At 41.3% G+C, this 57,671-nt stretch carries 51 protein-coding genes and 1 pseudogene (2 of these 52 running past the window's edge); 27 read left to right on the top strand and 25 right to left on the bottom strand.

All coding sequences use genetic code 11. The features are described 5' to 3' along the window. Window positions 1-707: the 3' portion of a chaperonin GroEL gene (groL, locus tag AC1F2U_RS01760; RefSeq protein WP_480259565.1), read on the top strand. 928 nt of this gene lie to the left of the window's left edge; 707 of the gene's 1,635 nt are visible here — the last part of the coding sequence; its start codon lies beyond the left edge, outside the window; its stop codon occupies window positions 705-707. 216 nt (window positions 708-923) lie between these two features. Continuing rightward, window positions 924-1,716: pseudogene (locus AC1F2U_RS01765) on the top strand (Rpn family recombination-promoting nuclease/putative transposase). A gap of 19 nt (window positions 1,717-1,735) precedes the next feature. Here the strand turns inward: AC1F2U_RS01765 and AC1F2U_RS01770 are convergent. Further along, the gene (locus AC1F2U_RS01770; protein WP_480259566.1) at window positions 1,736-2,155 is read right to left on the bottom strand and encodes a hypothetical protein; all 420 of its coding nucleotides are present in this window, start codon (window positions 2,153-2,155) and stop codon (window positions 1,736-1,738) included. Beyond that, a complete protein-coding gene (locus AC1F2U_RS01775; protein WP_480259567.1) occupies window positions 2,155-3,012 on the bottom strand; it encodes a ParA family protein in 858 nt (285 codons plus the stop codon). Before AC1F2U_RS01775 ends, AC1F2U_RS01770 begins: the two co-directional genes overlap by 1 nt. A gap of 99 nt (window positions 3,013-3,111) precedes the next feature. Here AC1F2U_RS01775 and AC1F2U_RS01780 point away from each other — a divergent pair, with 99 nt between their 5' ends. The 8 genes from AC1F2U_RS01780 (at window position 3,112) to AC1F2U_RS01815 (ending at window position 9,759) form a co-directional block, all read left to right on the top strand. After that, on the top strand, window positions 3,112-3,891 hold the full coding sequence (locus AC1F2U_RS01780; RefSeq protein WP_480259568.1) for a class I SAM-dependent methyltransferase: 780 nt from the start codon (window positions 3,112-3,114) through the stop codon (window positions 3,889-3,891). 66 nt (window positions 3,892-3,957) lie between these two features. Next, a complete protein-coding gene (locus AC1F2U_RS01785) occupies window positions 3,958-4,896 on the top strand; it encodes an SPL family radical SAM protein (RefSeq protein ID WP_480259569.1) in 939 nt (312 codons plus the stop codon). Beyond that, complete coding sequence (locus tag AC1F2U_RS01790; RefSeq protein ID WP_480259570.1) at window positions 4,889-6,181, top strand: photosystem II assembly protein; 1,293 nt, start codon at window positions 4,889-4,891, stop codon at window positions 6,179-6,181. The genes AC1F2U_RS01785 and AC1F2U_RS01790 overlap by 8 nt, the downstream gene beginning before the upstream one ends. 77 nt (window positions 6,182-6,258) lie before the next feature. Beyond that, window positions 6,259-7,095 carry an urease accessory protein UreD gene (locus tag AC1F2U_RS01795; RefSeq protein ID WP_480259571.1) on the top strand — a complete coding sequence of 279 codons (837 nt, stop codon included), beginning with the start codon at window positions 6,259-6,261 and terminating at the stop codon, window positions 7,093-7,095. Between the two features lie 42 nt (window positions 7,096-7,137). Then, entirely contained in the window at window positions 7,138-7,440 is a 303-nt protein-coding gene (ureA, locus tag AC1F2U_RS01800) for an urease subunit gamma (protein ID WP_012407584.1), read from the top strand. Window positions 7,441-7,458: 18 nt separating this feature from the next. Continuing rightward, window positions 7,459-7,764, top strand: a complete 306-nt coding sequence (locus AC1F2U_RS01805; RefSeq protein ID WP_480259572.1) for an urease subunit beta — start codon at window positions 7,459-7,461, stop codon at window positions 7,762-7,764. A gap of 62 nt (window positions 7,765-7,826) precedes the next feature. Next, a complete protein-coding gene (ureC, locus tag AC1F2U_RS01810; RefSeq protein WP_480259573.1) occupies window positions 7,827-9,542 on the top strand; it encodes an urease subunit alpha in 1,716 nt (571 codons plus the stop codon). A 79-nt stretch (window positions 9,543-9,621) separates the two neighbouring features. Next, on the top strand, window positions 9,622-9,759 hold the full coding sequence (locus AC1F2U_RS01815; protein WP_480259574.1) for a hypothetical protein: 138 nt from the start codon (window positions 9,622-9,624) through the stop codon (window positions 9,757-9,759). Between the two features lie 177 nt (window positions 9,760-9,936). Here the strand turns inward: AC1F2U_RS01815 and AC1F2U_RS01820 are convergent, their stop codons facing one another. Both AC1F2U_RS01820 and AC1F2U_RS01825 read right to left on the bottom strand, forming a co-directional pair. Next, entirely contained in the window at window positions 9,937-10,536 is a 600-nt protein-coding gene (locus AC1F2U_RS01820; RefSeq protein ID WP_480259575.1) for an NACHT C-terminal helical domain 2-containing protein, read from the bottom strand. Window positions 10,537-10,571: 35 nt separating this feature from the next. Continuing rightward, window positions 10,572-11,633, bottom strand: coding sequence for an NACHT domain-containing protein (locus AC1F2U_RS01825; protein WP_480259576.1), 1,062 nt, complete (start codon window positions 11,631-11,633; stop codon window positions 10,572-10,574). Between the two features lie 168 nt (window positions 11,634-11,801). Between AC1F2U_RS01825 and AC1F2U_RS01830 the strand changes: the two genes are divergently transcribed. From AC1F2U_RS01830 to AC1F2U_RS01840, 3 genes are all read left to right on the top strand, one after another. Beyond that, a complete protein-coding gene (locus AC1F2U_RS01830) occupies window positions 11,802-12,017 on the top strand; it encodes a hypothetical protein (protein ID WP_480259577.1) in 216 nt (71 codons plus the stop codon). A 400-nt stretch (window positions 12,018-12,417) separates the two neighbouring features. Next, window positions 12,418-13,563, top strand: a complete 1,146-nt coding sequence (locus AC1F2U_RS01835) for a hybrid sensor histidine kinase/response regulator (protein ID WP_480259578.1) — start codon at window positions 12,418-12,420, stop codon at window positions 13,561-13,563. A 191-nt stretch (window positions 13,564-13,754) separates the two neighbouring features. Then, entirely contained in the window at window positions 13,755-15,137 is a 1,383-nt protein-coding gene (locus AC1F2U_RS01840) for an aldehyde dehydrogenase (RefSeq protein WP_480259579.1), read from the top strand. Between the two features lie 69 nt (window positions 15,138-15,206). On the opposite strand, the gene AC1F2U_RS01845 is transcribed toward AC1F2U_RS01840, so the two are convergent. From AC1F2U_RS01845 to AC1F2U_RS01855, 3 genes are all read right to left on the bottom strand, one after another. Then, window positions 15,207-15,812 carry a sulfite oxidase-like oxidoreductase gene (locus AC1F2U_RS01845; RefSeq protein ID WP_480259580.1) on the bottom strand — a complete coding sequence of 202 codons (606 nt, stop codon included), beginning with the start codon at window positions 15,810-15,812 and terminating at the stop codon, window positions 15,207-15,209. A 295-nt stretch (window positions 15,813-16,107) separates the two neighbouring features. Then, window positions 16,108-16,281, bottom strand: a complete 174-nt coding sequence (rpmF, locus tag AC1F2U_RS01850; protein ID WP_012407602.1) for a 50S ribosomal protein L32 — start codon at window positions 16,279-16,281, stop codon at window positions 16,108-16,110. A gap of 196 nt (window positions 16,282-16,477) precedes the next feature. After that, complete coding sequence (locus AC1F2U_RS01855) at window positions 16,478-16,969, bottom strand: hypothetical protein (RefSeq protein WP_480259581.1); 492 nt, start codon at window positions 16,967-16,969, stop codon at window positions 16,478-16,480. A gap of 202 nt (window positions 16,970-17,171) precedes the next feature. Here AC1F2U_RS01855 and AC1F2U_RS01860 point away from each other — a divergent pair, with 202 nt between their 5' ends. Then, on the top strand, window positions 17,172-19,028 hold the full coding sequence (locus AC1F2U_RS01860; protein WP_480259582.1) for a caspase family protein: 1,857 nt from the start codon (window positions 17,172-17,174) through the stop codon (window positions 19,026-19,028). A 111-nt stretch (window positions 19,029-19,139) separates the two neighbouring features. Here AC1F2U_RS01860 and AC1F2U_RS01865 read toward each other — a convergent pair whose 3' ends face one another. From AC1F2U_RS01865 to AC1F2U_RS01880, 4 genes are all read right to left on the bottom strand, one after another. After that, window positions 19,140-19,517 carry a Mo-dependent nitrogenase C-terminal domain-containing protein gene (locus AC1F2U_RS01865; protein ID WP_480259583.1) on the bottom strand — a complete coding sequence of 126 codons (378 nt, stop codon included), beginning with the start codon at window positions 19,515-19,517 and terminating at the stop codon, window positions 19,140-19,142. A 763-nt stretch (window positions 19,518-20,280) separates the two neighbouring features. Then, window positions 20,281-22,053 carry a ribonuclease J gene (locus AC1F2U_RS01870; protein ID WP_480259584.1) on the bottom strand — a complete coding sequence of 591 codons (1,773 nt, stop codon included), beginning with the start codon at window positions 22,051-22,053 and terminating at the stop codon, window positions 20,281-20,283. A gap of 280 nt (window positions 22,054-22,333) precedes the next feature. Then, the gene (gene dapA, locus AC1F2U_RS01875; RefSeq protein WP_480259585.1) at window positions 22,334-23,218 is read right to left on the bottom strand and encodes a 4-hydroxy-tetrahydrodipicolinate synthase; all 885 of its coding nucleotides are present in this window, start codon (window positions 23,216-23,218) and stop codon (window positions 22,334-22,336) included. A gap of 155 nt (window positions 23,219-23,373) precedes the next feature. Next, entirely contained in the window at window positions 23,374-24,411 is a 1,038-nt protein-coding gene (locus tag AC1F2U_RS01880) for an aspartate-semialdehyde dehydrogenase (protein WP_480259586.1), read from the bottom strand. Window positions 24,412-25,291: 880 nt separating this feature from the next. On the opposite strand from AC1F2U_RS01880, the gene tig reads away from it, so the two are divergent. The 4 genes from tig (at window position 25,292) to AC1F2U_RS01900 (ending at window position 30,209) form a co-directional block, all read left to right on the top strand. Continuing rightward, entirely contained in the window at window positions 25,292-26,731 is a 1,440-nt protein-coding gene (gene tig, locus AC1F2U_RS01885; protein ID WP_480259587.1) for a trigger factor, read from the top strand. A 325-nt stretch (window positions 26,732-27,056) separates the two neighbouring features. Beyond that, window positions 27,057-27,755, top strand: coding sequence for an ATP-dependent Clp endopeptidase proteolytic subunit ClpP (gene clpP / locus AC1F2U_RS01890; RefSeq protein WP_104905916.1), 699 nt, complete (start codon window positions 27,057-27,059; stop codon window positions 27,753-27,755). Between the two features lie 9 nt (window positions 27,756-27,764). Next, window positions 27,765-29,105 (top strand): ATP-dependent protease ATP-binding subunit ClpX, encoded by a 1,341-nt coding sequence (gene clpX, locus AC1F2U_RS01895; RefSeq protein WP_292730369.1) that lies wholly within the window; start codon window positions 27,765-27,767, stop codon window positions 29,103-29,105. 186 nt (window positions 29,106-29,291) lie between these two features. Then, window positions 29,292-30,209 carry an alpha/beta fold hydrolase gene (locus AC1F2U_RS01900; protein WP_480259588.1) on the top strand — a complete coding sequence of 306 codons (918 nt, stop codon included), beginning with the start codon at window positions 29,292-29,294 and terminating at the stop codon, window positions 30,207-30,209. A gap of 14 nt (window positions 30,210-30,223) precedes the next feature. Here the strand turns inward: AC1F2U_RS01900 and AC1F2U_RS01905 are convergent, their stop codons facing one another. Both AC1F2U_RS01905 and AC1F2U_RS01910 read right to left on the bottom strand, forming a co-directional pair. Then, complete coding sequence (locus tag AC1F2U_RS01905; RefSeq protein WP_480259639.1) at window positions 30,224-31,423, bottom strand: FAD-dependent monooxygenase; 1,200 nt, start codon at window positions 31,421-31,423, stop codon at window positions 30,224-30,226. A 54-nt stretch (window positions 31,424-31,477) separates the two neighbouring features. Further along, window positions 31,478-32,461 (bottom strand): GntR family transcriptional regulator, encoded by a 984-nt coding sequence (locus AC1F2U_RS01910; protein WP_292732563.1) that lies wholly within the window; start codon window positions 32,459-32,461, stop codon window positions 31,478-31,480. A 287-nt stretch (window positions 32,462-32,748) separates the two neighbouring features. On the opposite strand from AC1F2U_RS01910, the gene AC1F2U_RS01915 reads away from it, so the two are divergent. After that, window positions 32,749-33,489, top strand: coding sequence for a dienelactone hydrolase family protein (locus tag AC1F2U_RS01915; RefSeq protein WP_480259589.1), 741 nt, complete (start codon window positions 32,749-32,751; stop codon window positions 33,487-33,489). Between the two features lie 127 nt (window positions 33,490-33,616). Further along, window positions 33,617-34,519 (top strand): S1 RNA-binding domain-containing protein, encoded by a 903-nt coding sequence (locus AC1F2U_RS01920; protein WP_480259590.1) that lies wholly within the window; start codon window positions 33,617-33,619, stop codon window positions 34,517-34,519. A 426-nt stretch (window positions 34,520-34,945) separates the two neighbouring features. Here AC1F2U_RS01920 and AC1F2U_RS01925 read toward each other — a convergent pair whose 3' ends face one another. Continuing rightward, a complete protein-coding gene (locus AC1F2U_RS01925) occupies window positions 34,946-35,875 on the bottom strand; it encodes a GUN4 domain-containing protein (protein WP_480259591.1) in 930 nt (309 codons plus the stop codon). A 551-nt stretch (window positions 35,876-36,426) separates the two neighbouring features. Further along, on the bottom strand, window positions 36,427-36,615 hold the full coding sequence (locus tag AC1F2U_RS01930; protein ID WP_094341361.1) for a hypothetical protein: 189 nt from the start codon (window positions 36,613-36,615) through the stop codon (window positions 36,427-36,429). Between the two features lie 128 nt (window positions 36,616-36,743). Between AC1F2U_RS01930 and AC1F2U_RS01935 the strand changes: the two genes are divergently transcribed. The 4 genes from AC1F2U_RS01935 (at window position 36,744) to AC1F2U_RS01950 (ending at window position 41,847) form a co-directional block, all read left to right on the top strand. After that, on the top strand, window positions 36,744-37,121 hold the full coding sequence (locus tag AC1F2U_RS01935; protein ID WP_480259592.1) for a hypothetical protein: 378 nt from the start codon (window positions 36,744-36,746) through the stop codon (window positions 37,119-37,121). Between the two features lie 325 nt (window positions 37,122-37,446). Beyond that, a complete protein-coding gene (locus AC1F2U_RS01940; protein WP_480259593.1) occupies window positions 37,447-38,535 on the top strand; it encodes a fatty acid desaturase family protein in 1,089 nt (362 codons plus the stop codon). 864 nt (window positions 38,536-39,399) lie between these two features. After that, entirely contained in the window at window positions 39,400-40,275 is an 876-nt protein-coding gene (locus tag AC1F2U_RS01945) for an SDR family oxidoreductase (RefSeq protein ID WP_480259594.1), read from the top strand. Window positions 40,276-40,338: 63 nt separating this feature from the next. Next, complete coding sequence (locus AC1F2U_RS01950; protein WP_480259595.1) at window positions 40,339-41,847, top strand: beta-barrel domain-containing protein; 1,509 nt, start codon at window positions 40,339-40,341, stop codon at window positions 41,845-41,847. Between the two features lie 401 nt (window positions 41,848-42,248). On the opposite strand, the gene AC1F2U_RS01955 is transcribed toward AC1F2U_RS01950, so the two are convergent. Further along, a complete protein-coding gene (locus AC1F2U_RS01955) occupies window positions 42,249-43,799 on the bottom strand; it encodes a S8 family peptidase (RefSeq protein ID WP_480259596.1) in 1,551 nt (516 codons plus the stop codon). A 244-nt stretch (window positions 43,800-44,043) separates the two neighbouring features. Between AC1F2U_RS01955 and AC1F2U_RS01960 the strand changes: the two genes are divergently transcribed. Continuing rightward, window positions 44,044-44,202 carry a hypothetical protein gene (locus AC1F2U_RS01960; RefSeq protein ID WP_480259597.1) on the top strand — a complete coding sequence of 53 codons (159 nt, stop codon included), beginning with the start codon at window positions 44,044-44,046 and terminating at the stop codon, window positions 44,200-44,202. 58 nt (window positions 44,203-44,260) lie between these two features. Here the strand turns inward: AC1F2U_RS01960 and AC1F2U_RS01965 are convergent, their stop codons facing one another. From AC1F2U_RS01965 to AC1F2U_RS01975, 3 genes are all read right to left on the bottom strand, one after another. Continuing rightward, the gene (locus tag AC1F2U_RS01965) at window positions 44,261-46,963 is read right to left on the bottom strand and encodes a type I secretion system permease/ATPase (RefSeq protein ID WP_480259598.1); all 2,703 of its coding nucleotides are present in this window, start codon (window positions 46,961-46,963) and stop codon (window positions 44,261-44,263) included. Next, window positions 46,912-47,694 (bottom strand): peptidylprolyl isomerase, encoded by a 783-nt coding sequence (locus AC1F2U_RS01970; protein WP_099102542.1) that lies wholly within the window; start codon window positions 47,692-47,694, stop codon window positions 46,912-46,914. The genes AC1F2U_RS01965 and AC1F2U_RS01970 overlap by 52 nt, the downstream gene beginning before the upstream one ends. Window positions 47,695-48,047: 353 nt before the next feature. Next, window positions 48,048-48,869: a DUF92 domain-containing protein gene (locus tag AC1F2U_RS01975; RefSeq protein WP_480259599.1), complete on the bottom strand. Its 822-nt coding sequence runs from the start codon at window positions 48,867-48,869 to the stop codon at window positions 48,048-48,050. Window positions 48,870-49,271: 402 nt separating this feature from the next. Here AC1F2U_RS01975 and AC1F2U_RS01980 point away from each other — a divergent pair, with 402 nt between their 5' ends. Continuing rightward, on the top strand, window positions 49,272-49,703 hold the full coding sequence (locus tag AC1F2U_RS01980; protein ID WP_480259600.1) for a VOC family protein: 432 nt from the start codon (window positions 49,272-49,274) through the stop codon (window positions 49,701-49,703). A gap of 219 nt (window positions 49,704-49,922) precedes the next feature. Here AC1F2U_RS01980 and AC1F2U_RS01985 read toward each other — a convergent pair whose 3' ends face one another. Continuing rightward, entirely contained in the window at window positions 49,923-50,558 is a 636-nt protein-coding gene (locus AC1F2U_RS01985; RefSeq protein WP_480259601.1) for an esterase/lipase family protein, read from the bottom strand. 517 nt (window positions 50,559-51,075) lie between these two features. Between AC1F2U_RS01985 and AC1F2U_RS01990 the strand changes: the two genes are divergently transcribed. After that, on the top strand, window positions 51,076-51,639 hold the full coding sequence (locus AC1F2U_RS01990; RefSeq protein ID WP_480259602.1) for a hypothetical protein: 564 nt from the start codon (window positions 51,076-51,078) through the stop codon (window positions 51,637-51,639). Window positions 51,640-51,673: 34 nt separating this feature from the next. Here AC1F2U_RS01990 and AC1F2U_RS01995 read toward each other — a convergent pair whose 3' ends face one another. The 5 genes from AC1F2U_RS01995 to sir all read right to left on the bottom strand — a co-directional run. After that, window positions 51,674-54,001, bottom strand: coding sequence for a VIT domain-containing protein (locus AC1F2U_RS01995; RefSeq protein ID WP_480259603.1), 2,328 nt, complete (start codon window positions 53,999-54,001; stop codon window positions 51,674-51,676). Between the two features lie 68 nt (window positions 54,002-54,069). Beyond that, window positions 54,070-55,134 carry a tetratricopeptide repeat protein gene (locus tag AC1F2U_RS02000; RefSeq protein ID WP_480259604.1) on the bottom strand — a complete coding sequence of 355 codons (1,065 nt, stop codon included), beginning with the start codon at window positions 55,132-55,134 and terminating at the stop codon, window positions 54,070-54,072. A 69-nt stretch (window positions 55,135-55,203) separates the two neighbouring features. Beyond that, window positions 55,204-55,911, bottom strand: coding sequence for a 16S rRNA (uracil(1498)-N(3))-methyltransferase (locus AC1F2U_RS02005; RefSeq protein WP_480259605.1), 708 nt, complete (start codon window positions 55,909-55,911; stop codon window positions 55,204-55,206). 13 nt (window positions 55,912-55,924) lie between these two features. Then, window positions 55,925-56,569, bottom strand: a complete 645-nt coding sequence (locus AC1F2U_RS02010) for a Uma2 family endonuclease (RefSeq protein ID WP_480259606.1) — start codon at window positions 56,567-56,569, stop codon at window positions 55,925-55,927. 112 nt (window positions 56,570-56,681) lie between these two features. Further along, a protein-coding gene (gene sir, locus AC1F2U_RS02015) for a sulfite reductase, ferredoxin dependent (RefSeq protein WP_480259607.1) crosses the window boundary here: on the bottom strand, window positions 56,682-57,671 show its 3' portion. It continues 927 nt past the right edge of the window; 990 of the gene's 1,917 nt are visible here — the last part of the coding sequence; the start codon falls outside the window, past its right edge; the stop codon is at window positions 56,682-56,684.

Below are 57,671 nucleotides of genomic sequence, written 5' to 3' on the forward strand. Positions count from 1 at the left end.
ACACCAAGCTGGATAGCTTGGGTAAAGCTCGCCGGATCACCATCACCAAGGACAGCACCACAATTGTTGCCGAAGGTAACGAAGCTGCTGTTAAGGCTCGTGTAGAACAGATTCGTCGTCAAATCGATGAAACCGAATCTTCTTACGACAAAGAGAAATTACAAGAGCGTCTTGCTAAACTCTCTGGTGGTGTTGCTGTAGTGAAAGTGGGTGCAGCGACCGAAACCGAAATGAAAGACAAGAAGTTGCGCCTAGAAGACGCTATCAACGCCACCAAAGCTGCTGTGGAAGAAGGTATTGTTCCCGGCGGTGGTACAACTCTGGCTCACCTTGCTCCTGAATTGGAAGAGTGGGCAAAGAGCAACCTTAAGGATGAAGAGTTGATTGGTGCGTTGATTGTCGTTCGTGCCTTACCCGCACCTCTGAAGCGGATTGCTGAAAACGCTGGTCAGAATGGTGCTGTTATTGCTGAACGGGTCAAAGAGAAGGATTTCAACATTGGCTACAATGCTGCAACCAACGAGTTTGTTGATTTGTTAGCTGCTGGTATTGTTGACCCTGCGAAAGTGACTCGTTCTGCTCTGCAAAACGCTGCTTCTATCGCTGGTATGGTGTTGACAACCGAATGTATTATAGTTGACAAGCCTGAACCAAAAGATAGCGCTCCTGCTGGCGCTGGTGCTGGTGGCGGCGACTTCGATTACTAATACTTTGTAGTTACATAATAAAACAGCTGCTTCCCTTGAGGAGGCGGCTGTTTTTTTGTGTTAGGAGAGGAAGAAGAGTACCCTGACTTTTCACGGTATGTGGAAAACCTCTCTCTAAATCTCTCTCCTAAAAGGAGAGAGACTTTGAATTTTCCCCCTTCCCGCGTCGGGAAGGGGGTTAGGGGGTTAGGCTTTTCGTGCGCTTTTCCACATAACGTGAAAAGTCAGAACACAGAACAGTACCCAGCCGAGTTTGTCCGTTGGTTACTTGGGGTAGAGGTGCAAGAAAGAAATTGAAGTCTTAAAAACGGAACTCACGCTTGAACCAATTCGCGCGGATTCTGTGACATTTTTGCAAGCAGCTAACCAAATTTTGCACATTGAATTTCAAACTTTGGCGAAATCTAATCCGGCGCTTAATTTCCGAATGCTTGATTATTCTGTGAGATTGAAGCGTCAGTACCGTTGTTCTGTAGTGCAAGTGCTAATCTCTTTGCAAGAAATTACTAACGAAATCGTTTTTACTGAAGAATATCGGGACAACATGACAATTCACCAATATCAGGTTGTTCGCCTTTGGGAGCAAGATTCAACACTATTTTTAGTTAATCCGGCGCTGTTACCTTTAGCAAGTTTGACGCGAACTGACTCGCCATAAAGTTTACTGGCACAAGTAGCTGAACAAGTCACTACAATTCCAGATAGAGAGGAGCGACAAAATATTGCGGATTGTGTAGAAATTCTGGCGGGTTTGCGGTTTGACAAGGATTTGGTTCGTCAATTTTTACGGGAGGATATTATGAAAGAGTCTGTAATTTATCAAGATATCGTTCAAAAAGAAGCATTTAAATTGATAAGTCGTCTACTTAAACGGCGTTTTGGTGATATTAATGGATCATTACTTGAGCAGGTTCGGAATTTATCTGCTGAACAGTTAGAAAATTTGGGAGAGGCTTTGTTGGATTTTTCGGAAATTGCTGATTTAGTAGCTTGCTTAGAGCAGCAATAGAGGAATTAATAAAACTGCATCATATTTTAGAGATTGAGGCTGCAAGTAGTTTTCCGCTTTTATCTTGAGCTTGCAGTTTTTGAATAATATGCTCAATAATAATATTCAAATCCTTCCGGCGGCGCATAGAGCGTTTCGGGTCAAGTTGACCGTGTTTCAATAATTCTCTAACCTGTTCTCCTAGCTCAGTTAAGTAAAACCTCAGTTGTTCTTCACCCTGTTCGCGTAAAATTTGCCGACATTCAGTTAGGATAATATCACCATTTTCAAGAGTTTTACTAGCCTCTGATTGCTTTGGTGTTGCTTCGGATGAATCTTTACTTTTTTGAGCTTTTAAACTGTTAGTTAGACATTTTTCTACAGCCTTAGCCAGTTTTGGATCGGATTCTATAACTTCTGCGATCGCTCTTAATAAATCTGCTATTTGTGATGCTTCCATTATCTACCTACTCTCTGTATAAATTCTTTAGTTAATTTCACCATAGAATCATGAGAATCATCATATTTTTGTTTATATGTCAAATAATTATTCAATTCTAACCCTTCTGCAATTTTTGCTCTTTCTAAAATTTTGGTTTCAAAAACTTGTGGATAGAAAGGGTTAACAATAATAGAGTTTAAATTTTCACTTTGGGCTATTGTTCGGTTGTAACGAGAAATTAATGTTCCAACTGCTTTTAAGTTATGTACATAATCTCTATTAAACTTTTCAATGTGTTCAAGTAATAAATCTAATCCATGAATTGACATTCGGTTTGGTACACAAGGGATTATACAAGCATGGCTAGCTAGAAATGCACTTTTAACTACTGTGTTAATATTCGGAGCGCAGTCTATTAAAATATAATCATAATTATTTAGTAAGGGTTTTATGATTGTACGAATAAGTTCAACAGGTTTAAAGTTAAAAGAATAATAACCTGATGGCAATTCTTCCTGAATTTCAAATAGTCTTGGGCTGCTAGGTATCAGATGTAAGTGGGCAAAAGAATTCCCGTTCCTAACATTTGAAACATTGTGTTTAACTATAAAATTTTCATTTTTAACATTTTCTAAAAAATATTCAGGATCTTTAAATAGATAAGGCAATGTCAATTTTTTACTTTCAAATTCTTTTTCCCAAACCTCTTCTGACATTAAAGCACTAGTCAAATTACTTTGAGGATCAAGGTCAATAGCAAGTACACGCTTTTTGTACATGGTATCGCCGGCTAAATATTCCGCTAATGCCATGACGATGGTAGTTTTGCCAACTCCACCTTTGAGGTTGCAAATGCTTATCACTTTAGCTGTCATAATTTCTGGTAGATTGACGCATTTCATAGGCTACAGCTCTATGTTTCCCTGGAAATATGCCCAACTAACAGGTTCATTTCCACTTTTACATAAAAACCCATGAGCCAAATTAATCCTGAAACAACCCCCTTACATACCTTAAACCCACTCAACCGATTTTCTGAGAGAGCAGATGATTATGTAAAATATCGACCAAGTTACCCCGCAGATGCAATTGATATTATCTTGGAAGGATTAGGTGAAAATTCACAACTCGTAGCAGCAGATATTGGTGCAGGTACAGGAATTGCTTCAAGATTGTTAGCTGAACGGGGAGTTAATGTCATAGCCATAGAACCAAACGCGGCGATGCGAAAAGCTGCTAAACCACATCCTTTGATAGAGTTTCGTGATGGAACAGCAGAAGTTACCCAACTACCTGAGAAATCGGTTGATTTAGTTACTTGTTTTCAAGCTTTCCACTGGTTCAATCCCGAACCAACTTTATTGGAATTCCACCGCATTTTAAAACCATCAGCACGCTTGGCTGTGGTGTGGAATAACCGCGATCGAGAAGATGCGTTAACTACAGAATATAGCCGAATAGTCCGCGAAGCATCTAATAATCACCCAGCAGAATCTCGAATGCAGTCGGTAGAGCCATTGTTAGTAACTCCCCATTTTATTAACATCCGTGAATATAATTTTACTTATAGACAACAGTTAGATTTAAGTGGACTTATTGGCAGAGCAATGAGCGTTTCTTACCTTCCGCGTGAAGGCTCGGCATACGAACAGCTTATTGATAATTTTCAAGAATTATATCAGCGCTTTCGTGATGAAAGTGGTTTTATCTATATGGTCTATCGCACTAGCGTACACCTTAGTGAAGTAATTTAAAAATAAAAATGGGAATCATAAGAAGTAGGGTGCGTTAATTCACTCTCAATAAATATCAGGATTCACATGGCACAACCAAAATATGAAGGTTATTGCGAATGCACTCCTACGAAATTAGTCCGAGAAAAATTTGGAGATGTCAATGTTTATGCCCAAAACGCTAAATCACTCTTAACAAAAGCTACTGGTTTTATTGGTAATTATGATTTTACTCTAAATCCTTACAGGGGATGTCAATACGGTTGTAGTTATTGCTATGCTGCTGCATTTACCCCTAATGCTCAAATGCGCCAAGATTGGGGTAAATGGGTAATTTTTAAGGAAAATTCTGCTGAAGTTTTAGCGAAAGAATTAAAAAAATGGTATGAAAAAAATTCCCAGACTCCTCCTAGTATATATATGAGTAGCGTTACCGATCCTTATCAACCACTTGAGTCTAAACATCAATTGACTCGTCGGTTGTTGGAGGTAATGCTTGATGTGGGGATTGACGGTTATCCAACTCCAACCTTGGTGATTCAAACTCGTAGCCCAATTATTGTTAGAGATATTGATTATTTACAACGATTTAAGCGATTGCGAATTAATATGAGCATTCCCACTGGAAGCGAATTAGTGAGAAAGGATTTTGAACCGCGATCGCCCAGTATTAAAGCTAGACTAAATGCTATCAATAAAATAAAACAAAGTATTAATTATTATAAAGGTTTTGTTCCTAAAATTTCTATTACTATTACCCCTTTACTTCCTACTTTAGCAACTGATGAAGCTGCTTTTATTGAAAAAATAGCCATTGCTGATAGGATTGTAATTCAAGCTTTTCATGCTAGCCACAGTCGTTCTCTCATAGCATCAACTCGCCAAGAAGCTGAAGAAATTAAGCAAAAATACTCTTGGTGGTATGAAGATGAGAAATTAAACTATATTAAATTTAAGAAAAAGTTAGTTTCTCGGCTTCCATTTGTAGAAATTATGGAAGGCAAAGAAGGATTTGGTTATGAATAATCCTATCATAAATTGGTGGCGAAGTCAGCAGTTAAAATTATCTTTAAAAAGCGGGAATATCCGACGTGCAACGCAATTATTGCAAGAGATTCAAAAATCAGGTGCAAGATTCTCATGGTTAGAAAAACTATTTAGGGATAAACTTCAACTTGAACGTTATTCCCAAGAATACAAACGACAAGCAGAAACTTTAAGTAAACAATTAACAGAAGCATCCCAACCAAAAGATAATCTCATATTAATGCCAGATGAGGAATTTGTTAAATATATCTATAAAAATTTTAATTTAATTCAGCACGATGAATATAAATTGCAATCTACTGGTATTGATGAACGGATATTTGATGATTTTGAATCAAGTTTAGTTGAATATCTTAAAGAAGAATTTAGTAAGATTTCTGATAAACAGTTATTTATTAAGTTAGAAGACGCTCTTGAGGATATTAATAACTTAAAAATTGGACAAGATCCAGACTACCATTTTAGTCTAACTCCTCATGTCTACTTTATGAAGTATTTTTTAGAAAATGTATATTGTGTATATTGTATATATTTAGCTTGGTTTCTCATTTACCAGGATGCTTTACTACCAAGTAAGGTTAATATTCTTGATATTGCAGCAGGCCCAGGAACAGTTGCCTATGGTTTAGCTTTATTTCTCCAAAGTAGTAGCGGTTTTTTTCATATCCCGCAAATGCACATATCTTACTACTCTTTAGAAAAACAAGATGCCTTCCAATTTCGTGGACTTCAGTTTTGGCGACGATATATAGAATCACGTCTAACCCCAGTAAATGCTTTCTTCCGCTTTGTTACTACTGATATTTTTACTTGGAAAACTCAGTCGAATAATCTACCCAAAGATTTTTTCGACTTTATCGTAATTTCCCACTGCTTCTTTATAGATAAAGCCAAGAGGGTTGAAACTAATAATACTTACAAGCAAATATTTGCCACTAGCTTAAAAACATCAGGCTATATTCTACTAATTGTACAAGATAAGAAATTATTCAAAACTTATGACGTTCACCAAGTTCAAAACCAAGAGCAAGAAAAAAATGTAATGGATAAATTTCTAGCAGAACTTGGATTAGAGTTAGTCTGGTATAAATATCTAACCTCAACAGATTCAAGAATACCTTTATCCGGTATTGAATTTGGTAAGTTTGCTCGAGAAAAATTACCAAAACAACTGTATATGAGTCCAATACTTCAGCAGTATTTTGGTCAGAAGCATCAGTTACACTATACATTAGATGATTATGTAATCTTGGCGAGAAAATAATGATAAATTGCAGATAAAGTATCAGAAAACGTATTAAATAAATATAAGATATGTGAACTTTAATCTTGAATTTATAAATGGCCTGCAATCCGCAAATAGCAGAAGGTTGGCATGGCAAACTTAATTTAGTCTATGCCGATCGCCAGGGTAAAACCCAATTAATTTACAATCGCCAACAAGCGCCCCTGAAGGTACAACGCCCATTTTACCCAGAAGGAGAAATTTGTCATAGCGTAATTTTACACACAGCTGGGGGAATGGTGGGAGGCGATCGCTTATCCTCTAACATCCACCTCCAACCCCAAGCCCAAGCCTTAATCACTACTGCTGCTGCAAGCAAAATATATCGCAGCAATAGGTTACAAGCAAGACAAACCATCCAAATGCAAGTTGACGCTGGTGCTTGTTTAGAATGGTTGCCGCAAGAGACAATTTTATTTAACGACGCGATTTATCGGCAAGATTTACGGGTAGAATTAGCAACCGGGGGCAGTTGGTTAGGCTGGGAAATTACCCGATTTGGTCGCAGTGCTAGAGGAGAAAAATTCTTGCAAGGGGAATGGCGATCGCACACGGAAATTTGGCAGCAAGGTATTCCTTTATGGATTGATCGGCAATGGTTACGGGGTAGCGAAGAAACTTTTCACAGTCCCCACGGCTTGGCTGGAAAACCACTAGTAGGTAGTCTAGTTTGGGTTGGTGGCGCAGTTTCAGCAGAAATTGTCCAAAAAGCGCGAAGTTTGTGGGATGGGGAAGGAGAAGCGGGTGTTAGCCGATTACAACATGGATTATTGTGTCGATATCGCGGCGCTGCTACATCTGAAGTGAGAAACTGGTTTATTGATGTTTGGCAGATGCTGCGAGTTTCTTTCTTGAATCGTGGTAATTGTATACCAAGAGTGTGGCAGGTTTAAACGAACCGCCAAGACGCCAAGAACGCCAAGAGGAAGATAAGAATGCAACTTACGCCGCAGGAAAAAGATAAGCTATTAATTTTTACTGCTGCTTTATTAGCAGAAAGACGTAAAGGAAGGGGTTTAAAACTGAATTATCCTGAAGCGATCGCTTATATTTCTGCTGCAATTTTAGAAGGTGCAAGAGATGGGCAAACTGTAGCTGAATTGATGAGTTATGGTACAACTCTATTGACGCGGGATGATGTCATGGAAGGTATACCTGAAATGGTGCATGACGTACAGGTAGAAGCTACTTTTCCTGATGGCACAAAGTTAGTAACAGTACATAATCCAATTCGTTAAGTTTGGAATGAATTTATTATGATTCCTGGGGAAATTATCACACCAGCAGGTGAAATTGAACTAAATGTTGGTCGTCCAACTGTAAAGTTGCAAGTTTCAAATATAGGCGATCGCCCCATACAAGTTGGTTCTCACTTTCACTTTTATGAAGTTAACACAGCCTTAAACTTTGACAGAGAACAAGCGCGAGGAATGCGCCTCGATATCCCCGCAGGAACAGCAGTTCGCTTTGAACCAGGCGACGAAAAAGAAATAACTCTAATCCCCCTCGTTGGTACTCGCCAAGTCTACGGCTTCAACGCCAAAATTAACGGAAACCTCTAAAAACCTCCGCGTACCTCTGCGCTTCCCTCAGCGTCCCTTTGCGTTAAAAAAAAGGATTTTATATGCCTTACAGAATGGATCGCCGCGCCTATGCCGAAACCTATGGCCCAACAATAGGCGATCGCATCCGACTTGCAGACACTGAATTATTTATTGAAGTTGAACAAGATTTCACCACCTACGGTGATGAAGTAAAATTCGGCGGCGGTAAAGTCATCAGAGACGGAATGGGACAATCCCCCATTTCTAACACCGATGGTGCTGTAGATTTAGTAATTACTAATGCCTTAATTCTCGATTGGTGGGGTATTGTCAAAGCGGATATTGGCATTAAAGATGGCAAGATTTTCAAAATTGGTAAAGCCGGAAATCCTTATATTCAAAATAATGTAGATATTATTATTGGCCCCGGTACTGAAGCCTTAGCCGGTGAAGGAATGATTCTCACTGCTGGCGGTATTGATGCCCATATTCATTTTATTTGTCCCCAACAAATTGAAGTGGCGATCGCTTCTGGTATTACCACCATGATCGGCGGCGGTACTGGCCCAGCTACGGGTACAAATGCCACTACCTGCACCCCCGGCCCTTGGAATATTTACCGAATGTTGCAAGCTGCTGATGCTTTTCCCGTCAACTTAGGATTTTTGGGCAAAGGTAACGCTAGTCAATCCCAAGGACTTGTAGAACAAGTAGCCGCCGGTGCAATGGGGTTAAAACTTCATGAAGACTGGGGAACCACACCCGCAGCAATTGATACTTGCCTCAGTGTTGCTGATGAATATGATGTGCAAGTAGCGATTCATACTGATACGCTGAACGAAGCCGGATTTGTCGAAGATACGATCGCCGCTTTCAAGAATCGTACCATTCATACCTACCACACCGAAGGCGCAGGCGGGGGACACGCACCAGATATCATCAAAGTTTGCAGCCAAGCTAATGTTCTGCCATCTTCCACCAATCCCACACGTCCTTACACCCTCAACACCTTAGACGAACACCTGGATATGTTGATGGTATGCCATCATCTTGACCCTGCGATCGCTGAAGATGTCGCTTTTGCCGAATCTCGCATCCGTCGAGAAACCATTGCTGCGGAGGACATTTTGCACGACTTAGGCGCATTTAGCATGATTTCTTCCGACTCCCAGGCGATGGGAAGGGTAGGCGAAGTGATAATTCGCACCTGGCAGACATCTCACAAAATGAAGGTGCAACGGGGAACTCTTAACGCACAAGGAAATGAGCAAAAAGCAGATAATTTTCGTGCAAAAAGGTATGTTGCTAAGTATACTATTAACCCAGCGATCGCTCACGGAATTGCTGAATATGTGGGTTCAGTGGAAGAGGGAAAATTAGCAGATTTATGTTTGTGGCGTCCTGCATTTTTTGGCGTGAAACCAGAAATAGTGATTAAAGGCGGAATGATTGCATGGTCGCAAATGGGCGATGCTAACGCCAGTATTCCCACACCGCAACCAGTGTATATGCGACCGATGTTTGGTAGTTTTGCAGGGGCGCGTCATGCCACATCATTAACTTTTGTTTCCCAAGCAGCTTTAGAGAAAGAAATTCCCAGCCAGCTAGGTTTACAAAAGGCAGCAGTTGCAGTTTCTGGGACACGCCAATTGAGTAAGCGAGATATGAAGCTGAATGATGCACTACCCCAGATTGAAGTAGATTCAGAAACATACCAAGTTAGGGCCGATGGTGAGTTGCTGATTTGTGAACCTGCGACAGTTTTACCAATGGCACAGAGGTACTTTTTGTTTTAATTCATCACGAACCAATCTACTGAATTCAGAAGTTACCAAGAAGAAATTCTCGAAACTCTTAGAGACGCGGTTTGGAGAAGTGCCAAGCTTAATTATCGAGTTTGTTAATGGAATTAATAATTCATCTGTGCTGAGAAAGCTGGTCGAAATAGCGATCGCAATTCCTTCCACAGCAGAGTTTCAGCAAGTTTTAGATAATCTCGCTTCTGGAGAATAAGCGAAATCGCCTACTTTGTGGTGAAAGTGCGATCGCAATTCTTTCCACAGTAGAACTTCAGCAAGTTTTGAATAGGATTACCTCAGAGCAATAAATGCGATCGCTCTCATGCATGAACATAACAGACTGACGTATTAGCATTGCAAGTCGATGCAATAACATTGCAGTAGCTTGTACTTATTGAAGTTGACTATTTTTAAATTCACTTATCGGTAACACTAAAGTATTTTCAATTTCCTGCCTCACCTCACGACTGACATAACAATCACTATTGAGGCAATCTAGCAATAAATTGTTAGCTTCATAATAAGATGATAACAATTGATGTTGATAATCGTTTAATTCCAAACTGTAACAAATTTTTCTATATTTAATTGCTAAATGTCTTAATTTTATTTCGGATTCAGGAGGCAGATTATCTCTTCCATCTTCCCAATTTGTTTGAGTTTCTAATTGAATAACTTGCTCTTGTAAATCTTGAAGTGCTTTTCGTAATTCAGGTTGAATATAAAGATTTAACTCTAAAATCCAAGTTAATGCTTCGTGGCAATTTGAGTTAGAAGTTTCAATTATATCGGTAAGCCAATGATCCAAGAAAAGCTCTTCCTCAAGTTCCATGCTACTAAGATTGAAACCAAGAGCAGAGGCAAGATTATAGTCTAAGGAATCGAGTACATAATCATAACCAAAGAAAAGAAGATGTTCAAAGTAAAAACACCTAATTGTTGATAAATTCAATCTAGATTTTATGGATAAAGATTTTTCATATATTTTCACCAAAAAAGCCTGTAAATACTCATCATTAGAGATAATTACATCAATTCAGCTTTTACTGGATCGCTTAACCGGAACCAGTTTTGAGCAAAAATGGCGATTTGCTCCTCGTCAAAATCTGCCACTTCTACCTCTGTGAACCTTTCAAAGGTGTATTCTTTAGCAGCTATCCGGCAGGTAATGACAAACTCATTGTTATGAAACTGATCGGCAATATCTCTAATTTGCCGTAAGACACGCTTTGTATCTTCCTCTCGGACTTCATCCAAGCCATCCAATAAAACCAATACTTTACCGTGTCTCAAAAGCTGGCCTGCTTTAACGCTGGCATCCTGTACTCCACAAAGTGCCAATTTTTGAGCAATATATTCCCACAAATCTGGCTGTTTGGGCGTTTCTGCAAAATCTTTAAGGGTAATAAATAAGGGAAATCGATTTGTCAAATACCGCCCTTCAATACATTGCATCGCTAGATACTTCAAAAATGTACTCTTTCCTGCGCCTGGTTTACCCAAGACCATCAGTTTGTTATGTCGCTGTACTGCTTCCAGTCCTGGTATTCGCTTCTCTTTAACCTTGTTAAGTCCAAACCGCTCAAAGTCATTTGGGTCAGAGTCTTGCAGCAGTTCAGAGATATCTAGCCGCCTGCGTCCGGTGATTTTTTCCAAAATGTTGACATTAGTATAAATACCCCCTTCACCCGTTAACTCTATTGGCTGGGGCATATCTAGTACCCGCATGGTTCCACACTTTTCTTTGATGCTGGGTTTAATCTTTTCCCGGATTTCTTGAACTAGAGCATCAATATCATCCTCTGCAATGTCAGCAGTTGGGCTACCAGAAGGTTTCTGCTGTGAGTATCGCTTTTGAAGATATTCCCGCAAGCGGCTTTCTTTCACAGGCCCACTGCCGCAAATACTGAACTTTTTGTAAATCCCCGTTAGAAAACTGCTGAGATTGCTGTTAGAGATGTTAAGCGCTTGTGCAACTTGAACTCGACTCTTGCCATTACCAAAGATTTCTAAAAAGACTGCCTTTTCTCGGTTTGACAATTCGCTGTATTGCTCTAGTTGTGTCAGGAAGTCTCTTGGTAACGACATATACCTAGTGTGAAATCGCCTTAAAGTTCAGTCTAGCTTGCGTTTGCAGAGATTGGCGGCTAGTAAAGGTATGTCAAGACAAGTCAATCTAAGTCACAACAAGTCAAATAAATAACTACAAGGCAAAATTGCGACATTGAACTCAGTCAAGTAACTGAGGCGATCGCAATGTTAGAAATATTAATTACTCTGATTCTCAAGAAATCTGTTGAAGTTATCCTAGTGCTACTGCTGAAAAAAATCTGGTCATGGCTGCTGAGGGATGAAAGCTTCCAACGCCTTAACCACTTTCTGAAAATGCAGATTCTTGCATTCTATCTGGATTGGATTTTACTCAAAACATCTCTAAAATTTCTGCCGGAGCCAGCAAAAGAGAATGATTGACACACATTTGGCTAGTTTTGGTGAGGGAAGCAAGGGTTTTCTCTATGGTCTTACTTTGAAAACAAATTGCACAGAATGCTTAACAGGGATTATTCTACATACGGGAAAGCTCACTCTACCATAAGAAGTATGTTGCCTTAATAAAGTCAGAAGGCACTCTTAGTCTTGGGCGATCGCCTACACAATTATATCTCCAGCTCCCTACCGAAACCGATACATCAAAGACTACATAAGTCATTCAAGCATTTGCTGTATCTAAAGCTAAAATTCTACCAGCCATAATTTAATAGTTAAAAATACTTCTTAGGTAGGGAGGCTTACTAAAAAACTTGGTAGACAAATTGTTAGAAATACAGCTAGTCTTACAAAAAATTACTTTTATGCCATACCTTGCATCTATATGACTTCACAATCTTCTCGCTCTGACAAAATTCTGGTTGTTGATGACTCTCCTGATAACGTGTTTTTGATCAAAACTATTTTGGAGGAAGAAGGTTACACGATTAGCACCGCAGAAAATGGTATTTCGGCCTTGGCAGAATTGAAAGCTTCTCCTTGTGACTTAGTTCTGCTGGATTTGATGATGCCAGGTATGGACGGGTACGAAGTTACCAAGCACATTCGTGGAGAGATGAAATTGCCGCAATATATCCCCATACTGCTGATCACTGCCCACGATGCGCCTAATGTCGCCCACGGATTAGACTTGGGTGCTGATGATTTTATCCGCAAACCTGTAACAGTAGATGAATTGCTGGCACGAGTGCGATCGCTCCTGCGTTTGAAGCATAGTATGGATGAACGTGATGAAATTGCCCGTCAGCGAGAAGATTTTGTCTCCCGCCTCACCCACGACTTACGCACTCCCTTAGTAGCCGCAGATCGTATGTTAATGCTATTTCAGCAAGGCGCGTTGGGAACATTATCACCACAAATGCAGGAAGTAATCACCATCATGGCGCGTAGCAACATCAACCTGCTTTCTATGGTGAATACTTTATTGGAAGTTTATCGTTTTGAAGCAGGTCGCAAAAGTTTGGCGTTTCAACCAGTTAATCTGAGCCAATTGCTAGATGAAGTGACTGGAGAATTGTCACCCTTAGCTCAAGATAAAAAACTCTCCCTAAATTTGGACGTGACTGAAGAGTCAGTCACAAATACAGTCATGGGCGATCGCTTGGAACTGCATCGTCTATTTACCAATCTCATCGGAAATGCGATCAAATTTACCGACTCCGGGTCTATTACTATTCGTTTTACTTCTCAACGCCAGTTCAACAAAAGTAATCAATCTCAGTTCTCTGAAAAATCCAATTCCGTTGACTACATTAGAATTGAAATAGCGGATACTGGCCCAGGTATTCCCCCTGAAGAACAAGCAACCATTTTTGAACGATTTCGCCAAGGCAGCCATAAGAGTTCTGGTAGTGGCTTAGGACTGTATCTTGCTCGTCGAATTGTCGAAGCACATCAAGGCATTATTCTGCTTAATTCCGAGTTGGGCAAAGGTAGTGTATTTATTGTGCTTCTACCCACCAAAGCATGAAAAAACTAGTAATTATAAATTATGAATTATATAGTTTTTTATCCTGGTAATTCATGATTTATAACCTTACTACTATCTCCCGATAATTTAAAGTAAAAAATTCACTTAGAAAATCAAACGCTAAAAATTGAAGAACCAAATAGGCTGAGATAATAGCATTAAGATTAAATAGTTTTTGATAGGACAAAACAATGATTACCACTGAATTATCTAACATTGGCAACATTATCCAGACTCAGCGAGATTTTTTTCAAACTGGCAAAACTAAAGATGTAAATTTTCGCATTGAACAACTGAAAAATCTTAAGCAAGCAATTATTGAGCATGAACAGTCAATAGTTGAGGCATTACAAGCGGATTTACATAAACCAGAAGTAGAAACTTATCTTACAGAAATCAGCGTAATTAAGGATATTGATTACGCCATCAAACATCTTCAAAACTGGAGTAAACCCGAAAAAGCAGCGGTTTCCTGGGATTTTTTTTCCTACTCAGCGAAAATTTATCCAGAACCGTTAGGGGTTGTCTTAATTATCGGCCCTTGGAACTATCCATTTCAGTTAATTATCTCACCTTTAATAGGTGCGATCGCAGCCGGTAATTGTGCAATTATCAAACCTTCAGAAATTGCTTCTCATACATCTGATGTCATTGCTAAGATTATTGCCAAACATTTTGACCCTGCTTATCTTGCAGTGATTGAAGGAGGCGTGGAAGCAAGTCAAAAACTACTTGCAGAAAAGTTTGACCATATCTTTTTTACTGGTGGCACAGCTGTCGGCAAAATCATCATGGCAGCAGCAGCAAAATATCTCACACCAGTTACTTTAGAATTGGGTGGCAAAAGTCCTTGCATTGTAGATACTGACATTAATCTTGAACACACTGTCAGACGAATTACATGGGGAAAATTCATTAATGCTGGACAAACTTGTATTGCCCCTGACTATCTTTTAGTTAATAAAACAATCAAGAAAGATTTAATAGATGGTCTGGAAAAATCTTTAAAAGAATTTTATGGTGATAATCCTGTAAACAGTCCTGATTATGCCCGCATTATCAGTCAAAAACACTTTGAGAGATTGGTTAGTTTTCTTAAAGACGGTGAAGTTGTCATCGGTGGAGAAAATCAACCTTCAGAGCGTTATATTGCCCCAACACTGATTGATAATGTCTCACTAGAAGATTCTGTCATGCAAGAAGAAATCTTTGGGCCCATTTTACCCATCATTGAATATACTGACATTGCAGAAGCGATCGCCTTGATTAACTCTAGACCCAAACCCTTGGCGTTATACTTATTTTCTCAAGATAAAAACCTGCAAAAGCGAGTTTTGCAGGAAACTTCCTCTGGTGGAGTTTGTATTAACGACACAGTGATGCAGGTTGGTGTCTCGTCTTTACCATTTGGTGGAGTGGGAGATAGCGGTATCGGCAACTATCACGGCAAAGCTAGCTTTGACACCTTTTCCCATAAGAAAAGTGTATTGCAAAACTCCTTCTGGCTCGATTTAAAATGGCGATACGCTCCATATCAGGGCAAATTGCCATTTATAAAGAAACTTTTAGGGTAGAAGTTATGAGTTATGAGTTATGAATTTTTCACTCCTAACTCCTAACTCTAAACTTCTAACTCCTAACTATTAAATCCCAAAAGCGTTGCTGTAACGCTCCTCAGCCCAAGGTTCACCACGGCGATGGTAGCCATTGCGCTCCCAAAAACCAAGTTCTTCAGCAGCTAAAAATTCCAAACCATTAATCCACTTAGCACTTTTCCAAGCGTAGAGGTGGGGGACAACTAGCCGCATCGGCCCACCGTGTTCAGATGGAAGGTCTTCACCAAAGACTTTAAAAGCAAAGAAGTTTTCTTCGCGCAGAAAATCTTCTACAGAAATATTGGTGGTGTAGCCGCCATAGCAGTGTTCCATAACGTGGGCTACTTTCGGGTCTAATTCAATCAGACTCATGAAATCTGTAACTTTAATGCCAGTCCATTTGACATCAAGTTTAGACCAGCGCGTTACACAGTGGAAGTCAGCTGTGAATTCGTGTTGAGGTAGCGCCATAAAATCTGACCAACTAAAGGTAACAGATTTTGCTAAACCCCAAACTCGAAACTCCCATTCCTCAGTGCTGACTTGGGGAGTTTCGCCGTAAGTTAATACGGGAAAACCTTTAGCTAAGTGTTGACCAGGAGGGACGCGATCGCTCTCTTCTTTGCCTGGTTTGTGAAAAAATTTTCCTAGCATAGTTAGAGAAAAATAAGTTTTCTCAAGATGTTTACAAACTTTTTTGCTGAGTTGCCAACAGTATCAGATGTTTTACTCTTTATATGAACTCTTGAATGATAGGTAATGGGTAATGGATATTTCCAATTACTCACTACCAATTTTTTTCGATCTAATGAGCTTATGTGGAGTATCTATGATTCATAATGCAATCAGGAAAGCTAAAAAAAAGCATTTATCTAGCGATAAGAAGTTTGATTGTTGAGTTTGGCAATCAAATCTATCGGTGCTGTTCGTGCTTTTCCTGACTGAGAAATTATGATTCTTCTTCCTCTTCTTCAGCAGTTGGATAAACAAATGTAGAACGTCCAGTCAAAATTGACTTGCCCAGAGACAGGGCTTTCTGAGCTTCAACGACGGCTTTATGCCTCCAGGTAGCTCGACGTTTATCTCGTTTTGATTTGGAAGTTTTCTTCTTAGGAACAGCCATGTCAGCAGATATCGCGATTCTTGACAACCTTCTTATTCTAGGCCATCCACTGACGCCAAAGACAACAGTTGAGTCAGGAATAAATAAGTTGGGTTAAGACTGACGCTAAGACGCGGGAACAGCAAGAATGACTTTCTTTAAATCCCCCAAGGTTCCGAGCCAAGAAAGCTTTGGCTCGGACTTCAAGCTCAACCCGTCATTTTGGCGTTGACACAGCGCTAGCTGCTGGAACTTGATTGGAGTTATTTTCAAAGAAAAGTAAAGATCGCGAAGTTTTGAAGTATGTCGCCCAATTTTGAGCATCAGGGCGCGATCGCCATTCAGGACGACTGACATCTAATGTCAGGACTGGTGCGATCGCGCCATAATTTTGTACGGATACAATGATGGAAACATCTGTCACCAAGATATCTTGGTCGAAGCTCCTTTGAGCAGCTGCCCTAGCGACCGCTTCCGCTCTCCTGAGAACGGTTTCATAGTTTTCTTCTGGCAAGCGGTCAATAGCTAGATCGACTCTAGCGGTGTAAGCTCGCACAAGCTGCGGTGCGATCGCTTCCATCAAAAACCACGCAGGGACAGTAGATATAAGCAAAACTACTAAAGGAATTATCCGGATTCTTCTGGCAATTTGGCTAATAACTGAAAAGGGAGCGAGCGATGATGGTAAGTGAGCAGAAATTTTGCTCATGACCTTCTATCTCCTTAGTAATGATCTGTTATTGAAATTAGGTAAAGGTATTTTCCGGCTAATCAACGTAATAAAAATTACATTCTAACTTAAGATTCAATTAGAATCACCTAGAGTATAAGACATAGGTTAGCTTTGTTTTTTTGGCAAAGCCAACCACAATTTTAAGACCAGCAAACAACAATAACTGACAAAGAGCGGGATGGCAAATTACTGGGCGATCGCGATTGGTATCAATCAATATCAGTTATTTCAACCTTTAAGTTGTGCCCAAGCAGATGCTGAGGCACTAGAAGATTTTTTGGTGACAGAGGCAGGTTTTCTCCCCAAGCACTGTCTAGTGATGACAGATACTTCGCCGCCGATTGGGGATAGATCGACTTACCCGACGAAGGAGAATATTTTGCTGCTGCTTGAAGATTTGGCAGCAACAAGTTGGCAACCGGAAGACTATCTGTGGTTATTCTTTAGCGGCTATGGAGTCAATTACAAGGGCAAAGATTACTTAATGCCAGCAGAGGGCAACCCGGAACTGGTGCAACAGACTGGCATAGAATTGCGATCGCTAATGCAAAGTCTGCAACTTGCCGATCTGAATGTATTGCTACTACTCGACATCAACCGCGCTTTTGGCACTCAAGCAGATGCTCCTGTTGGTGAAGAAACAATAGAACTAGCCCAAGAACTACAACTGGCGACAATTCTTTCTTGCCAACCAGAACAATTTTCCCATGAGAGTAACGAACTAGGTCACGGATTCTTTACAGCAGCTTTATTAGAAGCTTTACGTTCTGGTAATGGCAGCAACTTGGCAGATTTAGAAAACTATCTAAGCCTGATTGTGCCAAAGTTATGTCATCACCACTGGCGTCCTATCCAAAACCCTGCCACGATCATCCCATCAAGACAGCAAGTAATCTTGCCAAAATTGGCAATGGAAAGTGATTTTCAGCCAGAAGCGCTAATTTATCCGGAAGAATCTTTTGCTGTTGCCCTGGCAGCTCCTCCCCTCGATGATTCCGCTAGAACTTCAGCAGATCGGGGCAGACGGGGAGAAGTTAGTGTGAACTCCTCCCAACAGGTGAAGGGTAAAAAAGTCCAGGAGTCAGGTGGTAGCTTAGTTTCCCAGCCAATGGCAGAAACTTCCTTGGGAGTGAATACCAGAGGAAGATTTATCCCAAATTCCTCAAAAGGTTACGTCTCGCGATTGCCAGCGAATCAACCAAGCATCCCTTTTTGGAAACAGTTTATCTTGTGGGGCGGAGGCAGCTTGCTAGTAGCAGGTTTAATCGCCGTAGTTTTTCTACGGAATCAAGAAACTTTTAGAATTAAGCAAATATCAAGTGCATCACCCAATGCTACTGTTAGCGATCGCCAGGTTGTCGAGAATTTACCAAGCGATCGCACTTCACCAGTTAGATTCAAAAACCAATCTAGCGCCCAAATAGCCTCTAGTTCCCAGTCAAAAAAGCGAAATCAAGCAGTATTAGACCTGGCGAAAATGTCGCTCAGACAAACTCAGGCGAGCGATTTGAGCATGGCGATCGCTACAGCCCGAAAAATTCAACCTGGCGAACCACTGTACGAACAAGCTCAGGAGAATATTAAGATTTGGAGCCAGATGATTTTAGATTTAGCAGAAGGTCGTGCTAAACAAAGACAGTATGCCAGCGCTATTGCTGCGGCTCGGTTGATCGCCAAAGATGAAGCCCCCTACGCGAAAGCACAAGCAGCAATTAACCTGTGGCGCTTAGAGGGTAAGCAGTATGTGAGTAACAAAACTCTTTTAGATGCAGCTAATGCCTTAATTAAGTCCGAACAGGCATCTACCTACAATCGGGCGATCGAAGTTGCCAAGAAAGTACCACCCGGACAACCAGGGTTCGATACTGCCCAAAAATCGATCAATAAATGGAGTGAGAAAATTTTAGACCTGGCCAAGCGTCGCGCCGCCGAAGGAGAACGTAACGCCGCAATTGCGACCGCAGCTTTAGTCCCAGAGGAGACAGGCGCTTACGAAGATGCTCAGGATGCCATCCAAAAATGGCAAAAGAAATAGTAAAAAAATAGTAAAAGAATAGTCAAGAGTTAGGAGTTAGGAGTTATATTATTGATCCCCGGCGTATTACTCCTGACTCATAACTTTTCCCTCAGCCCTGATATCTCAGTATTAGCAGTACTGCGATACGTCTTCGCCACAGTCGTCGGCTAGATAGCACAATGCTCGGAAACGTAAACCAACCACTTCTTCATATAAGGGGTTGAGCTTGCACATGGGTGGGATGTGAAACAAGGTCTTGCCAAATAATTTGACATCGCGCTCAAAGGGGCACTGAGATGGAATCAGTTTGCACAAGCGGTGAGCTAGTTGGCGATCGCGGACTTGAATGTTTTCTACTCGCTGCCGTAGGGGTTGGAGAATATCCCAGTGAGGCTTGGAAGGAGAATGGTTTAACTGGGTTGCTTTATGGTCAGTAGTTTCTGCTTGATTGATTGATACCCAGCTAGCCAGAAAAATCTTTTTTGTGGTATTGTCGAATACCTTCATGGTTAACCCTCTGTGTTATTGAGGCTATTCACCTTTTTGATGAATATATACAACGTGGCAACGAACTTTCCCGGAAAAATCGCGTTCTGACTGCGATATAATGTAATACCTGATTAGCCACTTAAGTCAGAACCTAATTTATTACTACGTCAAGTTAATCGCAAATTTCTGGGGATCGGTAGTGTAATATTACGATCTTGTTCATAACTTGACACAGTTTAAATTTTAATAAAGACATCCATCATTGGATAGGTTTTAGTGTAACATTTACACAACTTAATATAAGGTCTTTCTGAAAGAATTTTTGCTAAGTATAAACATCAATAATTCCCTAGAAGGCATTTTTCCTCTCCGTGTTCCCACTTTCTCACGTAAGTGTGTCCTGTTTGTCGCTGGCTGAATGCCGTAGAATTAGTGATTTTTGATCGAGTAGAATCGATTGCATTTCACTAAACTTAGGTTGGCAGTGGCAATTTGAGAGTGATATAGTCTGAAGCGTTAAAATCAGATGAACTTCTTGATTATGGGTGTTTCCGTACTCTACAGCGCAATCCATCCTGGCAGTACGCTGTATTCACGCCTTCAGTGACAGCAACCTAACAAGTTAGATCGTTTCCAAGAACTATAGATAATTTCTATACTCATGAGAAAAGAAAGCGCAAAGACGTTCAGAAAAATTCTGTGTCTTTGCGCCAATCGAAATTTGAGCCTTGAAAGCCACTGCTCAAACTTCTCTCTTTATGAGATTTTTATCTTAAATTCTCTATGATGCTACCTGAGCAGCAGTCCGAGTCCGCCGTCTTCTGCCATCAGCAACTTTCACAGGTGGTTCATCAGGGATTTGCATCAATAAAGTCACAGATGGCTGACATTGCAATTCCCGACGGATGGAACGTTGCAATTCTCGTTCTAAAGTTCCTTGCAATCCACCCCAGTCTATATCTGCTGCTTCACCTTGCTCAGGAGCAAATTCTGTCCAGCGCACAGAGAGGATTTCTTCAATGCGTTGTTTTACCCAGGTGTGTAACAGCGATCGCTCTACACTTGTCACTACACCCCGGAGGTGAGTTTCTGGTTTTGCTAACAGTTTACCATTCCAATCAATGGCAGCTGCGATCGTGATAATGCCTTCTGAAGCCATGCGTTGCCGTTCTTGCAGAACTTTCGCACTTACCATACCCGAACTGGTAGTATCCACCAATTCAATACCAGATGGCACTTTACCAGCGACGCGAATCGCATCTTCAGTCAGTTCGACAATATCACCATTCTGAATAATGATCATATTTTCTGCGGGAATGCCCATGCTCTGAGCCGTTTCTGCGTGCTTCACTAGCATCCGATGTTCGCCGTGAAATGGCACAAAGAACTTGGGCCGAGTTAAGGCAATCATCAGTTTTTGTTCTTCCTGACAGCCGTGACCGGAGACGTGAATGCCTTTATCCCGTCCATAGACCACTTTCGCACCTTGAATCATCAATTTATCAATGGTGTTGACTACTGCGATCGTATTTCCGGGAATTGGGTTAGCAGAGAATACTACCGTATCTCCTTGGCGGATTTTAATGTGAGGATGTTCTTTGTTGGCAATGCGGGTCATTGCTGCCATCGTTTCACCCTGAGAACCTGTAGTTAAAATCAGTACTCTTTCATCGGGTAGGTTGCGGACAGCGTGCAATGGTTGCAGCAGATTGTCTTCACACTTGATGTAACCTAAATTGCGGGCATGAGCAATCAAGTTCAGCATGGAACGCCCGACAACTGTCACTACACGGTTCTGCTTCTTGGCAATATCCAAAATCATGTTGATGCGATGGACGCTAGAAGCAAAGGTCGTGACAAATAATCGCCCAGGTGCTTGACTAAATACTCTCTCCAGATTGGGATAAACTGAACGTTCTGAAGGTGTAAATCCTGGCACTTCAGCGTTAGTGGAATCGCTCAGTAAACAAAGAACGCCTTTTTCACCATGTTCTGCTAGACGTTGCAAGTCAAACTTTTCACCATCCACTGGGGTATGGTCAATTTTAAAATCCCCTGTGTGAATAACTACACCCAGGGGAGTATGAATGGCAACTGTAAAACTGTCAGCGATGGAGTGGGTGTTACGGATATATTCAACTAAAAAGTTTTTGCCAATCCGCACTACATCACGTGGTAGAACTGTTCTGATTTCTGTGCGATCGCGGACTCCTGCTTCTTCTAATTTACCCTCTAGCATTGCCATTGCTAGCCTGGGCCCATAAATCACCGGGATATCAAATTGCTTGAGATGAAAAGCAATCCCGCCGATATGGTCTTCATGACCATGAGTAACGATCATCCCTTTAATTTTGTGGCGATTTTCCCGCAGATAGGTCGTATCTGGTAAAACAATATTGACTCCATGCATCGCCTCTGTGGGAAAAGCCAATCCTGCATCTAACAGGATTATTTCATCGTCATACTCAAAAAGACAGGTATTTTTACCAATTTCATGCAAACCGCCCAAAGGAATAATTTTCAAGGCGGAATTATTAGCTTCGTTTTTAGCCATTTTCTCCTTAGATTGTTACTTGTGGTTAATTAAGTTGATAGTTAACGAACTTGTATTTAAGACAACATCATCTGTCTCTTAAGTCAGTCCCAAAGCAATCAAGTTTTAATTGAAGATTTCAATTTTTTATTTAATAAAATCAACTGTAAAACTCAAGGATTCATAGTATATCTATCAGTCCTAGCACAGGTTTTTAAATTGCAACTTATGAACAATTATGATCGTTGTTTATATGTATCTTTGACAAGGAGGAGACTACCAGCATTTAAATAATTGGTGATTAAATTAAACTCAGTTCTTTCAGAACCGCTTCTAACTTTTGACTGACTTCTAAATCAGCTTCACATAGCGGCGGACGAGTTGAACCAACCTCCCAACCTTGAAGTTGCAGTGCTTTTTTCACTGGAATGGGATTTGAAGTGAGAAATAGAGCTTTAAATAACGGGAACAGTTGGAGATGAATGTCGCTTGCTACCTCAACTTTTCCCGCACTAAAAGCTTGAATCATCTGCTGTAGTTGGTTTCCTACCAGATGAGAAGCCACACTTACCACACCCTTTGCCCCGAGCGCTAACAAGGGCAAAGTCATGTAATCATCACCAGAATAGATGTGGAATTCTTTTGGTGTCAAGCGACGAATTTCGCTTGCCTGATCTATATTACCAGTGGATTCTTTAATCCCGACAATATTGCTAACCTCAGCTAACCGGGCAACTGTTTCTGGCTGAAGGTTTTGTCCGGTACGACCGGGGACATTATATAACAACAACGGTAAGTCGGGACAGGCTTGTGCTATTGCCTTAAAGTGCGCTTCCAATCCCGCTTGCGGCGGTTTGTTGTAATAAGGAACAACTTGTAAGGAACCATGTACTCCTATTTTAGACGCTTTTTGGGTGGCTGCGATCGCTTCTTTGGTGGAATTCGATCCACAACCCGCAATTACCTTGGCTTTTCCTGCCACGGACTGCAATACCTCGACAAACAACTGGTATTCTTCATCCCAACTTAGCGTCGGGGATTCTCCTGTTGTGCCGCACATCACCAATGTATCTGTACCGTTGTTAGCTAGATGCGCCGCTAGTGCTGCCGCTACATCATAGTTGACACTACCATCTGCTTTAAACGGCGTAATCATAGCGGTTAAAACATTGCCAAAATCTCCCACCCTTTTTTCACTCCTGATTACCCATGTTTTTGTATCTTGGTGGTTCTCTATTGTAATAACCTATCTGCAAATTGCTTTCAAGTGTCATTTTTACTTTGTCATTAGTCATTTGTCCTTTGTCACTTTACCAATGACCAATGACTAATGACCAATGACTAATGACTAATAGCTAATGGTTTGAGTAGATTTTTCTCTACTAATAACTCAGCGATTTGTACTGCATTCAATGCTGCACCTTTGCGAATTTGGTCGCCACATAACCATAATTCCAAGCCACAAGGATGAGAAATATCCTGGCGAATTCTTCCCACTAAAACTTCATCTCGACCGGTTGCTTCTATTGGCATCGGAAAATGATTTGTTCCCCAATCTTCTACCAATTTTACTCCAGGGGAGGAATTTAAAATTTCTCTGGCTTCCTTCGCACTAAAGGGAGTCTCAAATTCTAAATTAATGGCTTCTGAGTGGGCGCGGAGTACGGGAACCCGTATACAGGTTGCAGTGATTCTGATTTGCTGCGTACCAAATATTTTTCGGGTTTCGTTGACCATTTTCATTTCTTCCTCACAATAACCCAAATCGTTTAATGGGGAGTTATGCGGGAATAAATTAAACGCCAATGGGTAAGGCAATATTTCGGCAATCGCTGGCTGTCCTTGTAGTATAGCGCTTGTTTGGGTTTTGACTTCTGCCATTGCTCTAGCACCCGCACCACTAGCAGATTGGTAGGTTGCAGCGACGATGCGTTGTACTGGTTTAACTTTATGCAATGGCCAAACTGCCACAGCCATTAAAATCGTTGTGCAGTTGGGGTTAGCAATAATGCCTTGGTGATGCGCTGCTGCTTGGGGATTCACCTCTGGAACTACTAAGGGAACTTCCGGGTTCATCCGAAAGGCACTGGAGTTGTCAATTACCACTGCACCCTTTTCGACGGCAACAGCTGCCCAAGTTTTGGATGTGGAACCACCTGCACTAGCTAGTACTATATCGACATTTTCAAAAGCGCGATCGCTCACTGCCTGTATTAGTATATTTTCACCTTTAAATCGCAGCGATCGCCCGACACTCCGCTCTGATGCCAATAACTTCAAGTCAGCAACCGGGAAATTGCGACTTTCTAATAATTCCAGCAACTCTGTGCCTACTGCACCAGTCGCTCCCAAAATAGCTAACCGATAGGATTTCGACAAACTTGCTTCCTCCTTATAAGAGACCTAATCTGCAATTTCTTGGAACAATGGACAATTTAGTTATATTTAAATAGCGGTCGCAGTCTGGAAATACATTTTTAATAGGTTTATATTTTTCTTTTATTAAATATATCTTTATATATTTAATAATACATTTTTTAATTAAGTTAAGTGATGTTGCATTTTAAAATAACGGCGATTTTTTCATTGATTTACTATAACTATATATTATACAATAAACCGCTATTTACCATAAAAAGGGAGATATCTGCATTTAGGGGTTTAACAAGCATCCTTCCTGTAAAGAAACAAATATATTGGCTACAAACTTGCTGACCACGATGATAAATATACTAGGAGCTAAATGCAAAAAGCCAGCACAATGCATAACTGAGCTATGCGGTTAAGTAACAGATGCACTCTCGTACCACACATAACTTAATAATAGCTAGATAATAGCTAGACTCAATACTATAACTTTAATCTGGGGTACTAACCACTCTTTGAGACCAGGATATCACGGCGTTAGCCCACTGAATAATTAATTCCGAAGTTTTAAAGTAAGTCGGGAGTGAAGAAGCGAATAAGGTATTAGGTTACAGGGTAGAGATTACAGATTTTTTCCCTATCATCTGTCACCTCCCCCTAGTCTCAATGCCACCATTAACCAAATTGTTATGAAGGTAAAATGTCAAGTCCTTGATAATTGGCAGTAAACTGGATCTTTGCCCCAGGACAAACATCCATCCTTGGATGTCACAAGACCTTTTGGCAAACTCCCATTACCCCTAAGAGACATCAAGCGATAAACGCAAACAATTATTTTATTGCGTTTTGTGTGTACTCGGAGTATAAAATACCAGAAAACTAGAGACGAAGCATGAAAGTTACCCAGGAAAAACTTCCCGCCAGCCAAATTGGCCTGGAAATAGAGATTACGCCGGAAATTACCAAGCAAACTTACGAACAGGTCATTAAAAACTTAGCGAGTACTGCCAATATTCCTGGGTTTCGTAAAGGCAAGGTGCCTCGGCCGATATTACTACAACGGCTGGGTACAACTCGAATCAAGGCAGCGGCGCTGGAAGAACTAATTCAAGATGGCATTGAGCAAGCAGTCAAACAAGAGGCCATCCCAGCAATCGGTCAGCCGCAATTGCGCTCCTCTTTTGAGGATTTGATTAATAATTATGAACCTGGAAAACCCCTGACGATTTCGGCTGCTGTCGATGTAGAACCAGAAGTGAATCTAGTGCAGTACACTGATTTGCAAGCCAAGGCCGAAGAAGTCAAGTTCGATCCAGAACAAGTGGAGAGCTCGCTGGATAAGGAACGTCAAGAATTGGCTACATTAATTCCTGTGGAAGGACGTGCAGCCCAAATCGGCGATATTGCCGTAGTCGATTTTAAAGGTTCATTCGCCAGAACTGAGGGCGAGGACGAAACAGCTGAACTAGAACCGATTCCCGGAGCCGAAGCAACTGATTTTCAAGTTGAGTTGCAAGAAGATAAGTTTATTCCAGGCTTTATTTCGGGAATAGTGGGGATGAATCCTGAAGAAACTAAAGAAATTGCGGCGCAGTTCCCAGATCCGTATGCTAATGAAGATTTAGCTGGAAAAGCAGCAACTTTCACCGTGACGCTCAAAGATCTAAAGGAAAAGGAACTACCAGAAATAAATGACGATTTAGCCCAGGAAATCAGCGATTTTGAAACCTTAGAGGAGTTACGTGCTTCTTTAGTAGAGCGATATCAAAAAGAGGCGGACGACAAAACAAAAACCAATAAGCAGGAAGCTTTGTTAACAGAACTGCTCAAGCACGTAGAAGTTGACTTACCAGCAACTTTGATTGAGCAAGAAGTGGATGCAATGCTAACGCAAACAGCAATCCGGCTGTCTCAGCAGGGATTGGATGTGAGAAAGCTGTTTACTCAAGATATTATTCCTCAGTTGCGAGAGCGATCGCGTACTGAAGCAATTGAACGCATCAAACGCTCCTTATCCTTGCGGGAAATCGGCAAACGCGAATCTATCGAGGTAACACCAGAAGAAATCGCAGCCAGAGTTACAGAACTTTTGGAACAATACTCTGAGGAACAGGACGTTGATGAAGATAAACTGCGCTCAATCGTGGAAAACGAACTGTTAACCGAAAAAATTATCGATTGGCTCTTAGAACACTCATCAGTTGAACTTGTACCCGAAGGTTCATTGAGTCCTGCGGAGGAAACAGAAGACGCAGAATCAGATGCTGATGCTGATGCACCTCAGACTGAGGAAGAAAACAGCGAAGCTTCTACAGAAGTTACAGAAGGATAATAAAAAATCCCACAACCATGAGTTCACCAGTTCTGAGTTAAAGTACTGGTGAAATGGGTAAGGTAAGGGAGATGAGGAAATAGGGAGAGAAATAACCAATGCCCAATGCCCAATGACTCAGGGATTAAGTCGGAATAATTAAATAATTAATGAATTTTCGGCAAATAGTGACACCTGTTATTGCCTAGGCTTGATACTGTGTTACACGAGAGGAAATTATATGAGGCATAATGGTTAATACGTAGCTTATAAAAATTCCATTCGTTGAAAAGGCAGCATCTGCTGCTGAAACATTTGTCCTAAATAATCGTCAAAGAAAGCTTGTATGCTTGAATCGCAGTCGGGAAATTCCCCAATCAGCAACTTAAGTCGAATAAACATTAACTCCCAGTTAAGCAGCCCTAGCAACATCGTGCCGATGGTGATAGAGCAATCTGGTATGGGAGAAAGAGCTTTCGACATCTACTCCCGCCTGCTGCGAGAGCGGATTATCTTTTTAGGAACGCCAATAGATGATGCCGTAGCCAACTCGATTGTGGCTCAATTGTTATTCCTAGACGCTGAGGACTCAGAAAAAGACATCCAACTGTATGTTAATTCTCCTGGCGGCTCTGTCTACGCAGGGATGGCAATCTATGATACAATACAGCAAATTCGCCCTGATGTTGTTACCATCTGTTTTGGATTAGCCGCGAGCATGGGGGCATTTTTGTTGACAGCAGGAGCTGCCGGTAAGCGAATGTCTCTGCCCGACTCCCGGATTATGATTCACCAACCACTTGGTGGCGCTCAAGGTCAAGCCATTGACATTGAAATTCAAGCCAGAGAAATTCTTTACGTTAAGGCTAAGTTGAATCAGTTAATGGCTCACCATACTGGTCAACCCTTAGAAAGAATAGAAGCAGATACTGAGCGCGACTTTTTTATGTCGGCAGAAGAGGCAAAAAACTACGGTTTGATTGATCAGGTCATTTCCAGGCAAAATCTTCCCGTAGCAGGGGAAAACGTCACCATTCTGAAATAAGAGGCTGGTATGTCTAAGTACGACTCCCATTTGAAATGTTCATTTTGTGGCAAGTCTCAAGAGCAGGTGCGTAAATTAATCGCAGGGCCGGGAGTCTACATCTGCGATGAATGCGTTGACTTGTGTAATGAAATACTAGACGAAGAGTTACTCGATACTAATGGTGCGGCAGCACAACCAGCACCAAGAGCAGAGCCACCTGAAAAACGGCGTACTCACTCTGCTAGTATTTCGTTTAATCAAATACCCAAGCCAAGAGAGATTAAAAAGTATCTAGACGAACACGTTATTGGTCAAGACGAAGCCAAGAAAGTTCTGTCAGTAGCTGTTTACAATCACTACAAGCGACTGGCAGTCATTCAGTCTAAAGCCAGTGGCAAACCTGGGTCAGATGATGCTATAGAACTGCAAAAGTCCAACATCTTGTTAATCGGCCCGACTGGTTGCGGCAAAACTCTTTTAGCGCAAACCTTAGCGAAAATCCTGGATGTACCCTTTGCCGTAGCTGATGCGACGACGCTGACGGAAGCAGGGTATGTAGGAGAAGATGTGGAAAATATCTTGCTGCGACTGTTACAGGTGGCAGATTTGGATATAGAAGAAGCGCAAAGGGGAATTATTTACATTGACGAAATTGACAAAATTGCTCGTAAGAGCGAGAACACGTCAATTACCCGTGATGTTTCTGGCGAAGGCGTGCAGCAAGCCTTGCTGAAAATGTTAGAGGGAACGATCGCCAATGTACCACCCCAAGGAGGGCGCAAGCATCCTTATCAAGACTGCATCCAGATTGATACAAGTAATATTTTGTTCGTCTGTGGTGGTGCTTTCGTAGGCTTAGAAAAAATTGTAGATCAGAGAGTTGGCAAAAAAGCAATCGGTTTTGTGCAGCCAGGTGAAGGTCAATCGAAGGAGAAACGAGCAGCAGACACGCTTCGCCATCTAGAACCGGATGATTTAGTAAAATTTGGCCTGATTCCAGAATTTATTGGGCGGATGCCAATGGTAGCAGTTGTAGATCCGCTAGATGAAGAAGCGTTGATGGCGATTCTTACTCAACCACGCAGCGCCTTAGTGAAGCAGTACCAAAAGCTGCTGAAGATGGATAATGTCCAGCTAGATTTTAAAGCAGATGCTTTACGAGCGATCGCTCAAGAAGCTTACCGCCGTAAAACTGGTGCGAGAGCATTACGTGGTATTGTCGAAGAATTGATGTTGGATGTAATGTACGAGTTACCATCCCGTAAGGATGTGACACGCTGTACAGTTACAAGGGAAATGGTCGAGAAGCGATCGACTGCTGAACTGATAATACATCCGTCTTCACTACCGAAGCCAGAATCAGCTTAATAGTCATTAGTCACTTGTACTGAGTTTCGACTGCGCAGAAATCGAGCGAAGTCGAGATTCAACTACCGCGTAGTCGTTGGCGTAGCCTCTCCAAGAGTTGTATTGGTCATTAGTCATTGGTCAAAAAATAAGGAATAATAACCATATACCAGGGACTAATGACAACTGACAAAGGACAAATGACTAATGCCTTATATTAATGTTCGTGGCGTTGAGCATTACTACGAATGGGTGAAAAAACCATCCGGTTCTTTGGTAAAACCAGTGATGGTTTTCATGCATGGTTGGGCTGGTTCGGCTAGATATTGGCAAAATACTGCTGATGCTTTATCAGAGCAATTTGATTGTTTACTCTACGATATGCGGGGATTTGGCCGTTCTGGTGGAAAGCCAACCATAGCCGAAGCAAGTGAAGCTGTTGCCGAATCTGAATCCCACCAGGAATCAGAGGCAATTAAAGAGCTAACCTATGAGTTAGAGGAATACGCTGATGATTTGGCAGCTTTGTTAGATGGGTTGCATCTTCAGCGTGTTTATATCAATGCTCACTCGATGGGCGCGTCTGTTGCTACTTTATTTTTTAACCGCTATCCCGAACGAGTAGAACGAGGAATTTTAACTTGTAGCGGCATTTTCGAGTACGACGAAAAATCCTTTAGTGCTTTTCATAAATTCGGTGGCTATGTAGTGAAATTCCGTCCCAAATGGTTAAGCAAAATTCCATTTGTTGACCGGATGTTCATGGCCAGATTTTTATATAGTTCCATACCAGATTCCGAGCGGCAAGCTTTTTTAGAAGATTTTCTCGAAGCAGATTACGATGCCGCTTTAGGAACAATTTTTACTTCAGTCAGTAAGGCTCAATCTGAAGTGATGCCGCAAGAGTTTGCCAAGCTAACAGTGCCGACTCTGCTCGTGGCAGGGGAGTATGACAAAATTATTCCAGCCGAGATGGGGCGTCAAGCCGCTGCATTGAGTGACAAAGTAAAATTTGTGATGATTCGTAACACAGCGCATTTCCCAATGTTAGAAGATGCGCCAACTTATATGCAACAGGTACAAGAGTTTTTACAAATTAACAGCCCACAACCACAAGTTGGATAACTGATGGCGGTTTTTTAGATAGTTAAGTGTACCTGTGTGATACCTTGACGCATTTTATATTGTCGTCTTAACCAAGACTTTTTAATTATTTTACGGAGTAAGGGAGCAAGTTGAATTAACAGCGATCGCAGCAGTGCATTTTTTCGCAGTAGTTCGCCTTGTTTAGCTTCCTCTAATTGGAGTTGCTGGGCGCGGATAATTTCTGGCTGACGTTCTGTTTGGATGTGTGATAGTGCCATGTCAATATCCTGGTGTCCAGCTTCTTTTTGCAACAGTGGTACAAGATGATTAGCAGCGACAATCACATCACGGAATGCTAGATTAATTCCTTGGGCACGGACGGGAGACATTGGGTGTGCAGCATCACCTAGAAGCAATACCCCTGGTGCGTGCCATTGGGGACAATAACCAACCACAACAGAGAGCCGAATAGGGGATTCGATGGTGTCTGCATGATTACGGAAATGCTCTGCTAGCCATGAGGGCGATAGTGAGGCAAAAATCTCTGCCCAGTTGGCTTGTTTGGAGTCAGTGTTTTCGGTTGCCGACATCACCCAAGCCAGATGTAGTTTTCCTGACTCTGCTCCGTGAAAGATGGTAAATACGCGATCGCCATTTACAATGGTACGAAACACATTATCGGCTGCAAACTCAGGGCTGGCGGCAAGTTTAAACCAGAGAATATCAATATTTTTGGGCTGGCGTACCAATTCTAATCCTACACGTTGTCGCACAAGCGAATTTCGACCATCTGCCCCAATCACTAAGTCAGCAGTAAGTTCTTTCCCATCGCTCAGTACTACACCTGCGACACGTTGGTTACTCCACAGCAAATCTTTGACCGGAACACCCTGGATAAATTCAAACCCATCATTGGTTTGAGCTTCCGAAATCAGTGCTTTGAGTAGCGGTGGTTGTGAAACCAGTGTACAGGGTCGGGTTGCTCCCATTGGTTCATCAACTCGAAACAACTGCTTGTCCCCGATAATGAATTCCCACGCGTCGAGTTGCCGATGGGGAATATGTTCCAACAACGCCGATAGACCCATTTGCTCTAGGGCATCTAAGCCACTGGGCATTAATCCTTCACCGCGAAATACACGATGAAAGTCTTTTGCTGCTTCAATTAGCGTTACAGCAATACCACGTTTTACAAGAAGCAGGGCAAGGGTTACACCTGTTGGGCCTGCGCCCACAATCACAATCTGCACTATCCTATCCCTCCTGTATCAGTTGCTCTCAAAGATGTTGGCTGAATTATCTTGAGATTAACTTAAACCCAGTTCTCGTTTTAGCAAGTTAATCGAGTTAGCGCCGATATAATTCTCAACCTTAATCAGCTTTGGCGGACGAATAATATCTTCATCAGATGCTTGCACGGCTGCTTGCACTGCCGCAAAACTGGCTTGATCGCTTATGATTACCTCAGCCCGTTTAACCATTGCCTGAAGTTTGTAAGCATCTTTTGGTTGCGAAGTCATCACCAATAGTTCATCACCGCGCAAACCGTGAAGAATGACTTCTGCGGCTCGTGCAATCCCAGAACTGAGGCTAACTATCCCAACACAGTTTTCTTTTGGTAAGGTTTTCAAGATGCTGAGTTCTTTGCTGTAGTCGTAGATATCGAGAGGAATTACTCGTGCGGCTTTTGGAGCTGCGATCGCTTCCACATTACTGATAAAATACCGACTTGTGACGACTGTCGCAGAGGTAGTTTTATCTAGTACAGCGGTTAATTCTTCCATTGCTACCAACTGGACTGGAATTTTTAGCGATCGCTCTAATTCATACACCATCAACTCACCAGCACCCATATCATAAGATGGAACTGCAACCAGTACCCGCGCACTACAACGCAAGCGCCAGTCAATTTCCGCTAAAAATAGCTCTCTAGCTTGATTCAGCGAACATCCTTGGGAGAGCAGTTCGTCAAGTGCTTGCTGGACAACTTGATAGGCATCAGGATTTTGTTTGAGAATTGGTGATTGTAACCTGCTACCGCCCTCATGACCTTGGGCACGAACATAAATACCCGAACCAGCCATACTTTCAACAAATCCGTCTTCCTCCAGTTGACGGTAAACCTTACTTATGGTGTTGCGGTGTAACCCTGTTTGCATTGCCAGCGCCCGTGTGCTTGGTAATTTGTAGGCTGGGGGATATTGTCGAGAAGCGATCGCAAATCGGATTTGATTAAACAGCTGGGTTGATGCGGGAATTTCGCTGTCTGGCTGAATACGGAATTGAATCATCACCAAACCTCCTGAATACTAAGTGCTGAGTGCTGAGTTTTGAGTGCTGAGGTTTGAGTATTAAGTGTTGCTTGCCTACTCAGCACTTTTAACTCAGCACTCCTTTGGTGTCCAGATGCATTTGCTACATATTGAATATCTTATTTATATATAAAGTTGTTCTGATACAAATTTTTAATGCGCTCACTATTGGTAATTGATAATTTAATTAGAAAAAAGCTAGGCATACTGGCATAGTTATATCAAATAAACACACGGCTAATCACATAGCACTGGTAAAAATTATTATGACAGAGGAAGCAACAATTACCACAACGGTTAATCTTTTGCAAGATAATATTCAAGTGTCTGCTTATCTTGCAGAGCCAAAAGAATCTGGTTGTTACCCAGGAGTTGTAGTATTACAAGAGATTTTTGGTGTCAACGTTCACATTCGGGAAGTTACAGAACGGATTGCCCAACTTGGGTATGTAGCGATCGCACCTGCACTTTTTCAAAGGATTGCTCCTGGCTTTGAAACTGGATACACACCCGAAGATATTGAAACGGGCAGAAGTTACGCCATGCAAACCCAAGCCTCAGAGTTATTGAGCGATATTCAATTAGCAATTGACTACCTCAAAAATCTGCCTCAAGTCAAAAAAGATGGTTTTGGCTGTATTGGCTTCTGCTTTGGAGGTCATGTCGCATATCTTGCAGCCACCTTGCCTGATATTAAAGCTACCGCTTCCTTCTACGGTGCTGGAATTACCACTCGCACACCGGGAGGCGGCGCTCCTACTGTCACCCGCACCGAAGAAATATCAGGTACTCTCTATGCCTTCTTTGGCACAGAAGATGCTAGCATCCCAGGCGAACAAGTAGATGAGATTACAGCAGAGTTAGAAAAATATAAAATTCCTCATCGCGTGTTTCGCTACGATGGAGCTGATCACGGATTTTTCTGCGACCACCGTGCCAGTTATAATCCTAAAGCTGCGGCCGATGCTTGGGAGCAAGTAAAACAACTCTTTGGTCAACTAAACTGAAGCATACGCAGCCAAGTTAGTCATTGGTCATTGGTCATTGGTGAATACAAAGGACAAATGACAAATGACAAATAACAATTTAAACTTCAGTTGCACCATATCAAATAAAAACTAATCTTCAAAAGTCATGAATTCCGAATCGAAACTTTCTCAAACAGCCAATTCGCCCTTTACAATGGACGATTTTGCCAAAGCACTAGAAAAACACGACTACCAATTTCAAAAGGGACAGCTTGTAAATGGCAAAGTTTTCCAACTTGACCATGATGGAGCCTATGTTGATATTGGTGGCAAGTCGTCAGCTTTTCTGCCGCGCGATGAGGCTTCTTTGAGAGCAGTTACCGATTTATCGGAAGTGCTGCCATTGCAAGAAGAAATGCAGTTTTTGATTATCCGAGATCAGGATGCAGAAGGTCAAGTTACCCTTTCTCGAAAGCAGTTGGAAATTCAGCACATCTGGGAACGACTGACCGAAATGCAGGAAAATGCTCAAACTGTACAAGTACGGGTTATGGGTGTAAATAAAGGTGGTGTCACCGTCGATATTCTTTCTTTGCGGGGATTTATCCCGCGATCGCACCTGGCAGAGCGTGATAATTTAGAAGCACTCAAAGGTCAAAATCTGACTGTGGGTTTTTTGGAAATTAATAAAAACACCAACAAACTCATCCTTTCTCAACGTTTAGCAACTCGTTCTAGCAACTTCAGCCTATTAGAACTAGGTCAACTGGTGGAAGGTAAAGTTACTGGCATCAAACCTTTTGGTGTATTTGTCGATTTAAGTGGGATGAGCGCCTTACTTCATATCAAGCAGGTAAGCCAGAAATTTATTGATTCTTTAGAAAAAGTATTTCAAGTTGGTCAGCCAATTAAAGCTGTAATTATTGACTTGGATGAAGGTAAAGGACGGGTTGCTCTTTCTACCAGAGTTTTGGAAAACTTCCCTGGCGAAGTGCTAGAGAATTTTGATGAGGTGATGGCTTCGGCTGAGGCGCGGGCTAATAGAGCTAATAACAAAGCTGCTGAATAGTTTTCAGATGGGCTGCTTGCACAAAGCATTTAAATCCCCCTCCATTTACAAAGATGTGGGGGGATTTTAAATTGGGAAAACTTTATCCAGATTTATTTCTAGCTTTTGGCTGGAAATGTGGGTAAAACAAGAATTTCAGTCAGCTTTAGATGACTTTCGCTATGAGCCGCAGAATTTATTCTGAGGCGGACGTGTGTGCAATGCCAACATTTTGCAATGATCAAATACCTTAATCCACAATCTCACATTTGAATTCATCACCCGCCATAGGTTAGAAACCTACGGCTAACAGTGAAAGTCTTCTCAAGAGGACTAAACAATAATTAATCATCTCCCAGTGCCAGGTATAGGATCTCTGAAATGTTTATTAATTTGTTGAAAAGAACCCTGTTATAAATATTTATAAAAGTCTAAAGTGCTTAAATTTTAAACTTCACAAGTCTCGAGGCGATAAAAGAGAACTTCTTCCTCAGAACCAAAGAAACTCTCCACAAACCTATACGCACAAGGTAGGTGTCCCTCATGTGCTGAAGTGTTAAAAGCTATATCTAAGGCAGAAATCCAGTTTTCTTTTACTTTCCATCCTACGCGAGCGCCAAATTTTATCCAGGCTTCTTTATAAAATTCACCGTCAGCCTTCCCACCAACGCTCAGATAAATCTTCTTCTGAACGCTGAATCCAAAGCGCCCATCACTATATTTTACCCAGAGTTGGTCAATAGTACGTAAGTCAGTACAGGGAAAAATACTGAAGGATTGGGTAAAACTGTTTCTCTCTTTACTGCCAGATGCCTTGAGCATGACAGCTAAAGTTTCCTCATCCGCTCCTTTCCACTTGCCTGCTGCTAGCAAATCTCGCAATCGCGTGTAGTCTACTCCCTTCTCAGAACTGAGGTCATCGGCTTGAATTACTGGTTGTAGCTTTAGTTTTCGCTCTGGCGGCTTTCCAGTAATACCCCATTCCAATAAGTTGAATGCTTCAACATCAACTTGCTGGAGAAAACTGACAAATCTATAACGTCGCAAAAATCGAAGATACTCAGGAATAATACTAACACCAGGAAGCAAAACAGGAATTATATGTATATTCTTGTCTACACATTCTTGTACCAGTGACTCTAATTCTATAATCTGCCAAGGCCCTAACCCGTGGACACCAATAAATATGGCCGCTGTTTTAACTAATGGAATTGCCTGTTGAATTTCTTGTTGAAAAGAACTTCCTGGACGAATTTGCTCATCGTCTAACCACGGCTTTAAACCGCGCAGCTTCAGTTCTTCGGCGATCGCTCTCACTTGTGCTTTATCCTGACTATTGTGAGCCAGGAAAACATCAAATTGCGCTTGGCTGCTCATTTACAAGTTCCTTTTGTTATCCCTTCACACCAGCAATAATTGCCAACGCATTATACTTACGGTAAAAAGCAACTAAACCTGAGATATTAGTACTAATTTAACCCCTAAGAAGGTCATTCGCGGCTATACAATCTTCGGACTAATAAAAAATATAGTGCTTCTAGTTTCTATGCAATACACTCTGACCTCTCTCCTAAGAAGAGAGAGGCTTTGAATTTTACTCCCCTTCCCTTGCAGGGAAGGGGTTGGGGGTTAGGTCTGTATTGAACTTAAATTACTAGTTAATACATCGAAAAAATTTATCAAGTCAAATTTAATAAGCAAAATGGCATTTGACTTACTCAAAAGAAGCTTTTACTTTCTCAAACTCCAGTTTGCTTTCTCATTTTGGTGTTTTCCGCAAGCAAAAGTAACTTTGACTTTCTCAAACCCCAGTTTACTTTCTCATTTCGGTGTTTTCCGCAAGCAATCAAGCATATTTAGAAAGCAATATGCTTGATTACTGACTCATTTCATGAATTCACACACTTGTGTCAAATATCCCTTTGAGATTACTTCTCTTTATCTTTATCTAATGCTTCTTGGATTGCACGACGGCAAAATTCTGGAGGATCATCCTTGGTAGATAGTTCTTCCTTCATGGTTTTGGTAATGCGTAAGTTAATTCTCTCTGTTAATGATTCTTCTCTATTTGATTTAATTGGTTGTAAATTTTGTGGGTTCCCTTTAGGATTAGGCATTATTGAGAAATATAAACAAGGCTTGATTTACTTGGTGCCAAAACAATAGATTGTTTTTTGGTGGTTGCGACAACTTGCCGGAAGTACAACCACCAATATCCAATATCAAAAATGGACACTACTATTTTATGTTCACGCGTTCCGAACTTGAAATCAAGACTATTAAAGAATTACGCGATTTGTGTCGTAGATATGGCATCAAACCAACCGGGAATGCAGGATACAAAACCTCGTACATCGTAACTCTGATGGCATTTCCACTTTTAGCGCTGCAACAAATGAAGCAAGGTAAAGGGTTAAAATTCCCTAACTTTAACGCTATCCAGATAATCAGTTCTGCTATAGATGAGATGAATTCACCCACAGATGAGCAAGCAGCACTAATTCGGATAACGCTGGAAGGCAGGAAAATGAGCTATCCTGACCGATATGACCAGGAGAACCTGCTCAATTTGCACAAGGCTAAGATGTCGCTTGAACAAGTTATCAACTTGTTGAGCCAGTAAAACTAATCTCATGAACCTATCCCCTGCATCTACCAAGATGTGGGGGGATTCCAAATTAAGAAAGCTTTTCATAGATTAGACCTCTTGGCTCTGGCTGGAAATGCGGTTGAAACAATAATTTTAGCCAGCTTCAGATTGTGAGCCTCAGAATAAATTCTGAGACATACTTGTGGGCGATGCCAAAATTCTCCAATAGGTATATTGTAAAAATATTGTGTGGTATATTTAGACTTTTATCTATTGTAAATTTAATCGTTCAATTTTAAAAACGCTACAATTTACCGCAAAACTTCACTCAGCTAAATTATCTACACGACGATTATTTATGAATGTTAGTACCGAGCCAAAACTGATTCATCAGAAAATATATGCGAAAGAATTACGTTCTTTGATGTCACCTAAAGCCTTTATCCCCGATCCAAGTAAGTTAATTATCTTGTTTATTAATCTGGCAATTTTGATTCTAGGCTGGATGATAGCGGCTCGGTTAGATTGTTGGTCGCCATACCTTTTATGGCTTTATGTACCTTTAAGCATAGTTATGGGCAATAGCATCGTTGCCTTACTATTTAGCACCCACGATTTGATGCATGGTAGCGTCATTAAAAACCCCCGATTAATCTATATCATTGGTCTTCTAGGGCTAACAATGTTGTGGATGCCACCAACGTTATGGAAAGCAGTTCATAATCGAGTACATCATAATCACACTAATGATTTAGGCGACCCAGATCGTAATTACTTGTATGAACAATCTTCAACCTGGGGAAAATGGATTCAGGACTTATTTGTGCCTTCTACTGAAGTCAATCCTATATGGTTCATAGTGGGAATGACTTCTGCTTGGGGAGTACATACTTTTCGCAATCTGACATCTGTGCTGTTTTTCAATCATAAATCCGTCAATTATGTTCCTGCTGCATTTACAGTCAGTGCTAAAGATCGTCGAGCGATCGCAGGGGAATTATTGATGATGATCGTGATTCATTTGAGTATCCTAATTTATCTCCACTTTGACCCCATAAAGCTCATACTTGGTTACTTCTTACCGATTGCAATTGGTTATGCTGGAGTAATTTTTTATATTTATACAAATCATTTGCTTTGTCGGATGACTAGCGTTAACGATCCACTAATTAATAGTATGTCTCTCCGGGTTTACAAAATATTTGACTTGTTGCATTTAAATTTTTCTCACCACACTGAACATCATATTTTTCCAGGAATGAACTCGGACTATTATGTTCTGGTTAGGGATTTGTTAGAAACTCAATATTCTGAAAACTTTAATTTATTGGATGCTGGAGAAGCTTGGTATTTGCTGCTGAAAACTCCCCGGCATTATAAAGATGAAAATACTCTTACAGATTGGTCAGGGAAAAAGTCTGTTCCTTGTCCTACAAGCGACAATTAAAAAAGACTCTTGCAAATGATTATGCTGCTAAATACTGAGGATTTTGCAAGAAATATCGACCACAGTCAAAGCCAGAGAATAAGCCGAAAAAGTTACGAGGACAATAACTAGTTACTTGATAAAAACAATATATCAAGTCGAATTTAATAAGCAAAATGGCATTTGACTTACTCAAACCTCAGTTTGCTTACTCAAAAGCTGTGTTTGCTTTCTCATTTCAGTGTTTTCCGCAAGTAAAATGACGTTTGACTTACTCAAACCCCAGTTTGCTTTCTCATTTTGGTGTTTTCCGCAAGTAAAATGACGTTTGACTTACTCAAACCCCAGTTTGCTTTCTCATTTTGGTGTTTTCCGCAAGTAAAATGACGTTTGACTTATTCAAACCCCAGTTTGCTTTCTCATTTTGGTGTTTTCCGCAAGTAATCAAGCATATTAAGAAAGCAATATGCTTGATTGCTGACTCATACCAGTAATTCTCACAGTTATGACAACTATTTCTTTAAGATTACTTTTCTCTATCTTTATCTAATGCTTCTTGGATTGCACGACGGCAAAACTCTTACGATCTTTCTTTAATTGCTTCTTTATTGATTGTTTTGCCTCCTCTGCATCCCCGACATCCCCGTTTTTCGTGTTGCACCCTCCTATTACTCTATCCCCGACATCTACAAAAATATGGAGGATCATTTTCAGAGTATTAAAATAAATAAGGTATGACTTATTGGCGTGAGAATATCTTGAGTATGGTAACAAAGTATAAAAATATGCTCATATCTCTATTTAAGTATTGCTCAATGGATTTTGAGCATATACCGAGCATTTTGAAGATTATAAACGCTGTAACTATTCAATTTAGGTATTTATATGTTTCTGGTAACTGGAGCAACGGGAGGAATTGGTCGCAGAGTTGTGCGACTCCTACGACAACGAGAACAGTCTGTGCGGGCATTTGTCCGCCTTACCTCGCGCTATAGCGAGTTGGAACATCGGGGTGCAGAAATCTTCATCGGTGACTTGCTAGAGGAAAAAGATATCCAGAAAGCTAGTCAGGGTGTGCGGTATATTATCAGCGCCCACGGTTCTGATAGCGATGCCCTATCTTTAGATTACCGCGCCAATATTGAACTCATCGACCAGGCAAAAGCCAATGGCGTAGAGCATTTTGTCTTCATTTCCGTACTGGGAGCCGATCGCGGTTATGAAGATGCTCCCGTTTTTAAAGCTAAACGAGCAGTAGAGCGATATTTGGCAGCTAGTGGCTTAAATTACACTATTTTGCGCCCATCTGGATTAGCATCTAACTTGCTGCCACTAGTAGAACGATTTCGGGAAACGGGATTCTATCTGCTGGTTGGCGATCGCAAAAACCGTACCTCAATTGTCAGTACCGATGATTTGGCAAGGATAGTAGTGGATTCTGTGACAGTTGAAGGCGCTCGCAACCAGATTTTACCCGTCGGAGGGCCGGAGATTTTATTACGAGAAGATATTCCCCGGATTTTTGGTCGGATTTTCGCCAAAGAACCAGTAATAATTAACTCACCCCTATTTCTCATTGATGGGTTACAGAGTGCATTGGGTTTATTTAATCCCCAAACCCAAAAAGCTTTGGGAACTTATCGTACATTGCTAGCAAATGAATTTTTCTGCACAAAAGATGAAATTGCCAATTTAGAGGCGATTTTTAACTTTCAATTAGAGACATTAGACAGTTTTTTGCGGCGCTATTTAGCAGTTTGAATAGTCATTAGTCATTAGTCATTGGTCATTCGCGAATAATCAAGGACAAATGACAAATGACAAATGACAAATGACAAAGGACAAAAATATATGGTAAATGCTGCTCAAGCACGTCAGACAAAAGAACGATTCGCTCAACCGGAGGAACAACTTACTTATGAGTTAGGGAAGGCGGTACAGGAATTGCCACCCCTGTACACTAGATTATTAGCGGGAACGATGAGCGCCATCGTCTTTGGGACGATCGCCTGGGCGTACTTCTCGCAAATAGATGAAGTAGCAACAGCACCAGGGGAATTAATTGCCTCCGCACAGGTAAGACCGGTGACATCTTTGGGTGGAGGATCGATTGTCGCTGTTAAAGTGCAAGAAGGCGATCGCGTTACTAAAGGTCAAATTCTGATTCAAAAAGATCCAGACTTGCAAATAACCGATGTTTCCCGCCTAGCTAAATCTAGCAGATTGATTCAAGACGATCTGCAACGTTTGGATGCAGAACGTGTTGGAGGCAAAACTACTGGGACAAAACTGCAAGATGAACTTTTAAGCTCCCGCCTGCAAGACTTCCAAGCGCGTCAAGCAGCAGCAGAAGCAGAAGCAAATCGCCAAATAGCACTCATCGATCAAGCCAAAGTCCGCTTGAGCAGGTTGCAAGATAACTTAGTTAATGCTAAAAGCAGCTTTGCGAATGCTCAAACCAACCTTGTCAATGCAGATAGCATCCGAATTAAAATTGAAAGTAATTTAGCCCTTGCTCAAGAAAGGGAAAAAAGCCTACGCACTCTAATTACTCCTGGCGCTGTGCCTCGTGTCGATTACCTGGATGCTCAAGAAAGATTAACTCGTGCAAAGACAGAAATCACCAGAGCGCAAGATGAAGTCATCAACGCCCAGAATAGAATCACAGAAGCTCAAGATAAAGCCACATCATTAGAAAAAGATATTGCCGCTCAAGTCCAGGAAATTCGCCAAGCAGAACAAGCTTATAACGCTGCACGCAGTCAGGCCCAGCGTGTAGCATCAGAACGCCAAAGCGAAATTTTGACGCAGTTTAATAAGCGTAAAGAAGAACTGACAACAGTTCAAGGTCAATTAGAGCAGGCGAGGAAGCAACAAGCTTTAGAAACGATTGAGGCTCCCGTAGCCGGTACAATTTATAAAGTCAAAGCCACCAAGGGGCCAGTACAATCGGGTGAAGAATTGCTGTCAATTTTGCCAGAAGGGGAAGAAATGCTCCTAGAGGTAAAAGTTCTTAACCGCGATATTGGGTTTATTCGTCAGGGAATGAAGGCAAAAGTGAAAATGGCGACTTTTCCCTTCCAAGAATTTGGCATTGTGGATGGCGAAGTTATGCAAGTCAGTCCAAATGCAATTGCTGATAAAGAATTGGGTTTAGTTTTTCCGACGAGAATTAAGCTAAATAAACACGCAGTGAATGTGCGGGGTCAAGAAGTAGAATTTACACCAGGGATGGCTGCTACAGGTGAAATTGTCACTCGTAAAAAGTCAATTTTGACATTCATCACTGAACCTGTGACACGGCGGTTCAATGAGGCATTTTCAGTAAGGTAGTTTTGTATTATTACCGTTGTTGGTTTATTGTCAGCTATAAGTTTAGGCGTTTTGTCTAAAAGAAAATTCAAAATAAATTAACGAGAGCTAGACAATTTTTTAGTGCTTAAGAGGGCAGCAAAGTCTAACAAGGTTTTGCTGCCCTCTGAATTTACTGAAACTTCTATCATATAGAAGTTTTAGTGCATTTCCTCCTTATTCAGGCTCGTCAATATTTAAATGCGTTTGCTCCCAGAGAAGTTTGTCTAACTCACGTTAAATCATTATAATTTTCAACCGAGAGCCAAGAATTTTCTAACCTGTTCTAATTGTTGTAATTGTTTTTGTATTTGCTCTATTAGGTTGTCAAAATCATGATTATTCTCATTACTATCGATATTGATACCACTGAATAGCCTATTCTAGTCTAGAGATGAAAACCATAATTCTGGATTAATTAATGTATCATTTCCTTCAGATGATGTTAGATATGTTGTTGTTTCTGTAATTGTCTGACCAATTACAGAAACAACATCAGAATTATTCAAACTAGAAATAGTTTTTGGTGTAAAATATTTGGCGGTTTCTGTAATTGCCTGACCAATTACAGAAGCAACATCGGAATTATTCAAACTAGAAATAGTTTTTGGTGTAAAATATTTGGCGGTTTGTGTAATTGCCTGATTTCTTGTAGAACCAAAATCGAAATTATTGAAACTAGAGATATCTTGTTTTGTGAAATATTCTCCTGTTTCTGTAATAGCCTGGCTTGCTAGAGAACCAAAATTAGAACTATTAAAACTAGAGCTTGTAGTTTGTGTACTATTTCCTGCGGTTTCTGTGACAACCTGACGTACTTGGGCATCAGTCAGGTTGGAGTTAGCACTAAGCATCAGGGCAACTATACCAGCAACGTGGGGAGCAGCCATAGATGTGCCGCTATAAGTGTCATACTGATTATTCGGAACTGATGAATAAACCTTGACTCCTGGAGCTGTGACGTAAGCGATTGGATTTGTTCCAGAGCGGTTAGAGAAGTCGGGCATATTATTATTTTTATCTACTGCCCCAACGGCAATTCCCGACTTGGATGCATAGCGGGCGGGATAGTCTGGTGATGAGTCACCATCATTACCTGCTGCCATGACGACAATCACTCCTTTGCTGCTGGCATAGTTAATGGCTGACTCTAAAGTGCGATTAGAAGATCCGCCTCCTAAACTGAGGTTAATCACATTAGCTCCATTATCTACAGCGTAGCGAATACCTTTAGATATAGAACTATAGGAACCAGAGCCAGAGCTATCTAAAGCTTTGACAGGCATAATCTTGGCATCGTAGGCAATACCAGTGACACCGTAGTTATTATTTTCTCCTGCGATCGTGCCGGAAACATGAGTACCATGACCGTTGTCATCTAGGGTGTTGTTGTTTTGATCGGCAAAGTTCCAACCGTAATTATCATCAACATAGCCATTGCCATCATCATCTATACCGTTACCCGCAATTTCCTTGGTATTCGTCCAGATATTATTTTTTAAATCCTCGTGGTTGTAGTCAACTCCAGTATCTACAACAGCGACAACAACGCCTTTACCTGTATATCCCTGTGCCCATACTTCCGGTGCTTTAACCAGGTCTGCTCCCCAATTATTGCCACCAAGATCGGGAACATCAGCAAAGGTATTCTTACCAATAGCTCTAGCCACTGCTGCTGCTCCATTAATCAAGCCATAGCCATTAGTGGAGTTATAATTTTGAGTGCTAAAAGCATTATTAGTAGCGTTATTGCTATTTTTAGATTCATCGTTATTTAGTAACTGCACATCAGCATCGGCTGAGTTATAGCTACTACGTCTGCTGAAGTTGAGGCTGTAGTTATCTTTCGTATTAAAGCTATCTAATGAGGAGATTGAAGTGGTATTTAACTGTTTTTTTGACAAGATATTGTTATTAACATCATCAATGTGCATAAATTTTTTCTCAAAGATAGCAACCGTTTTTGACAGGTTGAAGCCTTGAAACCTTTACAATCAAAAGATTTCAATGGGTGAATCAAACTTCATTCTCAATAATTACTATGGAATTTAATAACAAAATGCTAATTTTATTACCAAAAAACATTATGATAATTACATTTTTTATTAAAAGTAACTTTATCGAGAAAATATTAAATATTTAAGGTGTATTAATAAAGACTAATGCAAAAATTGCAACATGGCGTTATCGACTCCTTTTGTTAGTCTTAGAACTGCTGCGATCGCTAGCTACAAAAGTATTTACACCACCCAGACTGGAGCAAGGATAATTATTGAAATCAGCAAAATTAAAATGGCGAATGGAGTTATGCTCCTATTCGCCAAAGGCTATGCTTAAGCCGCTTTGCAAAGGTTTATCTTTTATGTAGCCACAAGCTTTGAGTTAGTTAAATCTATTAAATGTTTGCTTGCTGCCGTTGATATAGTGACCAATACAAACCCTTTTGTTGCAACAATTGTGAGTGAGTACCACGTTCGGCAATCACACCTTGCTCCAAAACCAAAATCAAGTCGGCACGTTTGAGGGGAGCAAAGCGGTGAGCAATCAGGAACACGGTACGGTTGGCGGAAATTTTTTGCAGGTTTTGCAGCACTTGTTGTTCAGTTTCACTATCCAAGGCACTAGTAGCTTCATCCAAAACTAAAATCGGTGCTTGGGAAAGAAATAGCCTTGCCAAAGCAATACGTTGTCTCTGTCCACCAGATAAAGCTGTACCGCGTTCGCCAACATTGGTTTCGTAACCGTATGGTAATTGACTAATGAAGTCGTGAGCCACGGCTAATCTTGCCGCCTCTACAACTTGCTCTGCGGTAATATCGGGACTACCGAGAGTGATATTTTCCAAAATAGAACCGTTAAATAAAAAGTCTTCTTGGAGAACTACACTAACTTGTTGCCGCAGTGAGGCTAAATCGGCACTTTTTATATCAAAACCATCAATCAGGATGCGTCCTGATTCAATTTGATAGAGGCGTTGCAATAGTTTAGACAGGGTACTTTTCCCAGAACCGCTACGTCCGACAATGCCAACAAACTGCCCTGGTTCAGCACTGAAAGAGATTCCCCGCAGAATTGCTTCAAAGTTCGGCCGGTAGCGGAAAAATACTTGCTCGAAGGTGATTTGTCCTTTCAGGGGTGGCAAAACTAAGCCAGTTCCCAGTTCAGCTTCTGGGGAGACGTTAAGAATATCACCAATGCGATCTACAGAAAGTAGCACTTGTTGAAGGTTTTGCCACAACTGTACTAAGCGCAAAAGCGGGCCTGTGACTCTACCAGACAACATTTGAAATGCAACAAGCTGTCCAATTGTGAGCTTTTGTTCGATGACTAACTTGGCACCAAACCAGAGAATCAGCATGGTGGACAAATTAGTAAGAAAGTCACCAATGTTGCTGCTGATATTGGAGGTGGTAGAAGCTTTAAAGCCTGTGCGAATGAAGCGGGCGAATAAGCCTTCCCAGCGATCGCGGGCTACTGGTTCGGCTGCGTGGGCTTTAACGGAGTGAATTCCGGTGATTGTCTCTACTAGAAACGATTGACTATCGGCACTCCGGTTAAAGGTTTCGTTGAGCCAGTTACGCAGAATTGGTGTTGCAACTATCGTTAATGTGGCAAATAGTGGCAGTACTGCTAAGGCCACAAAGGTGAGTGGGACGTTATAGTAAAACATCAATGCCAGGTACACCACAGCAAAGATGCTATCCAGAATCACAGTTAATGCTGTACCTGTGAGAAACTGACGAATTTGTTCGAGTTCCTGGACTCTTGCTACTGTATCTCCGACGCGTCGCGACTCAAAATAAGCCAAAGGCAGACGCATCAGATGGCGAAATAGCTGTGCTGATAAACTCAAATCCAGACGACGAGCTGTATGGGTAAAGATGAATAGGCGCAGAATACCCAGTATGGACTCAAATATGGCTACGCATAAAAGTGCCAGTGCCATCACATCGAGAGTCGGCAAACTCCCCTGCACCATCACTTTATCAATGACGACTTGGGTAATTAGGGGTGTTGTTAACCCCAAAAGCTGCAAAGTAAAAGATGCTAACAATACTTCTGTGAGCAATCCCTTATACTTCCAAACTGCTGGGGTAAACCAACTGAGGTTAAATTTTTCTTGCTGGGATATGAGTTCTACTTGCCACAATCGTCCATCCCAAGACGCCTCAACTATTGACTGCGGCAAGCTTTCACAAGTCCGTTCGGGATTTAGAGGGTTAGCGATAATTAAGCGATCGCCTTTAACTCCATAAGCTACCACCCAGGATGGACTCTGGGGTGAGTCAGAATTCCACAGCAGTAAAGCTGGAAATGATAACTGTCGCAACTCACCCCAACTCACTTGTAACCGCCGCATCACTAACCCTAACTTTTCTGCTGCTTCCACAACCTGTTTTGGGCGTTGTCCTCTGAGTTGACGCTGCACCCATTCCAGTTGCACAGAATTTTCTAACTGTTGCGCCACCATTGTTAAACAGGCAGCAGCGGTATTCCAACTGGCAACAAACGGATAAATTGCAGCGATTAAATTGGCGGCTGGGAGTCCTTTTTGGGGTTGGAGGCTGTGGGGGCTGGAAGTCCCGTCTGAGGTTGATGTTATTGAAGGAGTGCTAGAAAAGGAAAATGTCTCCCTTTGTCCCTCCATCTCTACTGGTAACGCTTGCCAAAATTCCTGAATTTGTGGGTGAGAAAATTCTGCCCACAGCGCAGTATTCCAACAAACTACTATCACTTCTTTACTAGCAGCTACAGCTTTAAAATCCGCAGATAGCTTTTGGAAGTCGCCAAACCAATCCCCTGCATCTAGGGCGGCTATTGGTTTGCCAATCCCTTCTTCTCGCAAGCGGACTTTCCCAGCCACAATTAAAAATTGATAGCCACCGACATCGTTTGACCAGATTTTTTCTCCAAGACGATACTGGCGGGTTTGGCACTCATTTTCCAATCGGGATTGTTGTTCGGGAGTCAGCCAGCATAGCGGTGGCTGATTCCAAGGCAAAGAAGCTAGCACTTTTAATCGTAAAGATTCATTATCCAGAATTTTTAACTCACTTGTAACTTGACTGTCAGTTTTTGAATTTTCTCTGCTAGCCATTTTTCAAACAACTCATTTTGTAGTGCTTGCTGTAGTTGAGTATCTTCTAAAGACGCTGGTAGAAATTGTTCTACTCGAAACAAACCATAAGGCCCTTCTCCTTGGGGAGAGTCTTTGCCAACGATTTCTATTGGGCCTATCAATTGTCCGGGACTGGCCACATCAATAGCTGCCCGTAATATATCCGGCATACTACCTCGGCTGACGATTCCCATCATGCCATTCACAATTCGGTCATCTGAAAGGGAATACTCTTTAGCTAGTTGCTCAAAACTACCTCCTTCTTCTATTTGGGTTTGGAGTTCGTCTGCCAATTCTCGATTATCAACAACAATCCGGGAAAGTACTACCCGATCTAAAAAAATCTTGCGTTCAATAAAATATTCTGGGAGTTTTGTTTGTGTCACTACAGCTTTCAGCTTTTCTAACTTGTAACCAAAAGCAACCGATGTGTGAAAAGTAGCGTAATCTGTATTATTTGTCTTTAACCATTCTTGAAAACTTTGGGGGTCAGTCAGTTGATTTTTCAGCCTAAAGTCAATAATTGACTGTTCAGTTATTGCGGTACCAATTTCAATATCATCTCGCGTTCTGATTTCTTCCTCAATTACGTACTGCCGGAGAATATCCCCAATGAACTGTCCCAATTTTCCAGAGGCTTGCAGGTACTTTACTGCTTGCTCTATAGAAATTATTTGGTCATTAATTGTCAAAAATGATAAAGATTCCATGAACTAATTATGTAAAAATGGTTAAACACTTATAGTACTTTTAAATTAAATCATATAGAAATCATCTAGTCATTAATGGATAAAAATGATAAAGATTCTATGAACTAATTACATCTAAATGGTCAAAAAATTATATAGCTAGTAAATAAAATAATTTGCCACGATCACTTTTACAGTCTAGTGGGGACAAAATCAGGATTGAAAATATTAGTGGTGGCGCAGTAGTAAGGCAAATTAGTTATTTTCTACCAATGCTCTTCAAGAGTGCTGAGTGTTGAGTGGGGAATCTGGAACTGGTAACGGCCTAAATGCCCCACTTAAAGGAGTAATGGTAATTGTTTATTCTCGTCAGTCTACTTAATGAAAGTTATCCATGTCCAAGCAAGTAGTACAGATGCGATCGCACCGATTAATGTATTAAAAATATTTACTACTTCATTGGTCAGCCAGGTATACTTAGATTGCAGTGTTGCCCCAATCACACTTTCTAGGTTGGTGGCAATAAATGCTGCCAGTACACACCAAGCGACTCCTAATAGATCGATTAAACCAACTCCCCAACCCACAAATGCGATCGCTACAGAAGCCACAATCCCAGCTAAAGTTCCCTCCAAGCTTACCGCTCCTTCTGTGCCGCGAGGCACTGGTTGGAGTGTGGTAATCAAAAAGGTGCTTTTACCATAAGCTTTACCGACTTCGCTGGCAGTGGTATCAGCCAGCTTTGTACTGAAACTCGCTACATAGGCTAACAATAATAGGGACTGGAGACTTGTACTGAGGATTGCAGAAGTATTGGAAATTATCGAGTAGGGAGTAGATACGAGGAATCCCGAATTTATTATTCCTACTCCCAAAGCACACAGCGCCCCAGTCAAAGCCGAACCCCAGACATTTTCTGGGCCTCTTGCCCCAGAACGCTTTTCGGCAATTCCTTCTGCCTCCTTCTGCGCCATCCCGATGCGGGTAACGCCAGAACCAACCAAAAAATAGAACATTACTACTGCATATCCTTGCCAGCCTAGAGTTACCCAAATTAAGATGGCTAAAAACCAGGCGTGGAATAATCCAGCAGGGGTAAGTAGCTTTTTGGGAGCAATCCAAGCTAAACCCAATAAAATTGTGTTTAATACTACTGCTACTAACCAGGGATTTACAGAATCTATTGAGGATGACATCAGCAATTAATCATGAGTAATTTTGTCTGAATATCAACAGAATAACGAATTTGTGATGCTTAGTGCTTTATTTTTGCAACCTCTCTAGGTAAAGTAATATGTTTGTATTATTAACTAAATTGCGTAGGCATCATTCTGAAAGCTGAGTGTCAAACCATCAATGAGGTCTTAGATATACGCTCCAATGATTAAACAAAATGCAAAACTTCTTTTGAGTTAGGTAGACTCTTCTCCGTAGCCGCAGAGTACAGTGGCGGAAGTATTACTCAGTCCCCAATCTTAGTAATAAGGATAAAGAATATAAGTTAATGTTAATAAAAACTGTGTCCAAGTTAACCACAATCAAAACTTAATAGCATAAATTGTAGATAGCATAAATTACTAGTATTTTTCACATAAGCTATGAGCCAAACTTTATTCCATCTAGCTTTCCCTGTAACTGACATTGCCCAAACAAAAGCATATTATGTAGATGGTTTGGGCTGCATTCCTGGTCGTGAAAACCACCATGCCCTGATTCTCAATCTCTACGGTCATCAATTAGTGGCTCATGTCACAAAAGAACCTTTGACACTGCAACAAACTATCTATCCCAGACACTTTGGGCTAATTTTTACCCAAGAACGTGACTGGCAAGACTTACTACAAAGAGCACAACAACAACAGCTAATTTTTCGTGAAGAAACCAAAAACCGCTTTATCGGTTCTCCTCTGGAGCATCGCACTTTCTTTTTAGAAGATCCCTTTTATAATCTCATGGAGTTCAAGTATTATCGTCACCCAGAGGCGATTTTTGGGAGTTACGAACATACGCAAATTGGGGATAGGACTTAAAAAATTAAAAATTAAAAATCAAGTAATGCAAGCGTAACAAATATCTTGGTTAGGGATTTCCAAGAAATAAATTATCCAAATAAACGTAGACGCATTCGCGCAGGTCTCTAAGAGTTGCGGCTTGCCGCAGGCTACCACAGAGGCGCAGAGAACACAAAAGAGAAGAAATAGAGAGAATTTTTGCGCCAGTTTTGGGATATTTTTTTATTTAGAAGTCCCTTACTGACTGGATTTTTTATTCAGCAAGGGTAACTGAATAGGCTTTGCTAAAGCTGCTGTGACTACTCTTAAACTCCTGGGGTCTGTCAGCATCCAAGGGTGTAGAGTAACTGGTACTATTACTTGGCTCCCTACGGGCATTTGTGAACTATTTGCTGGGACAATCATTAAATCATAAGGTGTCCAGATAGACGTAAAATCTAGCTGCCCCAACATTACAGCATCAGAATTTAAATCCTTGAGAAAAATGCTGTCGGGGCGCATTTGTAGGCAACCAGGACGCCTAGAACCATAAGCAACCACTGTTCCATAATGGGGCGAAGAGATGGTAATAAACCGCTGCACGCGGTTAATTCCTCCTAATCGCTGAACATAATAACGGCTGACAATTCCTCCCATACTGAAGCCGATTAAATCTAGGCGTTGTTCTGGTGCAAAGGTGGCTGTAACATAATCGGCTACTTGTTTTGCCAATTCATCAAGACCCACATCACCATTATTAGGAACTAGATTCAGAGAATGTACAGACCAACCCTGTAATACTAAATGAACCGCCATTTTCTGGAAAACTGCCCTCGTATCGTCAATGCCGTGTATTAACAAAACGGGATTACGTTGTTGATTTTCAATATTCATTTACAAAATCTGGCTGAATTAAGGGGTGTATTTCACTTTTGTAAGTACATACTGCTCTACAAACTGAAGCTATTTTTTTTCGGATTCTTTAAAAGTTATTGTTGCAAACAAAACTAAAATGCTTTCAAAGAGAATTTGTATAAAGTTTTACAAATTAATCCGTTCCTTTGCCAATAGGCTATGACACTCCTTCGACTGGGTAAGAGCAAACTGCTCATTTAACTTCAATTGGGTATTTACCAAACAAAGAAATGTTAATTATTGTAAAGCTTGCTTTCAGAATCTTGCTCTTAGCTACAGTAAAATTTAATAATTAGTTCTCGGTGTGTGCAGGTTGCAAATGCTTGCAATAGAACATTTGCCCTGTGGTTTTACTACAATGTTAATTAAGCACAAACCTATAAGGGTTGTCACCAGAACCGCGTGACGACAAGTAGATAATGTAACATTTTGTCGTAATTTTTAACAATTACGGTCTAGTTGCAAATATAAAAGGTAAAAGGCAGGAGTAATTGTAATGGATTTTATCAAAAAGTTAATTTCGGGTATTCAGGGTTTTCTTGGGGGTATTCTGGGCTTTATTACCGGACTGTTACCGGGGAAGAAGAAAAGCAACGGCTACTTTTTAGAATTGGACGAAGCTAAAGATGCTGCCAAAGATGCTGCTAAAGAGGTAGCATCGAACGCGAAGAAAGTAGCAGATACAGTTACATCGACAGTTACATCGAATGCGAAGAAAGTAGCAGAGACAATTACATCAGAAGCACCAACTTCATCCAAGCCAGATTCGTTAAATGGAACAAAAACCGCCGCTACCAAGACTAAGGCTAAGGAAAAATCAGCTAAAAATCCCAAACCAGCTGACGTTCAATTAGTCCAGACTGCTGAGGGTCTTAAAATTGAACCGGGCAAAAAAGCAAAAGCGGCAGCAGCCAAAGTACTCAAAGAAGAGCCAACTGAAACAACCTTTGCACCAAAATATCTTGCTCCTTCGACTACTAGCTCTAATGGTCGTCGTCGTCCAGGGGCGAATATGAGTGCTTATCTAGACATGGCACGTCAGATTAAAACACCTAAATAATTCATAGAGACCGTAAATTTACGGTCTCTATAGATTAAACGCGAAGATGCAAGGTTAAGATAACTTTGCCATTTGTAGATGGGGGAACTCTCCAAAGTAGGAGCGATCGCTTAATTTTCTCCACTACAACTGGATCTTTTAGCGTGGAGGTTTCTTCATCCAAAAGTACTCGTTCTACCCGACCTTTCTTGACGGTGAACTCAAAGACGATTTCACCACTGAAGCCGGAAGGAAAGTTTAGTTGCTCAAGGTGTTGGGTTAAGTCAGCAATTTCTGTCTCATCCAAACCAGTGACGCTGATAACCTCTAACTGATGGTTGATGGCTGCGTCTAATATTTCATCTTGTTCCATCTCCTCTAAATCAAAGCTCAAAGACATCTCAACTTCTTTGGCTGCTGGAGATTGTAGCGATCGCTTTTGCCGAAGAAAATCTGGAGCTTCTGCTGGTAACGTTGATAATTTCATTTGAGGTGCAAAACCACCAGCCGGAGCATTGCCAAACACTCCTTGGTAACTAACTGCTTCCGGCATTTCTACTGGCATCTGCATAGACACATATTCGCTTCCTGGTTCAACCCGCACATCATCGCTGACAGCCACAAAAGCGGTATATTGAGAAAGCAGTTGATAAGTTAAGGCTGTTTCTGTAACTGCTTCTACACCAGCTTTAGTTTCAAAGCTCACCATTTGATTCATTAAATCTTTAATCCGAGCGCGTCCCCACAACTGCGCTACAGCAAGATTTCCTGTTTCCTCAAATATGAGGTTAAACGTTTTTTCATAGTGCTTACCACCCGCAGCAATGCCGGAAATTTGAAGATTTCCGCTAGTTCTATCCTGTTTGCGACCAAACAAAACTAATGGTTGTTCGCAGAATAAATCAGGCGCTACCTTTGGGTAAATCACAGGCAATTCTGTGTCACCCTGCCAAGAGATTTGAATGTTCGTGAGTACAGGGTTATTGATTTGCCTGTAGAACTTTTCGGCAACCTCTTCTGTGGGTTCATCATGACGAATAATTCGGGATATTCCCCGGCCAATTTCGGCGATGCGATTTAGTAAAAAACGGTTAACTGAACTACCAGCACCGAAACTATAAAGGCGATTTCCCGGTTGGAGGTACTGTTGTACTTCTGCTAAAATCTCATTTTCGTTGCCGATATAGCCATCAGTTAGAAGTACAACGCTGCGTAATCTTCCGACTGGTGTGGGGAAATTTATGGCTGTACGAATGCCACTGAGCATTTCTGTACTGCCATCAGCTTGTAAATTGTTAATGTAAGCGATCGCTTTGGTACGATTTTCTGGTGTATTCGGTAGAGGTGTTGGCGATAACTGTCTGACTCTATCGGAAAAATCGATAATTGTGAAAGTATCGTTGGGATTCAACCCATTAATAAATCGCCGCATCAATTCCTGACACTTTTGCAACGGATCGCCAGATTGGGAGCCGGAAGTATCCACCAAAAATACGACATCTTTAGGCACAATCTCATCAGTGGAATATTCCAAAGCTGGAATCAGATATATGGCAAAATGTCCGCCGCGATCGTCGGCTTGGGTTAATACTGTAGATTGAGTTTCTTTACCAGAAACTTGATAGCGGAGAATTAAATCTTTGTTGGGAATTGTATCTTCTCCAGCTAATTGAATCCGCACAATTTGACCTGAGTGTTCAATTTTTAATTGATGAGAAGGAGAACGCACTTCAGAAATTGGTAAACCTGCATCAATTTCGACTGTGACATTAATATTGTGACGCGATGTCTGCGACGGGCTACGCCTACGCATTCCTTCTAAGACTACAGGTGGTGTAATGCGAGAAGCATCAGGAACTTGGTCTGTATCACCGCTATTATCTATCGGTGTTCCCGGAATATATCTTGGCCCCACCACCATCGGGAAAACAAATTCGTAGTTTCCCGCCTCAAATTTTAAACTTTCGGTATAACGAATTGTGACATCAATTTGTTCGCCAGGTTTGATGTTAGCTAGAGATTGGGTAAAAATGTTGTCTCGTTCCTGTTCTAGAAGTCCGGCGGTGCGTCCTTCTTGTTTTGCCTTTTCGTAGATGGCTACAGCTTCTTCACGCTTTTTAATATTACCTTTGATGATGCGATCGCCTATTTTGATTTCCATGTCATCCACCGCCGCCTCATCAGGTAACGGAAAGATATACACTGCTTCTAAAGGCTGCGTGAAGGGATTTTCAAAACTTTGAATGACATCAACTCGTGATAAATTACCCGTAATTTTTGCTATAACTTCTGTATGCTTGAGTGGAAAAACTAGTTGCTCTCCTTGAGGCGATTGAACGTACAAACCGCCTAACTGTTGGTTTTTATCACTTACTATATTCATAGATTTGATATAACACTCCAATTTGATTTATGAACTGAGTTATTCAGGTAGGTAATACGAATTACGAATTATTTAACAAACACCAATCCACTATACAAATGAAAAGCTGAATCCCAATTAGTCTGTTCCCTACGAAACAGATCGATGTGAGACTTGATATGACTCAGCATTTCTGTTTGATCTAATGTTGTATCTGCAAAAGATGTGAAATCTGACCAGATTTTGACTTGAGGTAATTGCTGGTCAATCCAACTTGATAAACTATTCCAATTAATTCTGATTGTATTTTGGCTAGCTTGAGGAATGATTTCTAAACCTTGCTGAAATTCATAGCCGTTATCATACAGTCGGAGAATGGAACGTCTACCAGGTATGTGTAAATCACAAAACTGGGCATAGTCTTGTGTTTGGGTTTTCCATTCCAGCTTACGGCGAGCATCAACATCTACAACTTGTTCAAAAATGGGCAAAAGTCCTACTACTCTTGCTGTGACTTCTGACCAGTCAAAAGTGAGAGAACCAAGTTGATTGACTTCGTTTCGGCAAACAACAGTAGCTTGTGGGGTAGATGCTTGGAAATGTTTGACTTGATAAACTTGAATTTGCTGAATTTGCGCTATTGTTGCCCAAAAGCAAGGAATACCAGCCTGCTGTAGCTGTTTGCCATAAAATTTTAGTTCTCCTACTTGGCCAGTGCGGTACAATCTCCAGCCACGACTTGGGAGTACCAGCCGTGCAGTGTAGGGATCTAGCTGCATAATCTGAGCAAATTTTCGAGAAGCTTCTGTTTTCATCTCGGTACTGAGTGGCTCTAAAACTAGTACGCCAAGTTCGGTGTTATTTGGTTCAGATTTTGCTTGGGAAATAGCTCTTTGTCTTTCTTCTAGTTCACTTTCTTGTAGCCGTCGCAAACCTTGGCGTGCGAGCGTTACTATTTTGGCGTTCCTTGTATCTCGCAGCAATTGCCGATAAATTTTTTCTGCATCTTGGCGCTTTTCAGATACTTCATGGAGCCGACCGAGATAATATTGTACCCAAGGATTTTCGGGGGATTCTTTTTGCAGCTGTTTGAGTAATTTAGCTGCTGTTTGATAATCTTTATGCTCAAAGGCGATCGCAACTTGCTCAATCATCACTTACTTTAAATTACACGCTGGAGTGATGTCTCGCGCAAAACTAATTTTGCGTGAGCTATAAATCATTTATACTTCACAAGCTGCGGTAATCAAGGATAATGCTACTACTGGGGCTGTAACTGCTCTCAGAATGCGGCGACCAAGGGAAACAGGCTGAAATCCAGCTAACTTCGCATTTTCAATTTCTTGTGTTGTCCATCCCCCTTCTGGCCCAGTAGCAATGACAATCTCCTCAGAAATGCTACTCAGCACCTTGTTTAAATGGAGATACTCTCCACGAGCCTCACAAATGTAACGGTGACTTGTCTGATTAGCGGTGACGGCAGTATTAAAAGCAACAGGCTCTAAAATTGTCGGCACGAACGAGCGCTCTGATTGTTCGGCGGCTTCCGCAGCGATGCGCCGCCAACGTTCGAGCTTTTGAGCGCTAGGATGAAGCAAAGTGCGATCGCTCAATACTGGTGCAATACAAGCTACTCCTAACTCTGTACAACACCGCACTACTTCATCAAATCCATTGCCTTTGGGCAACGCCACCATCAGCGTAATTGATACAGGTAATTCTGTTTCTACCAAAAGCGCTTCTAAAACCCGTGCTTGTTCCCCTGCTAGCTGTGCTAACCACCATTTTCCCTTACCATCCATTGCAATAAAGCGATCGCCTTCACGCAAGCGCAACACACGCCCTAAATAATGCTGTTGTTCTTTTGTGAGTAAAATTTGCCCTTGTTGTAATTGGGAGGGTGCGATCGCAATTCTTTGCAGTTGAGACATTTTTCTTAATAAATTATTGCCCTGCTGTAGACATCTGTTGTCTAACCCAGGTACGGAAAGCACGAGTTGCTGCTATTTGTCCAATTTTCTTACTTTCTTGGATAAATCGGGGAATCTCTGTCACCAGAACAGGCGCAAAAGTTGGACTGCGATCGCTTTGCGAGTATTGTCCACTGTTAAGGGCGTAAATCCTCAAGACATTTCCGTTATACCGCCAGAATTCTGGGACTCCCATTGAAGCATAAAGGCTTAACTTGTCTATCTTGGGTCTGGAATATTCCACTTCCAGTACTATGTCTGGTGGTGGATCTGTATTTAGGTCAATATTTTCTTTATTGCGGACTAACAATTCATTTTGGATATAGTAACTACTGTCCGGCTCGCCTCCTTGCTCCAAATCATCCCGCGTCATAGTCAACGAGCCAGCGCTTTTAACTTCTAAACCAAATTCTTCACACAGCACAAGAACAAAACCTTCGATGAGACGGTTTGAATTCTCATGCGGCATTAGCGGAGTCATAATTTCTACTATTCCGTTGTCATAAGCTAGCCTTTTATTTCGCTCACATCCCATATCTGCCAGCATAGCTTTGAATGTCTGCCAGCTAATGTTTTGCAGCACATCCCTAGTTTCTGCAAATTTTGCTGTTATTACCATAGTTCAGTCTTCCTGTGGATGTGTTACCTAACTGTATTAGGATTTACGCGAGAAAGACACAGATGGATTTATCTGTGTCTCTCATTGATTTCATTATCTTCAATTTTTCGGCTTACGAAAGATTCTGGAAGTAAACCTCTAGCGCTTCAGTCACCAACTGAGTCATCGGCTTACCTTGGCTTTCTGCTACTTCCTTCAACTTGCTATAAACCTCTTCTTTCAAATTTACCCGGTGACGTGATTTGCTTGCACCATTGGCTGTTTGCGGTTCGTAGGTGGCAGCAAATTCGCGGATGGTATCAAAACCAACGCGATCGCAAAAATCACCAAACTTTTCCTTCGATTTTCGAGATTTCTTAAAGTAAACAAAAATCGGTTCTAAGAAGGTTTCCAAGTCATTATGGTGCAGCTTTTCTATGTAAGGTTGTGCCAGTCGAGTCTGATTTGGCGAACCCCCTAACCATAATTGGTAAGATTCTGGAGCGCTACCGACAAAGGCCAATTCTGCTAGGTAGGGACGAGCGCAGCCATTGGGACATCCTGTCATCCTTACCACAAAATGTTCTTTTTGTAAACCTACTTTATCTAAAAGAGCGCGAACCCGCTCCAAAATGCCTGGTATTGCCCGTTCTGATTCCGTGATTGCCAAGCCGCAAGTGGGCAAAGCCGGACAAGCCATTGCATACCGCACTAAAGGTTCGATTTTACTAGGGTCGTCTACGATACCGTGACGGCTGAGAATGTCTTGAATAGCTTCCTTGCTATCTGGTTCGATATCGTAAAAAATCAGGTTGTGGTTGGCTGTCAGACGGATGGACAAATTGAACTGTTCAACAATTTCCCGCAAAGCGGTTTTCAGTTGAAACGAACCTTCATCTTTGATTCGACCATTGTCAATGGAAATTCCTAAGAATAGCTTGCCATCACCTTGTTCATTCCAGCCGAGGAAATCGTAATATTTAAACTCTGGCAGTGGTTTGAAGGCTTCGATTGATTTACCGAAATATTCTTCAACTTGGGTGCGGAATTTATCTACGCCCCAATCGTTGATTAGATATTTTAATCTGGCATGACGACGATCGGTGCGATCGCCATAATCTCT

Source organism: Nostoc sp. LEGE 12454 (assembly GCF_056620565.1).

What these genes read in the sequence shown, in the direction of transcription:
- AC1F2U_RS01770 (WP_480259566.1), bottom strand. Translation starts at nt 2,155, where the DNA reads ATGGAAGCATCACAAATAGCAGATTTATTAAGAGCGATCGCAGAAGTT.
- AC1F2U_RS01775 (WP_480259567.1), bottom strand. Translation starts at nt 3,012, where the DNA reads ATGACAGCTAAAGTGATAAGCATTTGCAACCTCAAAGGTGGAGTTGGC.
- AC1F2U_RS01780 (WP_480259568.1), top strand. Translation starts at nt 3,112, where the DNA reads ATGAGCCAAATTAATCCTGAAACAACCCCCTTACATACCTTAAACCCA.
- AC1F2U_RS01785 (WP_480259569.1), top strand. Translation starts at nt 3,958, where the DNA reads ATGGCACAACCAAAATATGAAGGTTATTGCGAATGCACTCCTACGAAA.
- AC1F2U_RS01790 (WP_480259570.1), top strand. Translation starts at nt 4,889, where the DNA reads ATGAATAATCCTATCATAAATTGGTGGCGAAGTCAGCAGTTAAAATTA.
- AC1F2U_RS01795 (WP_480259571.1), top strand. Translation starts at nt 6,259, where the DNA reads ATGGCCTGCAATCCGCAAATAGCAGAAGGTTGGCATGGCAAACTTAAT.
- ureA (WP_012407584.1), top strand. Translation starts at nt 7,138, where the DNA reads ATGCAACTTACGCCGCAGGAAAAAGATAAGCTATTAATTTTTACTGCT.
- AC1F2U_RS01805 (WP_480259572.1), top strand. Translation starts at nt 7,459, where the DNA reads ATGATTCCTGGGGAAATTATCACACCAGCAGGTGAAATTGAACTAAAT.
- ureC (WP_480259573.1), top strand. Translation starts at nt 7,827, where the DNA reads ATGCCTTACAGAATGGATCGCCGCGCCTATGCCGAAACCTATGGCCCA.
- AC1F2U_RS01825 (WP_480259576.1), bottom strand. Translation starts at nt 11,633, where the DNA reads ATGTCGTTACCAAGAGACTTCCTGACACAACTAGAGCAATACAGCGAA.
- AC1F2U_RS01830 (WP_480259577.1), top strand. Translation starts at nt 11,802, where the DNA reads ATGTTAGAAATATTAATTACTCTGATTCTCAAGAAATCTGTTGAAGTT.
- AC1F2U_RS01835 (WP_480259578.1), top strand. Translation starts at nt 12,418, where the DNA reads ATGACTTCACAATCTTCTCGCTCTGACAAAATTCTGGTTGTTGATGAC.
- AC1F2U_RS01840 (WP_480259579.1), top strand. Translation starts at nt 13,755, where the DNA reads ATGATTACCACTGAATTATCTAACATTGGCAACATTATCCAGACTCAG.
- AC1F2U_RS01845 (WP_480259580.1), bottom strand. Translation starts at nt 15,812, where the DNA reads ATGCTAGGAAAATTTTTTCACAAACCAGGCAAAGAAGAGAGCGATCGC.
- rpmF (WP_012407602.1), bottom strand. Translation starts at nt 16,281, where the DNA reads ATGGCTGTTCCTAAGAAGAAAACTTCCAAATCAAAACGAGATAAACGT.
- AC1F2U_RS01855 (WP_480259581.1), bottom strand. Translation starts at nt 16,969, where the DNA reads ATGAGCAAAATTTCTGCTCACTTACCATCATCGCTCGCTCCCTTTTCA.
- AC1F2U_RS01860 (WP_480259582.1), top strand. Translation starts at nt 17,172, where the DNA reads ATGGCAAATTACTGGGCGATCGCGATTGGTATCAATCAATATCAGTTA.
- AC1F2U_RS01865 (WP_480259583.1), bottom strand. Translation starts at nt 19,517, where the DNA reads ATGAAGGTATTCGACAATACCACAAAAAAGATTTTTCTGGCTAGCTGG.
- AC1F2U_RS01870 (WP_480259584.1), bottom strand. Translation starts at nt 22,053, where the DNA reads ATGGCTAAAAACGAAGCTAATAATTCCGCCTTGAAAATTATTCCTTTG.
- tig (WP_480259587.1), top strand. Translation starts at nt 25,292, where the DNA reads ATGAAAGTTACCCAGGAAAAACTTCCCGCCAGCCAAATTGGCCTGGAA.
- clpP (WP_104905916.1), top strand. Translation starts at nt 27,057, where the DNA reads ATGCTTGAATCGCAGTCGGGAAATTCCCCAATCAGCAACTTAAGTCGA.
- clpX (WP_292730369.1), top strand. Translation starts at nt 27,765, where the DNA reads ATGTCTAAGTACGACTCCCATTTGAAATGTTCATTTTGTGGCAAGTCT.
- AC1F2U_RS01900 (WP_480259588.1), top strand. Translation starts at nt 29,292, where the DNA reads ATGCCTTATATTAATGTTCGTGGCGTTGAGCATTACTACGAATGGGTG.
- AC1F2U_RS01910 (WP_292732563.1), bottom strand. Translation starts at nt 32,461, where the DNA reads ATGATTCAATTCCGTATTCAGCCAGACAGCGAAATTCCCGCATCAACC.
- AC1F2U_RS01915 (WP_480259589.1), top strand. Translation starts at nt 32,749, where the DNA reads ATGACAGAGGAAGCAACAATTACCACAACGGTTAATCTTTTGCAAGAT.
- AC1F2U_RS01920 (WP_480259590.1), top strand. Translation starts at nt 33,617, where the DNA reads ATGAATTCCGAATCGAAACTTTCTCAAACAGCCAATTCGCCCTTTACA.
- AC1F2U_RS01925 (WP_480259591.1), bottom strand. Translation starts at nt 35,875, where the DNA reads ATGAGCAGCCAAGCGCAATTTGATGTTTTCCTGGCTCACAATAGTCAG.
- AC1F2U_RS01930 (WP_094341361.1), bottom strand. Translation starts at nt 36,615, where the DNA reads ATGCCTAATCCTAAAGGGAACCCACAAAATTTACAACCAATTAAATCA.
- AC1F2U_RS01935 (WP_480259592.1), top strand. Translation starts at nt 36,744, where the DNA reads ATGTTCACGCGTTCCGAACTTGAAATCAAGACTATTAAAGAATTACGC.
- AC1F2U_RS01940 (WP_480259593.1), top strand. Translation starts at nt 37,447, where the DNA reads ATGAATGTTAGTACCGAGCCAAAACTGATTCATCAGAAAATATATGCG.
- AC1F2U_RS01945 (WP_480259594.1), top strand. Translation starts at nt 39,400, where the DNA reads ATGTTTCTGGTAACTGGAGCAACGGGAGGAATTGGTCGCAGAGTTGTG.
- AC1F2U_RS01950 (WP_480259595.1), top strand. Translation starts at nt 40,339, where the DNA reads ATGACAAATGACAAAGGACAAAAATATATGGTAAATGCTGCTCAAGCA.
- AC1F2U_RS01955 (WP_480259596.1), bottom strand. Translation starts at nt 43,799, where the DNA reads ATGCACATTGATGATGTTAATAACAATATCTTGTCAAAAAAACAGTTA.
- AC1F2U_RS01960 (WP_480259597.1), top strand. Translation starts at nt 44,044, where the DNA reads ATGGCGTTATCGACTCCTTTTGTTAGTCTTAGAACTGCTGCGATCGCT.
- AC1F2U_RS01965 (WP_480259598.1), bottom strand. Translation starts at nt 46,963, where the DNA reads ATGGCTAGCAGAGAAAATTCAAAAACTGACAGTCAAGTTACAAGTGAG.
- AC1F2U_RS01970 (WP_099102542.1), bottom strand. Translation starts at nt 47,694, where the DNA reads ATGGAATCTTTATCATTTTTGACAATTAATGACCAAATAATTTCTATA.
- AC1F2U_RS01975 (WP_480259599.1), bottom strand. Translation starts at nt 48,869, where the DNA reads ATGTCATCCTCAATAGATTCTGTAAATCCCTGGTTAGTAGCAGTAGTA.
- AC1F2U_RS01980 (WP_480259600.1), top strand. Translation starts at nt 49,272, where the DNA reads ATGAGCCAAACTTTATTCCATCTAGCTTTCCCTGTAACTGACATTGCC.
- AC1F2U_RS01985 (WP_480259601.1), bottom strand. Translation starts at nt 50,558, where the DNA reads ATGAATATTGAAAATCAACAACGTAATCCCGTTTTGTTAATACACGGC.
- AC1F2U_RS01990 (WP_480259602.1), top strand. Translation starts at nt 51,076, where the DNA reads ATGGATTTTATCAAAAAGTTAATTTCGGGTATTCAGGGTTTTCTTGGG.
- AC1F2U_RS01995 (WP_480259603.1), bottom strand. Translation starts at nt 54,001, where the DNA reads ATGAATATAGTAAGTGATAAAAACCAACAGTTAGGCGGTTTGTACGTT.
- AC1F2U_RS02000 (WP_480259604.1), bottom strand. Translation starts at nt 55,134, where the DNA reads ATGATTGAGCAAGTTGCGATCGCCTTTGAGCATAAAGATTATCAAACA.
- AC1F2U_RS02005 (WP_480259605.1), bottom strand. Translation starts at nt 55,911, where the DNA reads ATGTCTCAACTGCAAAGAATTGCGATCGCACCCTCCCAATTACAACAA.
- AC1F2U_RS02010 (WP_480259606.1), bottom strand. Translation starts at nt 56,569, where the DNA reads ATGGTAATAACAGCAAAATTTGCAGAAACTAGGGATGTGCTGCAAAAC.